This window comes from Verrucomicrobiia bacterium (assembly GCA_036268055.1).
Lineage (GTDB): Bacteria > Verrucomicrobiota > Verrucomicrobiia > Limisphaerales > Pedosphaeraceae > DATAUW01.
Genome location: DATAUW010000006.1, coordinates 1 through 57671 on the forward strand (window position 1 = coordinate 1; position 57671 = coordinate 57671).

Consider the following 57671-nt stretch of genomic DNA (forward strand, 5'->3'; position numbering starts at 1 on the left):
CATATTTGATCAAATACCTGCTGCGGAACTATTTGCACAACAAATCCCGCAAAACCATTCAAACAACTCTTATCCGGAAAACCAGAAGTCATTCCAGTTCCAATAGATATAGCTGGACACTAGTGCGCGGCAGCGCAGCCCTACCGTGCGTTAGGATATCAGTTGGACCTGCGGGACCGCGGCGGCGCGGCGGCGCCGTGCTGCCACGTGCGCAGTATTAAGATGGCACCCTAACAACAATGAGGGCAACAATGCACATGACGGCGCGCGGGGAATTCATTAGGATGGGCGGCGAAGAAGAGCGCCAAGTGTGAACCAATGACAACCGTTTTGCCCATCGTGGATCGGGAATTGCGCGTGGCCGCGCGCAAGCGAAGCACGTATCGCCTGCGATTCTGGGTGGCGCTGGCGACGCTCCTGCTCTGGATAATCCTGCTCAAGGGAAGCAATAATGTTTTACCGACCGCAATGGGCCAGCATTTGTTGAATTCGATGGGGATCCTCGCGCTGACTTTCTGCATGTTCGCGGGAATTTTCCTGACGGCGGATTGCCTGTCGGAAGAAAAACGCGAGGGCACGATGGGGCTGCTGTTCCTGACGGATCTAAAATCCTACGATGTGATCTTCGGCAAACTCGCGGCAAATTCCCTGCACGCATTTTTTGGATTTCTGGCGGTGTTTCCGATTTTTGGTTTGACGCTGATGATGGGCGGCGTGACCGGGGCTGAATTCATGCGGCTGTCATTGGTATTCGTGGTGACGCTTTTTTTCTCGCTGGGCATTGGTCTGGCGGTTTCCGCGGCGGCGCAGGAAACGAGAAATGCCATATCGGGGACGCTGCTGGTGATCGTGTTTCTGGCCGGCATTTGCCCGGCGGTCTGGTGGCTGTACACCTCGGCAGCAAGCCGCGCCAGCGCCAATTTTCTGCTATGGCCAAGCCCGGGTTACGCTTATCGGAATGCTTTCGCGGCCTACTATCGCAGTCCATTCAGCGGCCGGGAATTCTGGCATTCCATCATCACATTGTTTGGCGTGGGCCTGGGTGGAATTATTTTTGCGAATGTAATCCTGCCGCGTTCCTGGCAGCAAACGGGCGAACGCAAGGCGGCGGGAAAATTTTTCCGCTGGCCCTATTTTTTAGCCACAAAACCGGTGATGAAACTTCGCGACATGTTTTGCGAGCCGATGTATTGGCTGGCGGTGCGCGACGGTTCGCCGGGGATGTCCGCCCTGCGGGTGATTTTAATTCTGTTTCCCCTCGTGATGGTGGCGCTGATGCTGTCGGTCGGATTAAGCAACCAGAACGCGTGTAAAGTGGCTTTCATCGTCGCATTTTTTTCGGTGTATGGGCTGCATTTCGTGACGAAAGTTTTGATCGCCGCCGAGGCCTCGCGCCGGATGAACGAAGACCGGCGCAGCGGCGCGTGGGAATTATTGCTGGTGACGCCGTTGCGGGTGAAGGAAATTTTGCGCGGGCAAAGGGATGGGTTGCGCCGGCAATTCCGCGGCGCCCTGTTTGCGCTTTGCCTGCTGAACATTATCCTGGTCGCGATGGTCTTGATTTTCCCGCGCGAGCTTGGCATGGCTACTCGCGACAAGCAGATATTTTGTGAAATATTTCTGGGCGGAATTGTGGCGCTTCAGGCGGATTTTTTCGGGCTAAGCTGGGTGGGCATGTGGCGCGGGTTGCTGGCGAAACAGCATTATCGCGCGGTGCTGGTGGCACTCGCGCAAATTATTTTGCCGCCGGCGGCGATCCTATTTTTGCTGATTTTCACTGAGCCGTTCCATAACGAAGCGGTTTTAGCCGAAATCATTGCCGGGTGGTTCATGCTTAGTTTGGTGATTTCCTTCTTCACCGGGCATAACGCCCGCAACAAGCTGCATCAAAAATTTCGCTCGGCGGTGCTTGGTTCACAGCGGGCAGAAACTTTAGACCTGATCGGAGGCGAGGGATGATCAACCTGATCTGGCCGGTGGTATCGCTGGCTTTTCTGACGCTGGTGGCGGGCTGGGCGTGGTGGAGCGCGACGCGGCGGCCCAGGCAATGGGGTTTGCTGGTGGATCGCGAAAATGATTTCTGGCAAAAGCGCGGGGTGCTATCGCCCGCGCTCGTGGAAAAAATCAAGTCGTGGGAAAAGGGCAGGCCGCTCAAATGGATCGCAGGCGCGGCGACTTGCCTGGGCACGTTCGGCGTGATTTGGACGACGTTCATGTTGTGCAAGGCCATGGCGCTGGAGCATCGCCGCATTCCGATGCCTATGAATCCGGCGTTGCATATCAAAGCGGTTTCAAAATCAGGCGCGACGAATAAGCCAGCGGGAAAGCCTTGAAGACATTCAGCCGCGCACAATCGAAAATCGTGCGCGGCTGAGAGTGAGTATCGTTATGCGCGCGGCGCGTTAGAATTTGTAAATGATGTTTGCGGCGATGATGAAGGAGTCCTGTTGCGAACCGGTGACGGTGTGACCGCTTTGAATGTGCATGGGGGTGGTTCCGCCAAAGGCATCCGTGCCGTCGAGCGCGTGATCCCAGCGAAGTTCGACGCGGCTGAGGACATTTTTCCAGAGATCATATTGCGCGGTCACGGTCGTGGAGAGCACTGAGCTGGGCAAGCCAATGCCTGCGCCTTGCGCGAGGCTCGCGGCCAGCGGTGTGATGTCCGCGTATTCCAACCGCCCGTGCAGGCTCAATTTGTCGAACACCTGATAGGACATGTAGCCCGCGAAGGAGTGTGCTTCAAACGATGGAAACGGTGTGCCGGCAACGCCCGCCACTGCCGTGAGGGTCTTGTCGGTCTTCGCATAATCGAACGAACCGCCAACGCGCAAGCCGTTGACCGGCGTGTTCAGCGTGGCGCCGAGATAATAGTTTTGCTGCGAAGCGCCCGGGGCAATGCCGCCGTTCCAACCGGAAACGATGCCCGCGAAAAAAGCCGAGTCGGCGATAAATTTCCAATCGCTGGGCGCGGTCAGCGACGTGGAGGCCATGTAAGTTTTGTAAGATTCGTTTTGTCCGGCGAGTGGGGAACCCGAACCTGACCGGCCATTGATCTGCGGGCTCAATGTGTCAGCAACTCCGGCTGAAAACGCGACGTGTTCATTGACGTGATAGGAAGCGAGCACGCCGGTGTGTTCGGATGGTTCAAACGTGTGGCCCCAGGAACGGGTGAAGTTCGGATTTTCCGTGGCTTCGGTGGATTCGTAGCCGATGACGCTGTCGAACACGCCCACTTTAAAATCAAGGCCGTTGCCAACCGGGGCGCGCAGGACGACGTAAGCTTGCTTGACGGCAAAATCGGATGCAGCGGCGGCGGTGGATTTTGTGGCGAGAACCTCGGCATCGGGCCCGAAGAATAAATCCACTTTGTAACCGGCGGCAAACTGGCTTTCGTCGAGGGGCCGTTCGATGGTGAGCTTGATGACGTCGAGGTTGAAACCATCGGCGCGGCTGGCACCGCCATATTTATATGCGGGCGCGTGCGAGACGCCATCGCCAAGATTCCATTGGGCCGAGGTGTCCACGTAACCGCTCAAAACGGTGGACGAAAGACTGCTGAGCGGGCTGGGAGCTTCCTCGCCCCGAGCGACGGATGCCCAACTGACCGCGCCGGCCGCCGCCAAACCGATTGTCCATTTGTTTATCATAGTTCCCTCGAGGTTTATTTTGTTATACGGCTGCGTGCGTTTGCTTGCGGGTCGCTTCGATTTCGGCGTTTCATCCAAAGAAGGTCTTTGGGCCGTTAAAATGAGGAAAACCAAAGTTTGTGACAATAACTTTTTTCCGAGGGCGAAGGAACGAATCGAATTTTATGAAATGATTTCGATTACAACTATCATCGGGCAGACCTGGCCCATTTTGCCATTGCGGCAAAAGATTTTTCGAGATTAACAATTTTCCATTTTGCCGCGCCGCCGACGAGTGAAGCGCGTTTTTGCAAGCGCTCCGCGATGCGCAAACTTCGTTTGGCCTGGGTGGCCGCCGACATGCGACGTTGCGATTCCTGCCTTTTTAATGCAACCACCGTTTGCGCTTTCACACTTACATCATTAGCCCGTCACTGAATGGAGGTCAAGTTACCGGTTGGAATTCTCTGCGATTTATCACGCGAATATTTTGGGAGGGACAGACATGAAGTGTCCAATAATTAGACGCTTCGCAATCTAAATATAGGTTTTGAAAAAGTGTTCTCCCGCAAACAAGCTCAAATCCCACAGTGCGTGAACGACCTCCGGCATGGAACGCGGTTTGCTTATTTCGGAGTGAGATGCGCCAGCGGCGAATTGCGGAATGGATTCCGCGGAAGTTCGGCGAAGCGTTTCCGGAAATTTAACGAACCATTTTATGCCTTCATTCGTTTACGTAGCTCGCGAGACCGCCACCGGCCGCGAAATCCGCAACTCCGTCGAGGCCGCCACGGAGCAGGCCGCGATCACGGCGTTGCTGAACCGCAACCTGCTCGTCGTATCCATCCAGGAAAAAGTCGGCAAGAAGGGCAAGACTTCCGGCGGCAAAGTCAGCTTGCAGGACCAGGTCATTTTCACCCGCCAGTTGGCCACGATGATTGACGCCGGCCTCGCGATGGTGCAATCGCTCCAGGCGCTGGCCGAGCAGACCACGAACAAGGTGATGCGCGATGTCATCAAGGACGTCACGGCGCGAGTCGAGGCGGGCGATAGCTTTTCCGAAGCGCTCGTGAAGCATCCCAAGGCTTTCAACAAACTTTACGTCTGCATGGTGAGCGCCGGTGAAAAGGGCGGTTTGCTCGCGGAAATTTTGTCGCGTCTCGCGACGTATCTGGAAAACAGCGCGCGCCTCCGCCGCAAGGTGAAATCCTCGATGATGTATCCGACGACGGTGACGTTCGTCGCGATCAGCATCACGATCTTTTTGCTGGTGAAGGTCGTGCCGGTGTTCGGCGATATTTTCACGAGCTTCGGCGCCAAGTTGCCCGGCCCGACGCAATTTCTTATTTCGCTCAGTAATTTCGTGAAGAAGTTTCTGATTCCGATTTTGCTGGTGATGGGTGGGACGGTTTATGGCTGGCTTTATTTCATCAAGACTCCGACTGGGCTCGCATTTTGGGATGCTAAGCGCATCAAACTGCCGATCTTTGGCGTGATTGCGCATAAGATTTGTCTCGCGCGTTTCACCCGCACTTTCGCCTCGCTGATTCGAAGCGGCGTGCCGATTCTCGAAGTGATGAGCGTGGTCGCGAATACGTGCGGCAATGTGGTAATGGAAAAAGCGATTCGCACTTCGATGACGGACATCGAGCGCGGCGAAAGCATTTCCGTAGCGCTCGCGAAACATCCGGTGTTTCCGAGCATGATTTTGCGCATGATTTCCGCCGGTGAACAGACGGGTAAAATTGACAGCATGCTCGAGCGTATCTCGGACTTTTTGGACGAGGAAATCGAAACGATTCTTTCGGGCCTGACCGCGCTGATTGAGCCGTTGCTGATCGTGTTCCTGGGCGTGGTCGTGGGTGGCATCGTGATTTGTATGTTCCTGCCGATCTTCAAGATGAGCGAAATCATCAACGCGAAACATTGATTTAACAGTAGAAAATCCATTCACAAAACGCCCGCCTAAATGGTGGGCGTTTTTTTTGTTTTTGATGAGGGAACGCGACGCTGTGATTCGTGGTAATGTTCGATGAAGATTGCTGCAATAGATAAAAACAGTTGCGGTATAATACGCACGCGTAATTATTTATTTAAATTTCGTCTCATTGCATTCGACTAAGTATTGCGCACGGGCGAATTTTTAGTTATCTTTGGCGAGATAGATATGTACGGAGCGCTTGAGCTTACTTTGAACGGACGGGCCGTTCGCGTCGAAAATTGCTCCCCCAATCTCACCCTGCTCGAATACCTGCGCGGCACTGGCTGTACGGGGTCGAAGGAAGGTTGCGCCGAGGGCGATTGCGGGGCTTGCTCGGTCGCAATCGTGGACCGCGATGCGCGGGGATGCGCGCGTTTTCGCGCGATTAACAGTTGTCTGGTGCCACTCTCGCTGCTCGCGGGTCGTGAAGTGGTCACGGTCGAAGGCGTGGCGCGTGATGGCGAATTGCATCCCGTCCAGCGGGCGATGGTCGAGTGCCACGGTTCTCAATGCGGCTATTGCACGCCGGGTTTTATCATGTCGCTGTTCGAAGGTTACTATCGCGGACTGCGCGAGCCGTGGCAGGTGGACGAACAACTTTGCGGCAACCTTTGTCGCTGCACCGGCTATCGGCCGATTCGCGAGGCGGCGGGCATCGCCTTCGCGCAAAAAAGTGAGCGCAACGGGCAGGACCATTTTGCGGCGCGCCTGCAAAGCGCGCCCGAGGAATTGGCGGAAGTAAATTATGAGGCGGCGGGAGAAAAGTTTTTTCGCCCGCGTTCGCTGGATGAATTGCTCAAGCTGCTGCAAAAATTTCCCGAGGCACGAATGATCGCGGGCGCCACGGAAATGGGGCTCGAAATCACCAAGCGTTTTAAAAAATTTCCTACTTTAATTTCGATTGAAGCGACGCCGGAACTCAAAGGCATTTCCACAACGGCGACCGAATGGACCGTGGGCGCGGCGATGAATTTGACGCAAGTGGACGAGGCATTGGGCGATGAATATCCCGCGCTGCGCGATATGCTTCACGTGTTTGGGTCGCGGCAGATTCGCAATCGCGCCACGCTCGGCGGAAATCTGGTGACGGCTTCGCCCATCGGCGATAGCGCGCCGGTTTTGTTGTCACTCGATGCCAAGGTCGTGATCGCTTCATTACAAGGCGAGCGGACGATTCCGTTGTCGGACTTTTTCATCGCGTATCGCAAAACGGCTTTGCAGCCCGGAGAAGTTTTCAAAAGTGTGATCGTGCCACGCGGCGTTTCGCAACCGGGGCTGACCCGCAAATCCGCGTGGTATAAAGTTTCGAAGCGGCGCGAAATGGACATCAGCACCGTGGCAGGAAGTTTCGTCGTGGATCTGGATGCGGAAGGAATTGTCCGTCATGCACGGCTCGGTTATGGCGGCGTGGCAGCGATGCCGTCACGCGCGCAGAAAACCGAAGCGGCGTTATTGGGGAAAGTATGGAATGCCGAATCAATTCGCAGTGTGCTGCCAATATTGGCCACTGAGTTCATACCGATTTCCGACGTGCGCGGCGCGGCGATTTATCGGCAGGGATTGATCACGAGTTTGCTGGAAAAGTTTTTCAGTGCGGAATGCGGAGTGCGGAGTGCGGAGTTGGGGAATGAGGAAATTGCGCCACCGGGTATTGCTGACTTGGCAGTGAAACGGCCGCCGCCGCACGAGAGTGCGCACAAACATGTGACGGGCGAGGCGATTTATACCGATGATCAGACTTCGACACGGCGGATGCTGGAGACGTGGCCGGTCTGTTCGCCGCATGCGCGCGCGAAGATTTTGAAGCGTGATGCGACCGCGGCGCGGACGATGCCCGGCATTCATGCCGTGTTGCTCGCCGAAGACATTCCCGGAAAAAACGATGTCGGCGCAGTGGTGCATGACGAAATTCTTTTGGCGGACAAGGAAGTTTTTTTTCACGGGCATATAGTCGCATTGGTAGTGGGAGATTCGCACGAAGCCTGCCGCGCGGCGGCGGCAAAAGTCGTGGTGGATTACGAACCGACCGCGCCGATGCTGCTGTTGAGTGAAGCGGTGGACGCCGGCAGTTTTCACAACGAACCGAATTTCATCCGCCGCGGCGATGTGAAGCAAGGGCTGGCAAGCGCGCCGTTGAATCTCGAAGGCGAATTTGAATTTGGCGGGCAGGAACATTTTTATTTGGAGACACACGCCGCGTGGGCCGAACCCGGTGAAGACGGTTCCGTTCGCGTGACTTCTTCAACGCAGCATCCATCCGAAGTGCAAAACGTGGTGGCCCATGTGCTGCACCTGCCGATGAATCAGATCATCGTGCAAAATCCGCGCATGGGCGGCGGATTCGGTGGCAAGGAAACGCAAGCCAACACTCCCGCCGCGCTCGCCGCGCTGGCGGCATTTCGCACGCGGCGTCCGGCGCGAGTGCGCTTCAATCGCGATCAGGACATGATGTTGCTTGGTCATCGGCATCCGTTTCTGGCGCGGTTTCACGCGGGTTTTGATGCGAACGGAAAACTGCTTGCGTTGAAGGCGCAACTTTATTCCAACGGTGGCTGGTCCATGGACCTTTCGCAAGCGGTGACGGATCGCGCGCTGTTTCACCTCGACAACAGTTACTATATTCCGCACGTCGAATTTCAAGGACGCGTGGCGAAATTAAACGTCTCGTCCAACACTGCCTTTCGCGGATTCGGCGGCCCACAGGGAATGCTTGTCATTGAGGAAATCATAGATCGCATCGCACGGCGATTGAACCTCCCGCCGGAAGTTGTGCGTGAACGAAATTTGTATCACGGCCGTGGCGAAACGAACACGACGCATTACGGCCAGGAGATCGAAGACAATCGCATCTTAACTGTTTGGGACGAGTTGAAGCGTTCGAGCGAATTGGAAAAACGCCGCGAGGGAATCGTGCGTTGGAACGAAAAAAACCCGCAACGCAAACGCGGCATCGCCATGACGCCGGTGAAGTTCGGCATCTCGTTCACCGTCACGCATCTCAATCAGGCGGGCGCGCTCGTGTTGCTATATCAGGACGGCACAGCGCAGGTGAATCACGGCGGCACGGAAATGGGACAGGGGCTGCACACAAACATCCGCGAGATCGCGTCGCTCACGCTCGGCCTCAAGACCGAGAACATCCGCGTGATGCAAACCAGCACGGACAAAGTGCCCAACACTTCCGCGACGGCCGCATCGGCGGGAACGGACTTGAATGGCGCGGCCGTAAAAAATGCGTGCGATATTTTGCGCGAGCGCTTGAGCGGGCCAGCGGCGATGCTTTTGACGGAGAAACTCGGACGCGCGCCTTCGCCGGAAAAATTAATTTTCGCCGATGGTGTCGTTTATGAACGTGATCGTCCGGAAACGAACGTGCCGATTTTTGCCGTGATTCAAAAAGCATACTTTGAACGCCTCAGCCTTTCGGCGACGGGATATTATCGCACGCCGGACATCCATTGGGACCGAGTAAAAGGCCGGGGCAAGCCGTTCCATTATTTTTCCTACGGCGCGGCGGTGACCGAAGTGGAGGTGGATGGTTTCACCGGTATGGCGCAGGTGTTACGCACCGATATTTTGCACGACGTCGGCAATTCGGTAAACGCAGGCGTGAACCGTGGCCAGATCGAAGGCGGTTTTATCCAGGGCATGGGCTGGCTCACCGCCGAGGAATTGAAATGGGACGGCGCGGGTCGCTTGCTGACGCATTCGCCGGACACTTATAAAATTCCCGCCATCGGCGACACGCCGCGCATTTTCAACGTGAACTTTCTCCATGACGCCGCGCAAAAAACCGTCGTGCACGGCTCGAAGGCCGTGGGCGAACCGCCGTTCATGCTCGCGATTTCCGTGCGTGAAGCGATTCGCGATGCGGTCGCGGCGTTCGGCGCACGTGGCGGAGAAGTGCGGCTGGCCTCACCAGCCACGTGCGAGGCGATCTTTATGGCCATCCAAGAGCGGCGCAAAATCAACGGCGCGATTTTGCCCAAGGAAGAAGTCCTCAGCGAAAAATAATTGGCGAAGGTTGCGCGCGTTTACTGATGGGGCACAAAACCCATTTGCGCGAGAATTTCCTGGCCCTTGGCGGACTGGACGAATTCAACAAAATCCTTTGACGCAACTTCGCGATCCTTGCGCGTGTAAAGATGCAGCTGGCGGGCATAAGGATATTTGCCGTCGTTCACCGAAGCAGCGGTGGGCTCGACGCCGCCAACGGGAAGATATTTCACGCTGGAATCTTTCATCGTGCCGACGCCGACGTAGCCAATGCCGCCGTCATCCTGCCCCACCTGTTCGGCGATGCCACCGTAACTCGTGGCGAGCTTGCGGCTCTCCGCATAAGGCTTGTCCTCCATCGCCAGCTCCTTGAAACCGAGATACGTGCCCGAAATCGGATCGCGCGCGTAAATGTGAATCGGCAAATCCGGCCCGCCGACGTCTTTCCAATTCTGAATCGTGCCCGTGAAAATATCGCGCACTTGTTCGCGCGTGAGGTTGGCAACGGTATTCTTCGGATTCACGACCACCGCCACGGCGTAAGCGCCGATGACATGATCATTCAGCGCGACATTCATGCGCGTGGCCTCGCTCAATTCTTCCTTGGTGGCGGCGCGGGAAGCGGCGGCGATGTCGCATTGGCCGGCGCGCAAGGCGGCGAGGCCGTAGCCGGTGGCCTTGGTTACGAGATCAAAGTCAGCGGTCGCATGGTCCTTCTTGAATTCCGTGATGAGCCGCGGCGCGAGTTCCTCACCGATGGTATTGGAACCGCGAATCACAATTTTGCCGTTCGCGGAAGGCGCGGGCGCGGACGCCTGCTTTTCCGCCGGGCAACCGGCCAGCATCACGCTCGCGCAAATCAAGGCGATGGTTCGTGTCAATCGCGATGGGGAGTAGAGTGAACGTCCGTAAGAAAATATATTTTTCATGATGGCGCCTTTGTGATGATTAACCGGGTTTCATTATTCAGCAGAGGCTTTTGATAGCAAGCAAAAGTTCGGCGCGATCACAGGAGAAATCAAGGGGTGCGAGATCCAATCAGGCCGCATCCCGATACGCCCTGACTTTTTGAATCAACGATTGCACCCGCGCGGGATCAAGCTCGGTGAAACTCTGGCTGACGCCAGTGGCCACCAGAAAACAATCGGCGGTGTCCAGGTAATCATTGATATTCTCGGGAGTGATGCCACTGGCTATTCCCAGCGGGCGATCGCCCAGCCCCGCTTTTAATCGGGTGATTTTTTCCCGCAACGCCGCGTAACCCGTGCCGGGGCCGCTGGTAGTGACGACATCCATGTATCGCGCGGCGATGCATGCCGCTCCTTCCAGGTCCGTCACCTCACGCTGATATTTGAAGGCCACGCCGCCGAAATAAAGTCCTTTCCAACCACTTTTTTCGCGCGCGGCCAGAATGCGTTCGGCCTCGGTTTGAACTTCCTTGCGTTCATCCACCATCGCGTTATCCACCCAAATGCCGTTGATGTTTTCGTTAACTCTTTCAAAGATTTCCTGCGGATCGAGCCCCAGGCAGTTGACGCCAATCCACGCATTTGGAAATTGACGCCGGACCTGCGCAGCAATTCCCAACAGCGAGTGTGAACCGATGGAATGGTTGATCAGAAAAACGCCATCGCTATCGTGCTGAAAAGCAATCTCGGTATTTTTAAGCGCCTGCGCCTCGGCCTCGACGTGAATGACCGGCAGGACGACGTGCCGCCGTTTTTTAAAGATGGCTTTCATAAGCTTGAATGGGAACGCCGCCGAATAAAGTGCGATGACCAAGTCTAATAGAGGTTACGCGCGTAAACGACGAATTTTTTCGCGCGTCTTCCCTCAAAGCAATCTTCGTGCGCAACTTTAAAACTTCCTGTTCGCAAATAGTGTAAAAGCTGATACTGTTTTGGGCGCGGTAATTGTTTTAAAGAGACCATGACAACGAACTTTTACGATAATTTAAAATTTAACTCAGACGGCTTGATTCCGGCGATCATCCAGGAGCAAAAGACCGGGCGCGTGCTGATGATGGCGTGGATGAACCGCGCTTCGCTCGAATCCACCATCGTCACCGGCAAGACGCATTTCTGGAGTCGCTCGCGCCAAAAATTCTGGATGAAAGGTGAGAGCAGCGGCCACACCCAGGCGGTGAAGGATATTTCGTTCGATTGCGACGGCGATACGTTGTTGATCCAGGTCGAGCAAATCGGCGCGGCGTGCCATGAGGGTTATCGGTCGTGCTTTTTCCGCTCGGCTCAGGACGCCGGGAAAAGTTTCAAGATCACCGAGCCGCAGTTGGAGACGCCGGAACAAATTTACGGCAAAAAATAGATGGAGGATTTCGTCCCATTTGCGAGCCGCGATTATTTCGTGGTGCTCGCGCTGCTGTTGTTCGGCCGGGGCGCGGATATTTTCAGCACCTGGGTGGCGACGCCGAATCTGGTCCTCGAAGGAAATCCCGTTGCAAAAAAACTTGGTTGGAAATTTGGCGTGCCGGTGAACGCGGTGTTTTGTTTCGGCTTCGCCTTGTGGCCGCTGCCGGGCGTGGTGATCAGTGTAACAAGCCTGCTCGTTGCCGCGCGAAATTTTCAGCACGCGTGGCTGATGCGTTCGCTCGGGGAGGAAGTTTACCGAAGCTGGCACGTCGCGCGCATTCTCGAGACACGCCTCTCGCTATTTTTATTTTGCCTGCTGGGTAATACCGGCCTGACGGCGGCGGTGGGCGCGCTGCTGATTTATTTTGCGCGCGACCATTTCATGCCGGTAGCCATCGGCATGGGCATCGTGGTCTATGCGATCACGGTGGCGTTCTACACGCTGCTTTCTGTCTGGCGCATCCGGCGGGCGTTGGGGTAAGTTCATCAGACTGAGTTAAGGACAGGTATGTATTCACCGACACTTGAAACATTTTTGAAACTCGCGAAGCAGGGCAATGTGGTCCCGGTGACGCGGAAATTGCTCGCCGATTTTGAAACGCCGCTCTCGGCTTATCATAAAATTCGCGGCCAGGGGGAATCGTTTCTTTTTGAATCGGTCGTGGGTGGCGAACATCTCGGGCGTTATTCCTTCGTCGGTTGCAATCCGCGCGCGGTCATCCGCCAGGTGGGCAATGCCATTCAACTGATCGAGAACGGCAAGGTCATCGAGCGCTTCGTCGTTTCACACGAACCCGCTTCGCCGCCGGACACCAAGGCTTTTGTCATGGGCCAGCCGACACTCAAAAAGTTCGGCCAGGTCGAAGAGGTCACGATGTCTTACGCGCCCACCGAGACGCCGCCACAAACCGTGCGTGACGGCCTCGAAGTCGTCGAGCGCGTGATGAAGAAATACCGGCCGGTGTCGCTCCCATCATTGCCGCGGTTCACGGGCGGCGCGGTGGGATTCATCGGTTATGAATTCATCCACGATGTCGAGCCGATCGTGCCGCGTCCCGCACAGGATGATTTGAAAACGCCGGTGATGTATTTTCTGATCGCGGATGAATTGCTGATCTTCGATCGCGTGGCGCAGACGATCACGGTGCTCGTCAACGCAATCCTCGAAGACGGCGTGAATCCCGCCGACGCCTACGAAGATGCCGTCGGCGAAATCGAACGCCTGATGTCGCTGCTCGAACAGCCCTCGCAATATAAGCCGGTCACCGTGCCGTCCGAATTGCCGTCACTGCCGTTTCAATCGAACGTGACGCGCGAGAAATTTTTGTCGAACGTCCTCAAAGCCAAGGAATACATCACCTCCGGCGACATCATTCAGGTCGTGGGTTCGCAGCGTTTTTCCACGCCGGTGAAGGCCTCGCCGCTGGACATTTATCGCGCGGCACGCTCGATCAATCCTTCGCCGTATATGTTTTTGCTGGAACTGGAAGGCATGTCGCTCGTCGGCGCTTCGCCGGAGTTGCATGTGCGCTGCGAAGATCATCAGGTCGAGATTCGGCCCATCGCGGGGACGCGTCCGCGCGGGCAAACGCCGGAGCAGGATTGCGCGAATGAAAAGGAATTGCTGGCCGATCCCAAGGAGCGCGCCGAACACGTGATGCTGGTGGACCTTGCGCGCAACGATCTCGGGCGCGTGTGCAATTACGGTAGCGTGCAGGTGAAAGACCTGATGGTGATCGAGCGTTACAGCCACGTGATGCACATCGTGTCGCAGGTCGAGGGGCAACTGTCGCCGGAAAAAACGCCTTACGATTTGATGCGCGCGACGTTTCCGGCGGGCACCTTGAGCGGCGCGCCGAAAGTCCGCGCGATGCAGATCATTGCCGAACTGGAGCAGACGCAGCGTGGAACGTACGGCGGCTGCGTGGGATATTTTTCTTTCAACGGCAACCTGGATTGTTGCATCACGATCCGCACAGCGTTGATCAAGGACGGCAAGGCTTATGTGCAAGCCGGCGGCGGCTGGGTAAATGATTCGACGCCCGAAGCGGAATTCGACGAGACCGTGAACAAAGCGAAGGCGATGTTAAAAGCGGTCGCGGTCGCAGAGAGTTTTACAGCGGGAAATTGAACGGTCTTTGCGGATCGCGGGTCTGTGACCCGCAGCAAGGTGCATAAGGTCAAGCCGTTCTCGAATTAGCCTTGCGCGGCAATCTTCTTCGCGAGTTGCTGCGGGTCATAGACCCGCGATCCGTCAGGATAGTTATCACGCAGCGAATTCTTTCCGCGCCGCTCACCGGGTCTTCGTTTTTGGCCGTAGCGCGAGTTTCACTTTTGCGTATTTGGTTTTCGCGCCGTGGTTCTGCGGCTGTTTGCCCGCGATGGTGCGCTGGATAAATTCCTCCTGGCTGCGGTGCGCTTTTTCGCCGCGCTTGAGCGAGGGGCGATAATAAGTTCCGTCCGCTTTCATGATGCGCGCCTTGACGTTGTCCTCCAGCGCGGCGGCAAGAATTTCGCTGATGATGCGTTCGCGGAGGTTGCCATCTTCAATCGGAAAAACGGCTTCGATGCGGCGATAGAAATTTCGCGGCATCCAATCGGCGCTGCCCACGTAAACTTCCGGCTGGCAGGCGTTGTCGAAATAGAAAATCCGGCTGTGCTCGAGAAAACGATCCACGATGCTGCGCACGGTGATGTTCTCGCTCACGCCTGTCATCTGCGGACGCAGGCAGCAGATTCCGCGCACGATCAAATCAATCTTCACGCCCGCTTGCGAAGCGTCGTAAAGGTCTTCGATCATTTCGCGATCCACGAGCGCATTCATCTTAGCGATGATGCGGGCGGGCAATCCCTGGCGCGCGTTGTCAGCCTCGCGGCGGATGAGCTTGCGCATGCGGTCGTGCAATTCAAACGGGGCGACGAGCAGTCTTTGCGTGCCTTGAAATTGCGAGATGCCGGTAAGCAAATTGAAAAGATTCGTGGCATCTTCGCCGAGCGTCGAGCGGCAACTCAGCAAGCCGATGTCAGTATAAATGCGCGAGGTCGTGGGATTGTAATTGCCGGTGGCGAGATGGACGTAGCGGCGGATGCGGTCTTCGTCACGCCGCACGATCAGGCACATCTTGGCGTGGATTTTGTAGCCAACGAGACCGTACACCACGTGCACGCCGGCTTCTTCGAGTTGCCGCGCCCACTGGATATTATTGGCCTCATCAAAGCGCGCGCGCAATTCCACCACAGCGGTGACCTGCTTGCCATTTTGGACCGCCTGCATCAATGCGCCGATGATGCGGTTATCGCCGCCGGTGCGATAAAGCGTCTGTTTGATGGCCAAAACTTTGGGATCTTCCGCGGCGCGTTCGAGCAGTTGCACGACGCTGTCAAACGTCTCGTACGGATGATGCAGCAAAACATCGCGCTCGCGAATGGCGGCAAAAACGTCCGTGTGATCGCGCAGCGCGGCAGCGACGGATGAAACGTAAGGCGGGTCGCGCAATTCTGGCGAGTGATCGCCTTCATAGATCGCCATGAGGCGCGTCGGATTTACGGGCCCGTTGATGATGTAGAGATCGTCGTCCGTAAGCTTGAGCGTGCCGAGCAGCGCGTTGCGCAAATCCTCCGGGCAATCGTGCTCAATCTCCAGCCGCACGGCGTCGCCTTTGCGGCGGTTGCGCAATTCATTCTCGACCGCCTTGAGCAAATTCGCGGTTTCCTCTTCGTCAATGTAAAGCTCGCTGTTGCGCGTGACGCGAAAATTCCAGTAACCAAGGATGGTCGTGCCCGGAAAAATCTCCGCGAGATAATGGCCGATGAGATTGCTGAGAAAAATATAATCGTGGCGTTCATCCTCGCGCGGCAACCGGACGAGCCGCGGCAATACGCGCGGGACTTGCACGACGGCGAGATGCCGCAACATATCCGCGCCGTGCAGCATCTCGAGGCGCACGATGATGTTGAGCGATTTGTTGAGCAGTTGCGGGAACGGATGCGCGGGATCCAGCGCCAGCGGCGTGAGCACCGGCCAGACTTGCGCGCGATAATATTCTTCAACCCACTTTTTATCAGCGGCATCCAACTCGGCAAATTCGAGAAAACGAAAACCATTTTTGGCGAGCGCGGGGCGAAGGTCCTTTTGCCAGCAATCGTATTGCTCGGCGACCATCTGGCGGACGCGTTTGGTGACGGCGCGCAAGGTTTCGGTCGAGGTGAGGCCATCCACGCTGCGCTCGACCACATCGCTTTCGACCTGTTGCTTGAGGCCGGCGACGCGCACCTCGAAAAATTCATCGAGGTTGGAACTGGTGATGCAGAAAAATTTGACGCGTTCGAGCAGGGGATTGCGGGAATCGAGAGCTTCGTCGAGCACGCGCTGGTTGAATTCAAGCCAGCCCAATTCGCGATTGATAAATTTGTCTGGACCGTAAGTTGCGGGCGCAATTCCCATAAACGCCGCATGATAGCAGGGGACAAGTGAAAAGCGAGTGACAAGTCAGTTACGAAAAGCGGGATGCGAAAAATATTGTTTTAAGCGCGGGGAAGTTTATTTTTGAGGGAGCGCATGGCACAGACATTTGCCGAACTCAAATTCCCGGGGCGTCTGATCGCGGTCGAAGGACTGGACGGCTCGGGGAAGTCCACACAGATTTATTTGTTAAAGCGCTGGCTGGAATTGCAGGGCCTCAAGGTTTTTTTCAGCGAGTGGAACTCTTCGGAAATCGTCAAGAGCGCGACCAGCAAAGGGAAAAAGCGCGAACTGCTCACGCCCACCACTTTCAGCCTGATCCACGCGACGGATTTTGCCGATCGTTATGAACGCCAGCTCGTGCCGCTGCTGCGCGCGGGGTATATCGTACTATGCGATCGGTATGTCTTCACAGCGTTCGCGCGCGACACGGTGCGCGGTTGTCGGCCCGAATGGGTGCGCGGCCTTTACAATTTTGCGGCGCATCCCGACCTCACGTTTTTCTTCAAGGCGCAACTCGAAGTCTCGTTGCAACGCATCCTCGACGGACGGCCGCAATTAAAATATTTCGAGGCGGGCATGGACATGCGTTTGTCCAGCGACCCGTACGAAAGCTTTCGCATTTTTCAGGGGCGCATCCTTGAACAATACCTGGGCATGAGCACGGAGTTTAATTTTTCCGTGATTGATGCGAACCAGCCGATCGAGGCGCAACAAATCCTGGTGCGCGAATTGGTGGCGGCGAAAATCAACCTGGGCACGTTCGCCCGCAACCATGGCAAACCCCGCGCATGAAAAAATCCCCGCGGAAAGAACCGCTTCCGAAGCATGAGGTCATGGTGCCGCGCCCTTCGCGCCGACGTTTTTACGGCTACGGCCTGCCAAACGTGGACGTGCAAAAGCTCGCGGGAAAATTGATTGTCATGGAAGGCGCGGACGGTTCGGGGCGCTCGACGCAGATTGCGCGGTTGCGCGACTGGCTGGAGGATTGCGGCCACGCGACGGTGCAGGTCGGCTTGAAACGCTCCACGCTGGTGAGCGAGGAACTTGAGCAGGCGCAGAAGGGAAATATTCTCAGCCATACGACGCTGAGCCTTTTTTACGCCACGGATTTTGCGGACCAGTTGGAGAACATCATCATTCCCGCGCTCAAGGCGGGCTTCATCGTTTTGGCGGACCGCTATATTTATACGCTCATGGCGCGCGACCTGGTGCGCGGGATGGACGCGGCGTGGCTCAAAAATCTCTATGGCATTGCGCTGGTGCCGGACGCGGTGTTTTACCTGAATGTTTCGCCGGAACAGTTGGTTGAGCGAAACTTCGCGAAAAATTACGCGCTCGATTATTGGGAAAGCGGCATGGACCTCGGCTTGTCGCGCGAGATGTTCGACAGCTTTCTCAAATACCAGGGAATGATGGCGCGGGAGTTCACGAAACTGCAGGCGTTTTACGGATTCACGATCGTGGATGCCGACCGTCATCCCGACGATATCAATGCCGAGTTGCAGCAGAAGATCGAAGTAGTTGTAGCGGGAAAATAATTTTGGGGCGCAGGAAGCGCCGATGATTCAGACGAACAAAAACTGATTTCAACTATTTACCAATATGCCCGAAGCAAATACCAAAGCGGAATACCTGGTCGGCGTGGATTTGGGTGGCACCAAGATTTTGTCCGGCGTTTTCACGACTTCGCTCAAGTGCGTCGGCCGCTCGAAGATGAGCACGAAAGCCGAGCGCGGAACGGAATCGGTCATCGAACGCATCGCGCATTGCGTCCAGGACGCGGTGGACGAATGTGATTTGAGCCTGAAACAAGTGCGCGGCGTGGGCATCGGTTCGCCGGGCGCGATTGACCCCGAGAATGGCCGCGTGATGTTCGCGGGCAATCTCGACTGGAAAGATGTGCCGCTGAAGAAAAAGCTGGAGGAACATTTGGGCCTGCCGGTTTTTTTGCAGAACGATTGCAATGTTTGCACCCTTGGCGTCCATGAGGTCGAGCTCGAAAGCCGGCCAAGGAATCTCGTGGGGATTTTTTTGGGCACAGGCATTGGCGGCGGATTGATTTTGGATGGGAAATTATTTACGGGTTTCAATCGCACGGCGGGCGAAGTCGGCCACATGGTGCTCGAAGTCAACGGCCCAAAATGCACTTGCGGCAACAAGGGTTGCTGGGAAGCATTGGCGAGCCGCACCGCGCTTTTTCGCCAGGTGCAGCAAGCGGTCAAGGACGGGCAGAAGACGGTTTTGACGAACATGCTGGGGGATGATTTGAAGGATTTGCGCAGCGGTGATTTGCGCAAGGCGATCAAGCAGGGAGATAAATTTGTCGAGCACATCGTTGAAGAAGCGGCGAAATACACGGGCATCGCGGTGGCGAATTTGATCAATATTCTCAGCCCGGAAGTGGTCGTCGTGGGCGGTGGACTGATGGACGCGCTGGAAAATGAAATGATGCCGGTGGTAGTGGAAACCGCGCGCGAACATGCGTTTCCCGGAACTGACAAGGGCGTGAAGATTTTGCCGTCGAAGCTGGGTGACGATGCGGGCATTACCGGCGCCGCCGTGCTGGCGCGGCGCGAGACGAAATAAATTTTGTTCGCGCAAAATCCGCGAATTTTCTCCGCGATGGCATCATGAACAGCATTCGACGCGCGGTCATTGACGTCGGCACCAACTCAATCAAACTGTTGGTCGCGGACGTGTCGGGCGAGGTGGTGACGCCGGTTTGCGAGGAGAGCGAACAGACGCGGCTCGGCGCGGGATTTTTCGAGAGTCACCGATTACAACCTCAGGCGATCGCGCATTCGGCAGAAGCGGTGGCGGCGTTCACAGCGAAAGCACGGGAGTTGGGAGCCGTTTCCACGCGAATAATCGCGACCAGTGCGGCGCGTGATGCGGTGAATCCGGGCGACCTGACTTCGGCGATTGAGAAGGCGTCGGGTTTAAAAGTAGAGATCATTTCCGGCGAGCAGGAAGCGGATTGGGCTTTTCAGGGAGTGAATACGGACGCGCGGCTGGCGCAGCTTCCGTTGCTGTTGATGGACCTTGGCGGCGGGAGCACGGAATTTATTTTGGGCCAGGGCACGCACAAATATTTTCGCAAGAGTTACCAGTTGGGAACGGTACGGTTGCTGGAAAAATTGCCGCCGGGTGATCCACCCACGGCAGAGCAGTTGGCCGCATGCCGGAATTTTGTGCGGGAATTTTTGCGGCGCGAAGTGAAGCCGGAGCTGGGACCAGCACTCGCTGAATTGTCCAAGTCTCGTGTCGCGGCGGCAGTAGTGCAATTAGTCGGCACGGGCGGGACGGCAACCATTTTGGCGCGCATGGAAGGACAGCTTGCGGATTATGATCGCGAACGCATCGAGGCCGCGCGCATCACCGGCGGCGGCATCAGAAAGCGGGTGAATGGCTTGTGGGGATTGACGCTCGCGCGGAGGAAAGAAGTCGTTGGTTTGCCGAAAAGCCGGGCGGATGTGATCCTGGCGGGCGTGGCGATTTATGAAGGCGTGATGGAGGAATTGGGATTTGAGGAACTGCGAATCACTACGCGCGGTCTGCGGTTTGCAGCATTGATGGGCGGATGATTGGAACATTCCTCAAAGGAATGTCGTAAAAAGTTTATTGGAAGGGAGATTCGAGCGTCCGGCGCGAGCGTGGGATATTATGACACACCCGATGTCGCAAGCTTCGTCGTCACTTGTGACACAATGACTCTAATGCACAAAAATAAAACCCTTCTTTTATTTATCATAAGACTCTTATTTAAAGTTAGTTATATCATTTTTTTCCCTTATCTGAAATCCTTGGCATGACCAAAGCTCTCTGTCCTTCAGCAAGTAAAAACAATTAACCAACACAAAGGACAAAGAAAATTATGATCGAACTTACTCATTGGCGCCGCCCGGATACTTCAGTTTGGCCCACTATCGGACGGTTGTTTGGGCTCCGCGATGAACTCGACCGTTTATTTGAAGGCGCGTCGCGAGGAAACGGCGCCCCGGTGCGCTTCTGGAATCCCGCGCTCGACGTTTACGAGGACAAGGATAATCTGTTCGTCAAAGCCGAACTCGCCGGTTTCAAGAAGGAAGACATCGAAGTCTCCCTCGAAAACGGCGTATTGACTCTGTCCGGCGAACGCAAGGACGATGAAAAATTCACCGAAGCGCAGACTCGCCGCTCCGAACGATTCACCGGTCATTTCGAACGCTCCATCACCCTGCCTTCCGAAGTGAAGGCCGATCAGGTGACCGCGCATTACGCCGACGGCATTCTCACAATTACCCTGCCGAAAGCCGAAGCTGCCAAACCCAAACAGATCGAGGTCAAGGTTAGCTAAGTGTTTTTGTCCCGGCGGCCGCGCGTCGCCGGGATGAACCGTTTAACCAAAACCATTCGTCCAAAATTTAACCAAAAAATATTCATGAGTACCATTACACAAAACGAAACGAAGAATCCTCAAGTCACTGCGGCCGAGCAATCACACCTGCCGCAGCATTACGTGTCTCCTCACGTGAACATTTTCGAGAACAACGAAGGTTATGTCCTCGAAGCCGAACTTCCGGGCGTCGCGAAAACCGGCCTTGAGATCGGCGTGGAAAATAATCTCCTGACCATCATCGGCCAGCGCGAGAAAAACACGCTCACTGCGGAGCCGATTTATCGGGAGTTATCCACGGCGAGTTACCGGCGCGTGTTTGAATTGGACCCGGCGATTGACACGGAGAAAATTGACGCCCGCCTTGAGCAAGGCGTCCTGACCGTTCGCCTGCCGAAGTCCGACCGCGCCAAACCGCGCAAGGTTCAGGTCGGCGAGTAATTTTGTTCACCAACCAAGGAGGTGACAAGTGGGGACAATTCCCCGGGTCGCAACGCGGCTCGGGGAATTTTTATTGCTGCGAAAATTCTCTGGCGCTGAAAGGCCATGAGCGGACGAAATCATTTCGCCGCCAGTAACTCTTCAACGTCGCGAATAAACTGGTCCGGCTTGTAGGGCTTGGCGAGAAAGCGGTCCGGCCTTTGTTCCGCGCCTTGGAAAATATCCTCGCCGACCGTACCACTCACCAGCAGGATTTTTTGCGCGGGCTCGAGATCGCGGAAGCGCTGGATGAGCTGCATGCCATTCATCGTGTGCATGGCGTAATCGGTAATCAGCAGGTCCGGGCGCGGTTTCGCGGCGGTGAATTGCGCCAGCGCAGTTTCGGGATCGCGGAAAGTTTTGATCTGATAACCGTGCGGTTCCAGGATGACCGAAGCAAGTTCCAGCAGCATCGGCTCGTCGTCCACCACGTAAATTAAAACCTCGGAATTGTTCGCTGGGGTGCTTTTAGTCATCGCTTTGGCCGTGCCCGTAGTAAATCCACTGGACGCAGTTAGTAATAGCTTATTTGCACAAATTGGCAAGCGGTGTCTTTGCATCTCCGCAGTCCAATTTATTCCCTGATAAACCTGAGTTTTCCTCCGCTTTTTTCCGCCATCCATTTTTTACATTGCGCTCAGGCCAGCAGCATTATATTATTAATGCAGTGCAGGCAACCTCGTGCCGAAGAACCCCCAAGGCATCCTATGAAACCGGAAAAACCGTCGCTCAAAAAGACTGTCAAAAACGTAACCAGTAAGATTCGGAAAAGCGCTGCCTCAGTCGCGGCGCGCCTGACCAAGACCCCGGCCACACCTGTCAAAGCCGTCGCCGCTTCCGCCCCCAAGCAACCGAGTAAAACCACCACGCCTAAAACCAAAGCCAAAGCCGCCGCCAAGCCCGCCGCGCCTGAGACGCCCGAGGTTCCCGCGATTTTGCTGGAAGGCGATCATCCGTCCTCGCCGCCCGCCGCCGGTCCCGGCCAGCGTTATTCATTGGGCGCAGTACCGCCGCCGGAGCACGTCGCCGGCAAAGACGCGGGTGAATTGCCGGAAGCTTACGGCACGGAACAGTTACTCCTCACCGCCCGCGATCCGCATTGGCTTTACGCCCGCTGGGACCTTACCCGCGCGCAACAACGCAAGTACAATTCGCTTTCCTCCGATCATCATCTCGTCCTGCGCATCTATCTCAGTGAAATCAAGGGCGAACCCGCTTCCGAAGTCCACGTGCATCCCGAGTCCACGCACTGGTTTCTTTATGTCAATCAGGCAGGCGCGAAATATCTCGCGCAACTCGGCTATTACATGAAAGGCAAATGGACCACCGTCTCCACTTCCAGCGCCACGCTGACTCCGCCCGATTCGCTCTCGGACGATACCTCCGTTCAATTCGCTTCGATTCCGATGGATGTTCCGTTCACACAGTTGATGCAACTCGCGCGCACCGCTGTGGAACAAAATATTCCGCTCGTCGAAGTCGTGCAGCAGCTTCGCGCCGATGGCTACAATTTCCCGCCTGCGCGGCCCGGTGAAAAATGGACACCCGCGCGCCAGCAAGCGCTTGCCGCCATCATCACCATGGACAGCGTGCGCCGCGTCTGGATGGGTTCGCTCGAAATCACTGAACTTACGCGCCGCCAACTCGCGCAGGACATGTCCTCATTGGGCGTCGGCCAATTCTCCGCGCCGAGTTCGCCGCTGGGTGGCCTTTCGAGCATCACCAGTTTGTCGAGCGCGTTCGGTGGAGTGTATGAACGGCGCAAAAGTTTTTGGTTCAACGTCAACGCCGAACTCATCATTTACGGCGCGACTGAACCCGATGCCGAAGTCACCATCGGCGGACGCGTCATCAAGCTTCGCCCCGACGGGACGTTTAGTTACCGCTTCTCGCTGCCCGATGGCCAATACGAACTCCCCGCCGTCGCCATCTCCGCCGACAAGACGGATGGCCGCGCCGCCGAACTCCGTTTCGAGCGCGCCACCGAATACCGCGGCGACGTCGGCCAACACCCGCAAGACTCGCGTCTTAAGCCGCCGTTGGTTGAGAATGTAGCGTAAGGAAATCAGTTTCCGCACCGCGCACGCGCACCCATCACACGGTAAAGTGGCATTGCAGTTCCGCCTCGTGAAACTATTGCTCACTCTCTTCATTAGCTTCCTGGTTGCGCTAATTTCGTTTAGCGCAAATTCAAATGAGGTGACCTCGGCTTCGCCTAAAGTTCAAAGGTTAGCCCTCAATGGGCAAACCAGAACTAATGGAACGTACGGGACAAAATCGGGAGGATTGGATTTACAACGTCACTGCCTTCCCCGCAACCGGAGGATGGAAAGGCGCCTACGTTACCGGCCTTTCGTTATTTCTTACGAATCAAACGCTCGCTGACTGGAGTTTTAATTATAGTTATCTTGAAAAAAACAATGACCGGACTAATCTCACACCTGAAAAAGGAGATACAAATTCTGCGATCTTAAAGTTTTTTGTGATCAGCAATGTTCGCATCGAAAACGGAAAATTTATTAATACACCCTCATTTCCAAAATTGGGATTTATAGGTCCAAAGGCGGATCTCACGGTAAGCAAGCTTGAATCTGCGGACATTGGAGAAGAAAAACCATCTGCGGTTACTGGTTCAAATAGATGGATTTACAATCTTTCTCGCCAAAAATGATGCCAACCGATTTGAAAAACTGACGGATCAAAATGTCTTTAGCAAACTTTTGATCATGATTGACGACGAGATCGTATCCGCCCCGGTCATTCATATGCCTATTAAAAACGGAATCCTGGCTATCCGTTCTGATGATTCTGAACGTGCGCAAGAAATAAAAAGAAAATTGTCCGAAATGGTTCGATGACTGCTTTTGGCGTTACCGTTATTTTCATCGCGTAACTTCTGCTCCATCGCCCACCAGACACCATTTCATTCGACTTTCGCGCTCGTTTCCGCCAAGCTGAAGTCTTACATGGCAACTTTGTTATTAATAGACGACGAAGCGGATGTGCAATATTCCTTCCGCCGGATCTTCGATTCGCCGGAGATTGAATTGACCACCGCCGCCAGTGGCGAGGAAGGTCTCAAGCTCATCCCGCGCCTCAAGCCCGACCTCGTCATCATGGATGTCCGCATGGGCGGCATCAGCGGCCTCGAGACCCTTCGCCGCATCCGCCAGATTGATTCCAAGCTGCTCGTCATCCTTATGACCGCTTACGGAACCACGCAAACCGCCATCGAAGCCATGAAGCTCGGCGCGTATGATTATCTGCTGAAGCCGTTCGACGTTCCCAAGCTCAAGGAAATCATCGCCGGCGCGCTCAAGACCGCGCTCGACATGAAACAGGTCGTCTCGTATCAGCCGCTGCTCGAATCGGAGGATTACGAGATAGGCATCGTCGGCCGCAGCGAACCGATGCAGAAAGTTTTCAAGCTTATCGGCCAGCTGGCCGGATCGGATGCCACCGCGCTCATCACCGGCGAAAGCGGCACTGGCAAGGAACTCGTCGCCCGCGCGATTTATCATCACAGCGAACGCAGCGAAAAACCGTTTCTCGCCATCAACTGCGCCGCGATTCCCGAACAACTGCTCGAGAGCGAATTGTTCGGCCACGAACGCGGCGCGTTCACGGGCGCGACGACCCAGCGCATCGGACGTTTCGAGCAATGCCATCAGGGCACAATCTTTCTCGACGAAATCGGCGACATGACGCCCGCGACGCAAACGAAAATTTTGCGCGTCCTGCAATCCGGTACGTTCGAGCGCGTCGGCGGCAACACCGCGATTGAGGTGGACGTGCGCGTTATCGCCGCGACCAACAAGCCACTGGAACAAGCCGTCGCCGCGCGGCAATTTCGTGAAGATTTATTTTATCGCCTCAATGTCGTGCGGGTGCAACTCCCGCCGTTGCGCGAACGCCCTGAGGACATCCGCCTGCTGGTGAATTATTTTCTCAAGAAGCTTTCCCAAAATCACCAGCATCCGCCCAAATCCATTTCCGCCGGCGTGATCAAGGCGCTCGAAAAATATCATTGGCCGGGCAACGTGCGTGAATTGGAAAATATCATCCAGCGCGCCGTCGTCGTGGCGAAGGGCGATGTCATTCTCCCCGGCGATTTGCCGCCCGAGATCATCAACCCCGGCGCGCATGCGAGTTCGACCGCGCAACTCGCCGCTGTCCCGCTGGCCGCCGGCGAAACCGGCAACGAAATGTCTTCCATCGCCCGCATGATGTTCCGCTGGGCGCGGCAGGATCCCAAGCTCAAGGTGCTGCCGTCCGTCGAGCGCGAGCTGATCATCCAGGCGTTGCACGAGACCAAGGGCAACCAGGTTCACGCGGCGAAGTTGCTCGGCATCACGCGCGCGACACTTCGCAAGCGCGTCGAGAAGTTCAACATCAAACGGGAGTTGAACATCCAATGAGCCGCGCCGTGCCGGTTGCAATCCGCCGGTTCTGTGGTAATTGAAAAAGCGTGACCCAGCCAGCGCCCAGTCTGCTGTTATTGGTCCCGGCCTATAACGAGGAATCCCGGATCGGCCCGGTGCTCGTCGCTTTTGCCGAATACTTCCAGAAAAATTACGACGGAAAATTCCAACTCGTCGTCGTCCTCAACGGCTGCCGCGACAACACGCTCGGCGTCGTCCAGGGCGTTGCCAAAAAATATCCCACGATCAGCGCGCTGGATTTTGCCGAACCGCTTCACAAAGGCGGTGCGCTCATCGAGGGCCTCAAACTCGCCCCGCGCGCGGACCTCGTTGGCTACGTGGATGCCGATGGCGCGACCGGTCCCGAAGCGTTTCATAAAATCGTCAAGCTCTGCGACCGCGCCGATTGCGTGATCGGTTCGCGCTGGCTTCCCGGCGCCGTGCTGCATCAGCACCAGACCAAATTGCGCCGTTTCGTGAGCCGCTGCTTTCATGCAATCGTGCAGTTCCTTCTGCGCTTGAATATTCAAGACACGCAATGCCCGGCGAAAGTGATGAGCCGCCATGCGATTGAAAAGGTTCACAGCACCCTGCTCACCGCCGATCTTGCTTTCGACGTCAACCTGCTCTTTTCCCTCAAACGCGCGGGTTTCACGATCCTCGAAGTTCCTATCGAATGGACAGACGTCGCCGGTTCCAAAGTCACCCAGACCTTGATTCGCTCGTCACTGACGATGTTCCTCTCCGTCGTTCGCCTGCGGCTAATCTATTCGCCATTCTACAGTCCGTTGCGAAAAGTGTTCGGACCGTTTGAAGCGTGGATTTACAAAAAGCTTCGCGCGCCTGTTCCGCTTCCCGGGCCCGACCCTAAGAGACTTAAAAAGGAAGAGGAAGAAAACGCGAAGAAATGAATTTCTGATGTCGCGCAGGTTCGCATCCAAAAATCTATTCATCGGTAAGCCTCGATCCCTTCACAAAACCGTTGCACAATTTTTGCTTTTCGCCCAACGTCCATTCTGTCACCTTGATAGCGAGCTTTCAGCGAAATCGGCATTATATCGTTATGAATGATTCCGCAACCCAGGCAGTAACCGGTTCCAAGAAGTCCATTCTTGTCGTAGATGACTCCGCCAGCGTGGCGGAACTCATCAGCGAAATGCTGTTGAGTTTTGGCTACCATCCGGAAATCTGCCTCACCGTCAAGGAAGCGCTCGCAAAATTCGAGGCCAACAAATACGACCTGGTCATCACCGATTACACCATGCCGGGAATGAACGGCGTGGACTTCGCGAAATTGCTCAAAGAAAGCGCGCCCAGTCAAATCGTGTTGCTCATCACCGGCTCGAATTTCTCCATGACTGAGGCGGCTTCGCGTTCGATGCCCGTGAATGCAACCTTGCAAAAGCCTTTCTCTGTCCAGGAGTTCCAGGAAGCCGTCGCCAACCTCATCGGCGACGCCAAGGCCCACGCGTAATTTTAGTCACGGCTCGCGGGTACGCTCGTCCTCCCTGGAGTGATTTATGCCGCGGCTTCGACGTAGATGGGTTCCTTGATTCCCGAGAGCGAGGAAAAATTTCTTAGGCGATGGATCAAGGCAGGCGTGATGCGGTTGCCGGCAGCGACGATCATAGTGCCGTTGCGGGTCTCGATGTCGGAGACGAGCAAGTGGCCGACGCGCAGCGCAGGGAATGCCACGGGAACCGGTGGTTTGGCCGCGTTTTCAGTCACGGGCGTGGCGAGTTTGAAGCAGCCGCAGATCGCTTCGAGAATGTCGGGATCATACCAGCCCTGGCGGTTGCGTAACTGTTCGAGCGCGAGTCCGCGAGACACTCCCCCGGCCTCGACTTGCGTGAGGTCGAACAGTGCCTTGAGCAAACGCGCGCCGAGCGGGATGTCGTGGCCGGCGATGCCATCGTTGGGAAACCCGGCGCCGTTGAAGCGTTTGTTCTGGTATAAAATAATCCTGGAGACTTCCTCAAGCCGCGGAATTTGGGCGAGAAGATTCGCGCCGACCGCCGGGATGCGCGCGAACATCTCATGCTCCTGCGCGACGAGCGTGTGGCCGATGCGGGCCTTGAGCACAACCTCGGGCGGGATGGTGACCTGGCCGATGTGGGCGAGCGTGGCGGCGACTTCCAACTGCCAGACGCGGCCGATTTTCATGTAGGCGGCCAGCGCGCGAATGTCGTTGCGCAAAGTTTCCGTATGGCCGAGCGATTTCGTTTCGGTGAGCGCGAGGATTTCGGAAAGCACTTTGATGCTGCCGCTCAAGGTGTTTTCAAGCAACTCGCGCTCGGCGGTGATGAGTTGATGCTGGCGCAACGCGGCTTCGAGCGCGTCGGCCAATTTTTCACTCGTGCAGGGTTTGTTGAGAAAGCGGAAGATGCAGCCTTCATTGATGGCCTCGATGGCTGTGCCCTGATCGGCGTTGCCAGTGAGCATGAGACGGACGACTTCGGGCGCGAGCGCCTTGACCTTTGTCAGAAATTCCACGCCGTTCATCTCAGGCATGCGCATGTCGGCGACGACGACCGCGTAATCCTGGTCGTTCTGGAGAATGGCAAGTCCTTCGTTCGGCCCGGGCGCAGTCTCGACGGAAAATTGTTTGCGCAACTGCCGCTGAAACGCGGCGAGCACGTTGGGTTCATCATCCACAAAGAGAATTTTTTTCACGCAGCGCTCCTTCCGAAAAGCCCTTCGCCGGGGATGTGACGCCACACCTGCGCGCGTTCCCACATGCCGATCTGGCCAAGATAATTATAATCCATTTGCGGCAGCAACGTGGCACCCAAGCCTTCGGCGCGCTCGTGCGCAAGGACATTGCTCGCGTGAACCATGCTTAGCGGACCAAACTGGCGGCCGCGGCATTGGCGCGGGGAATGATGAAAAACGGCGGCTTCGACCAGCGAAATCGGCAGTCCCCACAAGCCCAACAGATAACCGCCGACCTCGGCGTGGCTCGCGCCGAAAACTTCTTTTTCAACCTCGACCAGCGGAGTTTGTTCGTCACGCGAGCGCTTCATCGCGGCGGCGTATTCCTGCGGAAGATTCGCGATGAACACGAGCCGGCCGACGTCATGCAACAAACCTGCGGTAAAAGATTCCTCAACGATATTGCTTTCCTGGCGTTCCCATTGCGCGATGCGCCGGGCGGTCGCGGCAGTGGCGAGGCTGTGCTGCCAAAGATTTTGCAGCGAAAGTTCGCCGTCCGTTTTATTTTCAAATTCGGAAAAAACATGGATGCCCAGCACGAGCGATTTGATCGTCTCAAGGCCGAGTTGGGAAACGGCTTCAGTGGGGTCGGTCAACTGGCGGCGCAAACCGAAGAAGGCGGAATTCACCAACTGCAACATCTTCGCGGTCATGCCGGGATCCTGCGCGATGGTGACACCGACGTTTTCCAGCGTGGCCTGCGGTGAACCGAGTTCCTTCAAAATTTCAAAATAGAGCGACGGCATGCTGGGGAGCGTGCCCATGCGCGAGACGATGGCCTTCAACTTCTCATTATTGATCCACTCATCCATGTCGAGCGCGCGGCCAACGACATCCTTCAAAGTTTCAGCGTTACACGGCTTCGTCAAAAATTGATGCGTGCCGCTCAGGCAATCCATGATCATCTCGAGATCGGAGAAGCCGGAAAGAATGACGCGCACGGTCTTGGGATGGAGCCGCGCGATTTCGTTCAACAACTGCGCGCCGTTCATCTCGGGCATGCGCATGTCGGAGACGACGACATCCGCGGGACGCTCCGCCATCAGTTGCAGCGCGACCGTGCCGCTCGTGGCGAAACGCATCGCCCACGTGTCGCGCATCGAGTGAAGCGAGCGCTGCAAGGCTTCCAGGATGAACGGCTCATCATCAACGAATAGAATCTGTTTCATCTTGTGGTCTCCGATTTTTTGCGGGCGGGTGGTTGGAGCGGCAGGCGGATGATGAACACCGTGCCAACATTCATTTCCGTTTCAAAAAGCAGTTGCCCCTGATGCTGGTCCACGATCACCGCATGCGCGATGGCGAGGCCCTGGCCGGTGCCGCGGCCGACGGGCTTGGTCGTGAAAAAAGGATCGAAGATTTTCCCGCGAATTTTCTCAGGGATGCCCGTGCCGGTATCGCGAATGCGGATCTCCACCGATTCGCCGCATAGATGCGTGCTCGCGGTGATGACGCCCAGGCCTTTCGTGCCGTTGCCCACGACATCGGCGATCGCGTGCGCGGCATTGACGACGAGATTGAGGATGACCTGGTTGAGTTCGCCGGGCAGGCAGGGGATCTGCGGCAGCGCCGGGTCGAAATCGGTGACGATCTTGGCGACGTATTTCCATTCATTGCCGGCGACGGTGAGCGTGGTCTGCACCGCCTTGTTGATATCAATCGGCGTTTTCTCGCCCGTGCCGGGATGCGAAAAATCCTTCATCGCGCGCACGATGCGAGCTACGCGGTCCACGCCTTCAAGTGATTGCTGAATGGCGCCGGGAATTTCCTTCATCAGAAATTCGACGTTGCTCCGTTGCGCCGCGCTCTCTACTTCGGCGATTAATTCGGGCGTGATGCTGTTTTCCTTCGCGGCGTGGAAAAGATTTTCGTATTGCGCTTGCAGCTTTTGGAGATCGCCAAAGGAATCCTGAAGAAAGCGGATGTTGTCGCCGATGTATTGCGTCGGCGTATTGATCTCGTGGGCGATGCCCGCCGCGAGCTGGCCGATGGATTCCATTTTTTGCGCGTGGCGCAACTGGATTTCCATGCCACGCCGCTCAGTCTCAGCGAGCTTGCGTTCCGTGATGTCGTTGCCGAAGCCGATGAGTTCCGCGAGCGCGCCAGAGTCATCGAGTTTGTTGAGGGAATTCCAACTCACGGTGCGTTTCTGGCCGGTCTTGGTGGTCAGCACCATTTCATAATCGCGCACGGGGCCTTTTTCCAAATCGCGAAAAAATTGTTCCACCTGCTGCTGCCCTTCGCCGGGATAACAAAGTTGCCACCAGTTTTTGCCGATCAATTCGGCGGGCGAATAACCGGTGTGCTGCATGATTGAGGGATTGACGAACGTCGTCGTGCCGTCGGGCGCGATACCCACGACCAGCGCGGGCGTCTCGCGGATGATTTGATCAATGTAATCGCGTTCGCGCTTGAGGTCGTCCTCGGCCTGGCGGCGTTCCACGAATTGGCCGATGGTGCTGCCGATGACGGCGAAAGTCTGGAGTGTATCGCGATCGCGTTCGCGGATGTCGCGCGTGAGAAATTCCATCACGCCGATCATTTTCTTGCCGGCGTAAATTGGAAAACCGATGGCCCCGTGCAAGCCACTGATGGTAGCAGAAGCGCTTCGGCGAAAATCTTCGTGGGAAATGTCCCGAGTCCATACGACCTGTCCGCTGCTCCAAACGCGGCCGGGAATTCCGACACCCGGCTCAAGCGTGAGTTCACGGCTGAGATCAATGAACGCATCGAGCGCAATATCGGAGACGTGCCAATGATTGGCGAGGCGCAGGACATTGGCCTGCGCATCCACCTGCCAGAGCGCGCCCCATTCCCAATCAAGGCTGCGGCAAACGATTTGAAAAATAATTTCGACGGCATCGCTGAGCGTGGCGGCGGGAGCGAGCGCCTGGCTGACGGAATATTGCGTGACGAGGCGGCGTTCGGCTTGTTTGTTTTCGACGATCTTGCGTTGGAGCGAAAGATTGGCTTCCTGGAGTTTGGCCGTGCGTTCGCTGACGAGTTTTTGGAGGCGTTGAAGATGGCTTTGGGCCTGGTGCGAGAGGTCCCATTTTTCCGCGAGCGAATAGGCGACCTGCCGGACTTCCGTCATGTCGAACGGCTTCTTCATGATCAGCAGCCGGTCGCTGTGGCCGAATTTGCGGATCAGATCATGCCAAGAAAAATCCGTATAACCGGTGCAGATGACAATTTGCAGGTCGTAACATTCCTTCCAGATGTGGCCGATGGTTTCGATGCCATCCCAGCCGGGCGGCATGCGCATGTCAATAAAAGCCATCGTGTAGGGACGCTCCTCGGCGAGCGCCTTGCGGACGAGTTCGAGCCCTTGCTGGCCTTGAAAAGCAAAATCAATTTCAAACTGCGGAAAGTCCGCCGCGGGAGGTTCCTCGGTCATGACCGCAGGTGACGATGCCGATTCCGCTTCAGTGCCGGGAAACGGTTTGAAGGTGCGGGGCGCGGGAGTCGTGCTGTCCGCCACCGGAGGCGGGTCCGGCATCTGCGAAAGCATCAACGAAAAAACCCGGTGCATCCCCTCATCGTCATCCACGACCAGAATCCGGTAAGGCTGGGCGAGTTTCATAACGAGGTGGGCGAAGCGGGGTTAGATCATGCCTTCGAGGATCGTGGGAATCCGTTCCAGGCTGCGTTTGAGAGCGGCGCGGGTGATGGCGCGTTCCTCGTCTTTTTGATGTCCGAAAAGGATTTTCCAGCCGCTGGCAGCCAGCCAATTTTCCTCAGTGACTTCGTTGCGATTACCGCTGTTGCCGATTTTGGCATGGCGGACAAGGAGGTCGGCCACTTGCACCGCGGCGACGACTGAGGCGTGTTCCTGGGCCTTCTCGGGATGATGATGATATTGGACGATCTCGATGAATACTTCGGGCAGCGTTTGTTTCTTGAGATAGAGCGCGCCGAGTTCCGCGTGGTCAATGCCGAGAATTTCCCGCTCGAGTTCGAGCAAATCCTGTTCGGTGTCTTTGCGGTTGATGTAGATCTCCGCGAAATGATCGGGGAAGGCGGATGCCATCGCAATCTTACCCACGTCGTGAATCAAACCGGCGACGTAATCAATTTCGCCCTTTTGCGATTGGACGATGTCAATGACTTCGCGGGTCATGAGCGCGGTGCCGATGCAATGCTGCCAGAAAGCGCGCCAGGCGAAACGCTGGTCGCCGCCGAGCTTTTGAAAATCCTCGATGATCGGCGTGACCATCGCGAGCTGGCGGATTTGGCGGACGCCGAGATAAAAAACCGCTTCCTCAATGTTCTTGATCGGGCGCGAAATGCCGTAGTAAACCGAGTTGACGAGCCGCAGCAGGCGCGAGGTGAGGCTGGGATCGCGCCGGATGATCTCGGCGATCTGCGAGGTGTAGCGCTGGTCGGCGCTCAACAAATCCTTGAGGGCGTTCTCGATGCTGCCGAGCGAAGGCAGGCAGGGGCAACCCTTTAAGCGGTTTTCAATTTGTGACCGGTCCAGTTTTTGTAACTTGGCCGGCGGTGCTGTTAAAACAGAAATCATCTCATCATTTGCATCGTCAAAATCCTGCGGGAGTTAAGCGCGGAAATGCACTTTTTTTGAAATTCACGCCGCGGTTAAGTCCGTGGTGGAAAGTGCCGATAGTTTTGCAGGGTGAACGCGGCCAGAAACCGCACCCGATGAATTCATAAATTCAAACCGGCCCGCGCCGGAAAAGTTCATTTTGCAAAACATACGCCTTAAATCGGAAAAGCGCAGCTGGTCCTCAAGCCGGTGGGCGATTTTATTTTTGCTGGCCGCAGCCTTGAACCTCACGGCGGTGGCGGCGGAAGGGCCGGGTTATTTGCGAACGGTGGGTCCGGTGGGACTGCGATTTTTTCCCATGCCAGTGCCGATGACCAATCAAATTGTTTTGCCGCCACCACCGCCGCCCATCGAGCCGGTGGTCGTTCCCAAAGCGGATACGAACGCAGTGGTTGTGCCGCCGCCGGTCGAACATGAAGCGATCACCAACGAGGCGTCGAGCCTGCCGCCCGCGCTGCCGGAACCGCAACGCTCGGACGATGTGGTCTCGCCGCAGGTGTTCCTCAAATATTTTAACAAGAGCACGAATGGCGTGAGCGGAACCAATGGCAGTTCGGCGACGGTCGCCGCGCCGCTGGATTTCACGCCGCCGAAGGCCGCTGAACCCGCGCCGAGCAAGGCCGCTTACTCGACCGGCCCATGAAGATTTTGAATTCGCATATTTTTTGGCCGATGAAACATTTGTCCCGGATATTTTGTGCGCGCGTATTTTTGTTAGCCGCAGCGATGCTCGTGGCGGCCCCGATTTCGTTGCTAGCGGAAGGCGCGGCGGCGAATGCCACCAACGCGGTTTCGGCGGCTGATTCGACCAAGACGAATTCCACCGCCGCTTTCCTGGCCACGGCTCCGACAAATGACCTCACGGCCGAACCTGCTCCAGCCTTGGGCGCGTTTCCAACTCCGGGGACGATAGTGGCCGTTGCGTCGAACGTGGTGGACCATATAAAGGATTTTCAGACGATGCTCGACCTCGCGCGCGATCAACGCCGCGCGAAGGATTTCACTTCGGCGGAATTGACGCTGGTGACCATTTTGGAAACCAACGCGCCGCCGGAATTGCGCCGGCTCGCCTTGTTTGAAATGGCGCTCGTCGCGCAGGACGAAAATCAACTCGTCAAGGCGCAGCAGGTTTTCGCGCAATACGTCCACACGTATCCCGACGATCCGAGCGTGCCGGAAGTGATGCTGCGACAGGCCTCGCTGTATCGTCAGATGGGCGTGAACACACTCGCGATCTCGAAGTATTACGCGGTCATGTCCAGCGCGCTCAATCTGAAGCTCGACAACATGGATTACTACAAGAAGCTGGTGTTGCAGGCGCAAATCGAAATTGCGGATACGTATTATCTCGAAGGAAAATATGACGAGGCCTCGGACTTTTTCAATCGCATCCTAAAGGCCAATGCGCCCGACCTAAACAAGATACCGATCCAATTTAAATTGATCCGCTGCCTTTCCTACATGACCAACAACACCGAGACGGTTGCGCGTTCGCAGGTGTTTTTGGATCTGCACACGAACTCCACGGACATTCCCGAGGTGCGTTTTATTTTGGCGTCGGCATTGAAAAAGCTGGGGCGCAATCACGAGGCGATGAAGCAGGTGCTGTTGCTGTTGCAATCACAGCAGGAAAATGTGAAGAAGAATCCCGAGACGTGGATTTACTGGCAGCAGCGGGCGGGCAACGAAATTGCGAACCAGCTTTATAAGGAAGGCGATTATTTTAGCGCGCTGCAAATTTATTTGAGCCTGGCGGATTTGAACCAGTCGCCTGCGTGGCAGTTGCCGGTATGGTATCAGGCGGGATTGGTCTATGAGCAGCTTCAGCAATGGCAGAAGGCCACGGAGACTTACACGAAGATTTTGTCGCGCCAAAAGGAATTGACGCCGGAGGTTTCCACGCCCACGCTGGCTTCACTGATGGAAATGTCGAAGTGGCGCAAAGATTATATTGATTGGATGCAGAAGGCGCGCATGTCCAGCCAGGCGTATCAACCGGCGGTTCCCGCGATGCCCGCGGACACCGGCGCTCCGACCGCAACTCCGCCCGCGCCTTCAGCCGCAACCAACCCGTGACGTGAAATGAGCTTGCCGCAGGAAATCGTCGCCGACTTGCAGGCGCGACTCGACCTCTGCCAGGAGTTGCTAGGCGTGATCGAGCGCGAAGCCCAGGCCTTGCGCCGGGCCGATCAGCCGTCGCTGTTCGAGTTTTATCAAATCAGAAAAAACTTGCTTCCCCGCCTCAATCAGTCGCTAGATACATTGCGAAGGCACCGTGCGAACTGGCAACAGTACAGCCAGGACGAACGCGCCCGGCATCCCGAGATAGGCATGTTACTGCGGCAGAACCAGGACCTGACCATGAAGCTCATCGTGCTCGACCGCGAGAACGAGCAAAGCCTCCTGCGTCGCGGAATGGTTCCGGCCCGCGAGTTGCCCTCGGTGAACCGCCAGCGGCCGCATTTCGTCGCTGACTTGTATCGCCGCCAGGGCACGAGCTAGCGCTGATCCATGCCCATTGAAAAAATTATCGTGCTTGAGGACGAACTGATCGTCCGCAAGAACCTCGAACAACTGCTTCGCCAACGCCGCTATGACGTGGCGTCCACCGGCACCATCGCCGGCGCCCACGAATTGATGGCCAAGGATACCTTCGACCTGATCTTCGTGGATGTCCGCCTGCCCGACGGCGAGGGCACAGATCTTTTGCGCGAATTGCAATCGCGTCCGGAGAAGCCGCTGGTGGTGATGGTCACAGGTTTTGGCTCGGTCGAGTCCGCCGTGGAGTGCATGCGCAACGGGGCGTTCGACTACATGCTCAAGCCGTTTTCGAACGACCAGCTCGAGGTCACACTCAAGAAGGCGGATAATTTCAATCAACTTCTCAAGGTCAACGAGTATTTCAACCGCGCCGAAGAGGAAGAGTCTGGTTACGAACTCCTTGGCCAAAGCCCGGTCATGGAAAATTTGCGGCAACTCATCCGCAAGGTTGCACGCACTCAAGCGACGGTGTTGATTGCTGGCGAAAGCGGCACCGGCAAAGAATTGGTCGCAAGAGCACTTTATCGTCAAAGTCCGCGTGCAAATGCCCCTTTTATCAAGTTAAACTGCGCTGCAGTGCCTGAAAACCTTATTGAGAGCGAGTTCTTCGGCCACGAAAAAGGCGCTTTTACAGGTGCGCTGACCAAGCGCGAAGGCCGCTTTGAATTGGCCCATAATGGAACCATTCTCCTCGACGAAATCAGCGAGATTTCTCCGCAAGTTCAGGCCAAGCTGCTGCGCGTCCTTCAGGAACGCGAGTTGGAACGCGTCGGCGGGAATCGTACCATTAAAGTGGATGTCCGCGTCATCGCGACGACTAACCGCAAGCTGGAGGAAAGCGTTGAGCGAAAAGAATTTCGGCAGGATCTTTTCTTCCGCCTGAATGTCGTGCCGATTCAGGTGCCGCCCTTGCGCGACCGCCGTGAAGATGTGCCATTTCTTGCGCAACAATTCATGCAGCGCTTCGCCCGCAAACACGGCGTGCGGGTGCGTGGCTTGACCGATGATTGCCAAGCCGCGCTCAAGGCCCACAACTGGCCCGGCAATGTGCGCGAACTCCAGAATGTCATCGAGCGCGCGGTCATCCTCTGCGGCGACGGCGGCCTGCTTGAAACCGAACACCTCGGCCTGACGGCGGTGGCGGCTTCCGCCGCTGGCAATACTGCTCCGGTTTCTGCGAAACCGAGCAGCGCTGGCGCCACAACCAATACTCCTTCCGCCTCTGTTCCAGTGAGCAGCAGTGCAGCCACTTCCCCGGCAGGCGACTTGGTTAGTCTTGCCGAACTCGAGAAACGCCACATTTTCGCCGCGCTGGAAAAGACGAATCAAAACCGCACACACGCCGCGAAACTACTCGGCATCAGCATCCGCACCTTGCGCAACAAACTCACCGAATACGGCGTCAACGCCAAAGAAGAATCCGGCGGCGAGACTGAGGAATAGTTCGCTACGGTCAGAGCGTACTCGCGAGACGCTCACCTTTCCATTTCAAGTTTAAATCTTCATTCCGCTATACGCCCCCATGCGGCTGGACTCTCGCGGGCGAAAAGGTAATGCTATATTGAAACAACAATATAAAACGCGCACGGGACGCGAGTATCAAAATTTAAATTCATTTGGCGAAAAAATTTCATCGCGTTTTTGGCGGGGCAATCATTCTGTTGCTGTCGTGCGCCATTGCTTCCGCGCAGCCAGCGAATACGAATCGGCCCGTGCGCCGCATCATCGTCAGCGGCGACGGAGTGCAACCCGTCTCGCACACGATTCCGCCATCGTCCATTTCGCCGGATGCCTTCGATAACATGGTGGCTTCGGCGGCGTCGTTCGACATGGATTCGCCTGTGGAAGCGCAGGCGGAATTCGATCCTCCCGTTGCTGTCGCTGGTGGGCACGTGGTCTATCGCCTCACCGTGTCTGCGCTCGACGAGTCATTGACGGTGCCGGACGATTTGCCCGCGCCCGCTGGAATCGCCCTCCACGCGGGTGGACGCGGACAGATTTATCAACCCACGGGCGGGATGAAATTGCGTCCCGAGACGACCGTGATCTATCGCGGCATCGTGACAAACACCGGCACTTTCACCGTGCCCGAATTCGAAGTAACCGCCTACGGCAAACCTGTCAAAGTTCCCGCGACCACCCTGACCGTCACTGCCGTTGGCAATCTGGGCGACGCGGAACCGCCGCATCTGCTTTTGGATTTGCCGGCGGATGATTGTTACGTCGGCCAGCTTTTGAGAGTCGGCGTGATGCTTCCGTTGCAGGCGAATGGCGGCGCGCTCGGTTTTTCGCAACCGCACGTCACTGGCGATTTTATTTTCTCTGAACAATTTTCCACCGGCATGCGGCAGGAAACGCGACAGCGCGATGGAAAAATTTTTCAGGCTTACGTGGAGGACGTGCTCATCACGCCCTTGCGCGCGGGCGATGAGGAGTTGGTCGGCCAGGCGCGCAGTTATGTGATACGCCCGAATCCGGTGCACACGAATATTCAGCAAACGATGAATGTGCTGGTGGATTCCGACCCGGTGACGTTCAACGTGAAACCATTGCCCAAAGAAGGCGTGCTGCCGGGCTTCACTGGCGCGGTGGGAAATTTCCAGGTCGAAAAACCGCGCCTGTCCGCCGCTGAAATTCGCGCCGGTGAACCGGTGACGCTCGATGTCATCATTCGCGGCGATGGCAACCTTGGCCGGCTCACCGCGCTCACGCTGCCGGAGTCGCGCGAATGGCAAACTTTTCCGCCCACGTCCGACGGCGTTCCCGCATCGCTCGCGCAAATGCGCGGCTACGCGAGTTTCAAATATACGCTCATTCCGCTTACCGCCGCCGTCAGCGCCACGCCGCCCATCCCGTTCAGTTATTTCGATCCGCGAAAAAAAACCTACGTTGACCTCACGATTCCTTCCGTGCCGATCAAGGTGGATCCGGGTGCGGCGGCTTCGAGTGCGCCGCTGGAAGCCGTGCAACCGCCCGCGCCTGATCCTGAATTTGACGATTCCAACAATCACGAGAAAGAGCCGGTGCTCAGCGATCTCGCCGCGTCGCCCGGCGCGCGGGCGGGTTCATTGCTGCCGCTGCAACAGCACGCGTGGTTTATCGCGTTGCAATTCATTCCCGCGGGTGCGCTGCTCGGCTTGTGGCTGTGGGATCGCCGCCGCCGATTTTTGGCGCAACATCCTGAAGTGATTCTCAAACGCAAGGCGCGCCGCGGTTTGGCCCGGGAACTTCGCCGCGCCCGCCGCGCCGCCAGCGCGCATGATGCCGCCGGTTTTGTCACCGCCGGCACGGATGCTTTGCGCGAAGCCTGCGCGCCACACATCGCTGCGAATCCCGGCGCGCTGGTTTGCGCGGATGTTTTACAGGAAATGCCCGCCGTGCCGCGCGGTGTCCAGAGCACGGAAATGATCCGGCGTTTTTTCGCGGCGGCGGATGCATTGCGTTTCGGCGGACCGGCGAAAGAAAGTTCCGAACTGCTCGCGTTGCAACCTGACCTTGAACAACTGCTCGAAGAATTGCGAGGCCGCCTGTGAAACGATTTTTGGTTTTAGCGTTCGCCATTTATTTCGCCGGCCAATGTCTCGCGGGCGCAGCCGACGACTTTTTCTCTCAAGGGTCGCGGGAATATGCCGCGGGACATTTCGATTTGGCGGCGGCGAATTTTAACCAGGCCGTTGAAACGTCACCCTCCATCGGTGCGTGGCAAAATCTTGGCAACGCGGAATGGCAATGCGGCGAAACCGGGCTCGCAATCCTCGCGTGGGAACGCACGCAATGGCTCGACCCGCTCGATGCCCGTTCGCGCGACAATCTTCGTTTCGCCCGCAAGATGCGCCTGCTCGAAGCGCCCGAACTTTCGTGGCCGGAAATTTGTTCGTCCTGGCTGCCGGTGGCCGCATGGCCGTGGGTGGCGATGTTCAGCTTTTGGGCCGCCGTCGGAATGGTGCTGCTGCCGGGAATTTTTCGCTGGCGCAAGGCGGGATGGCATCAGGCCATTGCCGCGGCGGGCTTCGCGATTTTTCTGCTCGCCATTCCGGCGATGATTGGTGTCCACACGCGGACGAAAATCGGCGTGGTGTTGGTCCGCGACACTCCCCTGCGGCTGACGCCAACAAGCGACGCGCAAAGCATCGCGCGATTGGCGGCGGGAGAAACCGCGCGGCTGGAACGCGAGCGCGGGCACTATCTTTTTATTCGCACCGCGAATGCGTCCGGCTGGATTGACCAGACGCAATTCGCGTTGATCGCGCGGGAGCGCTGATCAGCCCCGCTTCGGCGCGGGAGGCAACTGCATGCAATTCGGCGCGACTTGCGCAATGTTCGGCGTGACGTTCGCGTTGACATTGCGCACGGCCCAGGAGATGCCGCCGAAAAGCATTTCGTGATACAGCGGGTTCGTCCACACGTCTTCGCGATGGCCCATAGAGGTATAGAATACGCGGCCTTTGCCGTGCATGCGCGCCCAAGTCTCGGGATACGGCGGGCGTTGATACGGGTCGCCCTCCATGCCGGCGGTGTCCTGCAAGAGGATCACGTGCAGGTTGTCCGCGAAATCCTTCAACGAATACCATTCCTCATTCCATGAGAAAGTGGCTCCGACGTCTTTGAAGCCAGGGAAATTGGGATCAATCACACGAATGGTCGAGTGCTGCTGCTTGCCGTGAATGATGAATTCCGCGCCCAGCATACGGATGTAGGGATCGGCTTCCGCGCCGTAATTTTTGTAGCGGCTGGCGCCTTTGACCTTCCACGCATCGGGACCTTCACCGGTGTGAAAGGTGTCGGACGCCGAGTGCGTGCCGATAAAACCTTTGCCGCCGGCGATGGCATCGAGGAACGCCTGTTTGCCGGCGACGGTCATCGGCGGATTTTTGTCCGTGCCCGCTTCAGTGAGCGAACCGGTGGTGTAAAAGAAATACGCGTCGAACTGCGCGAGATAATCCGGCGTGAACAGACTGCCGTCCTTGGAGAACGTGAACTCGACGCCATGTTGCGGGGCTAGGTCGGTCAGGATTTTTTGCGCGAAGCTTGGCTGGCCGTTCACGGACTTGATGACGGAATGCTCAAAGCCAGAAGACTTGCTGAAGAAAAGTATTTTCTTCGTGCGAGACGTGTCGGCGGAGGAGGTGGTGCAACCCGCAAGGCCCAAGCCCATAGCGGCGGCCCCGGTGCGGAGAATCATTTGGCGGCGGTTCATCATAACATTTAGAGACAGGTTGTTAGGTTTAATAACTATAACTCACGTGCTTGAAGACAAACTGAGGCACCACCGCCGCGCCGTCAACCACGAAAGCGCCCCATCAGGATTGATTATGCAGGAACAGAACCGATTAATGTTCGGACTTTTTGCGCCCTTGCCGCATCGCTGACGCGTGATCCAATTTTTGTAGCAACGCCAAGCCTCGTTTGGCATCGCCTCGCGAAGCCCGCAGCAGGAAACGGGTTTCCGTATCGAATTGCGCCAAAGCCATGCTGGCCCATTCGTCAACCAGCTTATTCAAGCTCACTCCATTGCGCTCGGCAAGGCGGCGCAGACGTTCGTGTTTTGCGTCAGGAAGACGGATGGTTATAGTCGCCATAAATGTAGTTGGTGTCTCAATAGATTTTAAATCAGAAATTTCTCCCGCGACTCTCCGCAAACCTGCCAACCTATAATACTTCCGCGCCTGCGCAAATGCCTTTTTCACCTACAAAGCGTCCATTTGCATTTGCCGAACGATGGATTATAGAAATGTGCCTCCCGCCCGACCGTTTCGTGGCAGGAGTTTTGCTCAATCGGACACTATGATTTTGGCATTATTGAGAAAAACGGCCATTTGCCGCTATCTCCATCATTTGCAGGCCACTGGGTCTTAGGTCTTTTGGGAACTTAAATCGTTTTTATCACTCTTATTTGTATGGCTCAAAGCAGCTTTCTGAAGTCCTTTGTGCGCGTGCTGTTCGCGCCGGGGGTGAAGGTTCGCACTTCGCGTTCGTTCGGTTTTCGTAATGCTTTCCTCGCCATCGCTGCTCTCGTGCTTCTGGCCGCGATGACTTCCGAAGCCGCACCGCGCCGTCGTCTTTCCGGCCATGTTCCGCCGGCGGTCGCCAGTGTGGCGGCGGTGGATCGTCTGGATCGCTCCGCCAAGCTTGAGCTTTCCATCGGCCTGCCTTTGCGCAACGAGGCGGAATTCGACGCCTTGCTCGAACAGATTTACGATCCCGCGAGCACGAATTATCACCACTACCTTTCGCCCGCGGATTTCGCCGAACGATTCGGGCCCACGGCCGAGGATTATCAAAAGGTCATTGATTTCGCCCAGGCGCATGGCCTCGCCGTCAGCAAAACTTTTTCCAATCACACGCTGGTGGTCGTTCAGGGCGCGGCCACCAATATTGAAGACGCGTTTCAATTGAACTTGCGCGTTTATCCGCATCCCACGGAGAACCGGCGATTTTTTGCGCCGGACACCGAGCCATCGGTTGACGCGAGTGTTCCGATTTTGGACATTAGCGGATTGGATAATTACGTTTTGCCGCACCCGATGAATTTACAAATCAGTCCCGCCGCTCAAACCGCTAATTTCCAATCGCAGGCTATTCCGCCGCTGACCGGTTCCGGTCCCAACCGTAATTTTATCGGGAACGATTTTCGCGCCGCGTATGCGCCGAATGTTTCGCTGACGGGCGTCGGCCAAACGGTCGCGTTGTTTGAACTGGACGGTTATTTTCCAGTGGACATCACCAATTATAAAAACGAAGCGCACGAGCCGGATGTGCCGGTGCAAAATGTGCTGGTGAATTACGACGGCACGGCTGGCTCGAATAATGTGGAAGTCGCGTTGGACATCGAACTGGCGATTTCGATGGCGCCCGGTTTATCCAAGGTGCTGGTCTATGAAGGCACGACGGGAAATTCCATCCTCACGCAAATGTTTCAGGACAATGCTGCCGCGCAATGCAGCGCGTCCTGGACTTACTCCATCAATGGGACTACCACGAATCTTTTTCGCGAATTCGCCGCCGCCGGAGTTTCGTTTTTCACCGCGTCCGGCGACAGCGGCGAGTATAAAAATACCCCCGCCACGCCGACCGATGTTCCTTTTCTCACGAGTGTTGGCGGCACGACGCTGCAGACCAGTTCCGCCGGCGGCCCGTGGTCGTCGGAGATTGTATGGAACTGGTTCACCACCGGCCAGGGTACCGCCGCAAGCAGCGGTGGTATCAGCACGAGTTACAATTTGCCGACGTGGCAATCGGGTGTCGCCACGACTGCCAACAAAGCCTCGACCACGAAACGAAATATTCCCGATGTCGCCCTGACGGCGGACAATATTTTTGTGAACGTGAATAACGGCAGTTCCGGCACGGTGGGCGGAACGAGTTGTGCGGCCCCGTTGTGGGCGGGATTCGCGGCGTTGATGAACCAGCAAGCCTCGGCGCATGGGCTTACGAATGTAGGTTTCATCAATCCTTCGATCTACGCCATCGCAAAAACTGCGAACTACACGAACGCCTTTCACGACGTCACCACGGGCAATAACACCAATGCCAATAGCTCAACCCGTTTTCCCGCGACGACCGGTTACGATCTTTGCACCGGCCTCGGCTCGCCCAACGGCGCGAACCTCATCGCCGCGCTGGTGCCTGTGCCGATCATCACCACGCAACCGGCAGATGAAGTCACTTCGCCCGGCAGCAATGTCACTTTTTCCGTGCAAGCTGCGGGCACATCACTTTCTTATCAGTGGCAGGAGAATAACAACAACATTGCTGGCGCGAACAGTTCCGCTTACACGATCACCAACGCGCAAGTTTCCGATGAGGGAAATTATTCCGTCATCGTTTCCGATAATTCGTTGGCCGTGACGAGCAGCGTTGCCACGTTGACCATGAGCGCGCCGCCCATTTTTACTTTGCAGCCGCAAGATCAGTCGGTCCCGCAAGGCGCGACCGTCGTGTTCATGGGCATGGCCACGGGCACGCCGGATCCTACGTATCAATGGCAACTCAACGGCGCGGACATTCCGTTCGCGACGGACACGACGCTCACCATCCCGAACGCGCAACTCAGCAACGCGGGCACTTATACGCTCGTCGCGTCGAATTCCGGCGGGGCGACTTTCAGTTCCAACGCCGTTTTGATCGTGCAGGCGCCGCCCGCGATTTCCGCACAACCCGTTTCACGCTCGGTAAATCAAGGTAACAGCGCGCTTTTTTCGGTGACGGCTACGGGCACGCCCACGCTTATTTATCAATGGCAGTTCAACAGCAATAATATTTCTGGCGCGACGAATTTCTTTTACGTCGTCTCCAATGCGCAACTCGGCAACTCCGGCAGCTACGATGTCATCGTCATGAATGATTACGGAACCATCACCAGTTCGGTGGCGACGCTCACTGTGAATGCCCCGCCGATCATCACGTTGCAACCGCAAGGCGAAAGCCTCACCGTCGGCGACACCGCAAATTTCAGCGTCGCGGCCACTGGCACGCCGCAGGTCAACTACCATTGGCTGTTCAACAATGTTGCGCTCTCTGACAGCGCGCGTATCAACGGCTCGCAAACCGCCAATCTCACCATCAACGGAGTGCTCACCAGCGACGCGGGAAATTACCAGGCCGTCGCCGCCAATTCTTTCGGCTTGAGCAATAGTATCGTTGTCTCATTGTCCGTCGTCCCCGCCACCCCGGTCATCACTTGGACAACGCCCGCAGCGATCACTTACGGCTCCGCGCTCACGGTGACGCAATTAAATGTCACCGCTACTCAGCCCGGAACTTTCGCCTATTCGCCCGCGCTCGGAACGGTTCCCGATGCCGGCACGAATCTTCTCTCGGTAATTTTCACGCCGAGCGACGCGGCGGATTACAACAGTGTCACGAGCCACGTCAGCATTATGGTTTTACCGGTGGTGTTGACCGTCACCGCAGCCGATGCTTCCCGCGCTTTCGGCCAGGCGAACCCAGTCTTCACCGCCAATGTTACCGGCGCCGTGAATGGCGATGCCTTCACCACGGCGGCCAGCAGCCTCGCCACCGCGACCAATCTCCCCGGAACCTATCCCATCGTGCCGAGTCTCTCCGGCACGAACAGCCGCGCCGCCAATTATTCCGTCACACTGGTGAACGGCAGCTTGACCATCACGAACGCTTCTCCGCCCACAATCGCGCGCATTGACCCCCATTCCGGCGCAACCAACGGTGGCACGACCGTAATCATCACCGGTACGGGTTTTCAGAACGGCGCCACCATTAATTTCGGCACGCTCGCCGCTGTCTCCGTGACCGTCACCAACGACACCAACATCATCGCCGTCACGCCCGCCGCGCCCCTCGGTGCCGTGGACATCATCCTCACCAACGCCGACGGCCAAACCGCCGTCCTCACGAATGCCTTCACCTATGTCGAACCGCAAACCATAGACATCACGCCCGCGCAAATCACCAGCGAACCCACCAACGCCACCGCCCCGCTCGGCGGCAGCGCGATCTTTTCGCTCACCGCCACGGGCGCGCAACCACTCGTTTATCAATGGTTGCTGAACAATACGAATCTGCCCGCCGCCACCAACGCCACCCTCTCCCTCAGCGACATCCAGCCGTCCGACGCGGGCATGTATCAGGCCATCGTGACCAACGCGTATGGCGCGGCCACCAGCAGTATCGTCACCCTCAGCGTGCTCGGCGCGCCGGTGTCCTTCACCACTCCACCCGGCGGCTTGCAAATTTCCAACGGCCAATTCGTCCTCCAACTTTCCGGCCTCACCGGCCAGGGCCCCGTCATCATTCAAAGTTCCACCAACCTGATTGATTGGACGCCGATCTACACGAACCCGCCCGGCTTCGGCCAGCTTCAATTCACCGACACCAACGCGAGCAATAACACCACCGGTTTTTATCGCGCCGTCACGCAATCTTCGCAATAGAACGAAAAGTAATTCATCATCCTGACGGGTCGCGGGTCTATGACCCGCAGCAACTCAAGATTAAGATTGCCGCGTTAGGCTGATTCGAGAATGGCCTGACCCTATGCGCCTTGCTGCGCGCCACACACCCGCGATCCCTTAGAATCAGTCTTCACATTTTCAAGGCACATTTAAAATTAATTTTCCCCCTATCTTTTTTCCCCGCTTGAGGCAACTTGCGCCTGCAAGTTTAAAACCAAACCATAAGACAACTATGAACCAAAAAAAATTAACGGGTAAAGTCGCCGTCGTCACCGGCGCGTCCAAGGGCATCGGCGCCTCCATCGCGAAACATCTGGCCGCGGAAGGCGCATCCGTCGTCGTCAATTATGCGTCCAGCAAAAGCGGCGCGGACAAAGTCGTCGGCGAAATCACCGCGCAAGGCGGCAAGGCGATTGCCGTGCAGGGCGACGTCGCCAAAAAAGCGGACATTGAGCGTTTATTTGCCGAGACGAAAAAAGCCTACGGCAAAGTGGATGTGCTCGTGAACAACGCCGGCGTTTACGAATTCGGCTCGCTCGAACAAATCACGCCCGAGAATTTTCACAAAATGTTTGACCTGAATGTGCTCGGCCTGTTGCTCACCACCCAGGAAGCGTTGAAATATATTCCCGCCGAGGGCGCCAGCGTCATCAATCTCAGTTCGCTCGTGAGCACTTACACGCCGCCGAACTCGGCGGTTTACTCCGCCACCAAGGGCGCGGTGGATTCCATCACCGGCGTGCTCGCGAAGGAATTGGGCGCGCGCAAAATCCGCGTCAACGCCATCCGTCCGGGCATGGTGGAAACCGAAGGCACGCACACGGGCGGCTTCACCAGCGGCGATTTCCGCAAGCAGTTGGAATCGCAAACCCCGCTCGGCCGCATCGGCGCACCTCAGGACATCGCCACAGCCGTGGTATTTTTGGCGTCGCCAGATTCGTCATGGATCACCGGCGAAACCTTGCTCATCGCCGGCGGATTGCGCTAAGCCGAGCGCGGGAAATTCTCGATTATTTCGGTCCTTCCTCCCTGCCGGGGGAAGGATCGAAACGAAAGTTTTCTAGGGCCATTGTTCTTCCCTCCAGAAACCCACGCTTCTACCTGATTCCCGCCGTGGAAGCCACTGGGGGGCGGACAATACATTGTTCTTCCCTCCAAAAACCCACGCTTCTACCTGCGTTATAAATCGTCCAAGCGTTCATCGTCCACAAGCTCCGTAGGAGCGCCATGTTTATAACCACGGTCCCCAAACCAACCAAGCTCCGTAGGAGCGGCACGACCACGACTCGATAAGCTCACCCATTAACCTCCATCAAACCTTTTTGAAGACATATCGTTCATCACAAGGAACCTCAATTTAGAGCGGCAACTTTATCACTCCAAAAAAATTGTGCTTTCTCCCTGCATTATGAATCGCGCGAGCGTTCCTCTTCCATAAGCTCCGTAGGAGCGCCATGTTTATAACCACGGCCCCAAACCAACCAAGCTCCGTAGGAGCGGCACGACCATGACTTGATAAACTCATCCCTTAACTTCCATCAAACCTCTTTGAACACATATCGTTCATCACAAGGAACCTCAATTTAGAGCGGCGACTTTATCACTCCAAAAAAATTGTGCTTTCCACCTGCACCGATGATCGTCCAAGCGTTCCTCTTCCACAAGCTCCGTAGGAGCGCCATGTTTATAACCGCGGTCCCCAACCAACCAAGCTCCGTAGGAGCGGCACGACCACGACTCGATAAGCTCACCCCTTAACCTCCATCAAACCTCTTTGAAGACATATCGCTCATCAAAAGGAACCTCAAATTTGTTCAAGAGATTCAAATATTCCTCCCGAAACGATTTTTTGGAATGATGCGCTTCCTGATTCTGAATATATCGGATCACCTCCGTTAATTGAGAATGCGAATACGAAAATGCGCCGAACCCTTCCTGCCAGGAAAATTTGCCCGGCATCCATTTTTGCCGGTTGATGTGGTTGGTTGACCCCGTTTTGATATCGCCCGCCAAATCGGACAGAGCGATGTTCGGTTTAAGGCCGATCAAAACATGCGTGTGATCGGGCATGCAAGAGATGGCCAAAAGCTTTTGACCCTGCCGGGTAATGACACCCGAAATGTATTTTTGCAGCTCTTCTTTATGTTCGCCGCGGATAAGACATTGCCGCGCTTCTATCACAAAGACGATTTGGACATAAATTTGAGTGTAAGTATTGGCCATCGGTTTGTGCCGCTCCTGCGAAGTTTGGTTAATTTAAGGCTGTTATGATCGCGTTAAGCAGTTTAATTTCCCGCGCCTTCTCCATCGTCCACAAGCTCCGTAGGAGCGCCATGTTTATAACCACGGTTCCAAATTTACAACGGCCAAAGCACCAAACCTATAGCGGACGCCACGCCACCAATCAGACAAAGCCCTATAAGAACAAACAGCACCTTCGCCGGAGTTTTTTGATCAATCGCCAAGGCCACCATCGCCTCCCCGATCCTTTGGGTGCCGTGTTTGGCATTGGCCGCAGCGAGATAGGAAACCGGCAGTAATGCCGCCAGGCCGGCTCCGATTCCCAGGCCTCGCCAATCATGGTCACCCATCCAGCCCAAGGCGTACAAGAAATATCCGACCAAAAATCCGGCCAGTGAAAGCGTTTTCGCCACCCGAAGCGCGTTTTTATTCTCCTCCAGCAGTTGCTTCTTTCTCTTTTTACCAACCTTCTTGGGTATCGAGGGAGCCCAGCGTTTGACTTGCCATCGGAAAATCAGCGAGGCGACCATTGCAGAAAAAATTGCGCCGATCGGCCCACAACCGATTGATCGTAATTGTTCAGCGGTCATTTTAACTTATGCGCAAGGTTATATCGCATTTCCTGGAACGTGTGACAGTAAACTGAATCAATCCTTAACCGCGGGCCTGCACCCTAGGTTCTAACAGGAAATTCTGCCATTTCAAAACGGTTAAAAATACTCACGGCTTTTTTTCTTTCCGGTTTTTATCGAGAATGCCGATGAGGATCAGCAGAAACGCGGTGAGCCGGATCAGGTAAACCTGCGCCGGTAATTCCGAAGAGTTGAGTTCCAGCACGATCCGCTCAAGGCCAATCAGGAAAAACGCCGCCGCAAAAAACCCGAACAAACGGTCGTTCGTCGTTTTTTTGAAGCGCAGAAAAAACAGCGCGATCGCCCACGCCGCGATCACGATCGCGCCGGACAAAAAGGAATTGATGAGCAGCGGGTCTTTCATCACGAACGCTCCCGAATCAGCCCGAACAGCAGCATAAGTAATCCGGCGAGCGTGAGGCCGCCGCGCGGCACGGAGAGGTCCACATTGGGCAGCAGGACCAAATCAACAAACAGAAGGATGTTCGTCGCGGTCAAACAGACGAAACAGCACGTGCTCCAGAACAGCAACGGCGTGTGCGTGGCGCGAAATCCCCGGAACAGCAACACGGCGCAGAGCATCCCCGTCAGCGCGCAAAGAATGTAAACCGTTTCTGCCATCATGGCTTTTCCCTTCTGATTCGAAACGCATCGGCAAAATTTCTGACCGTGTCGAGCGGCTTTTGGTAAATCATTTCCACGATCGCCACCCGGCGCTCGCGATAGGTCTTCACCAGTTCGTCCACCAGCACGGCCTGCCCGGCATTTCCCGGCGCGAACCGGAGTTTTCCTTCGACGCTGGCGGACAAAAATTGTTCACGCGTGAAATATTGCAGTTGCGTGGCCACAGATTCCGGGCTGCTCTGGATGGCCTTCAAAACGTCGCTCTCGCTCCACGCGCGGTCCGGATTTTCCGCAAGCAGGCATAGGATTTCCAACTGCTCGACCGACTGGATGTAACGAGCAATGAACGCCTGCAATTCTACCGATATGGGCTTGCTGGACACTGAAATGGACCGGCTTTCTTTTATTAATTGCGGCCGCCGCAGGCGGGCGAACATTTTCGCCGCGAATGGATGCGGACAATCGCGTGGAAATTCTAGCAACAAAACGGCGAAGCGAAAAATTATTTTTTGCGGCGGCTAGGTTCCCGCCGCGTCGCGATTCTCCTGGATGGCGTGGAGCATGACTTCCGTGGAGCTTTTCAACTGCAACTTCTCCTTGATGTGCGCGCGGAACGAATTGATCGTGGCGATGGTGAGATTCAGTTCCTCCGCGATTTGCCGCGTGCCCTTCCCCTGGCCCATCATGCGAAACACTTCCAATTCGCGGTCGCTTAATTTGTGCAAGGCCGATGAAGGTTCGTCGCGTTTGCCGCGGGTGAATTTCGCGAGCATGGAAGTGGACATGCGCGGGCTCACGTAAATATCGCCGTTCAAAACGGTGGCAATCGCCGTTTCAACTGTGCGGCCCGGTTCATGTTTCATCACGTAACCCATCGCGCCCGCCCGCAACGCGCGCTCCGCGTAGAGCGATTCGTCGTGCATCGAGACGACCAGCACCGGCAAATCTTCGTATTGGTCGCGGATGCTTTTGATGAGGTCAATGCCGCTGGTTCCCGCGAGCGAAATGTCCACCAGCACGAGGTCGGGCTTCAATTCGGGAATCGCCTGGAGCGCCTGTGCGGCGTCCGCCGCCTGGCCGCAAACCACCGTCTCGGGATTGTCGTCAATCATCTGCTGCAATCCCTGGCGGAACAACGGATGATCGTCCACGATGAGGATTCGGCTTTTTTCAGCGGGGCTTTTACTCATAATTTTCCCGGGCAGACGCGCCGGTGTCCCTCGTGCCGTTCATTGCACGCGGCGCTTTTTTGCGTCCATTTTCCGCCGCCGACTCGCGGGAAATCGTTTGAAAAAGACATACGATATGGGTGCCGGAACCGGGGCGGCTCTGCAAGTTCAAAGTCGCGCCGATCACCCGCGCGCGATAGTGCATGATGCGCACGCCCATGCCGGTTTGCGCCACGGATTCCGGCGTGAAACCACAGCCGTCATCTTTTACTTCGAGCGCGTAACGACCATCAGCCGGGCCCAAATAAATCGTGATGTTCTCCGCCCGGGAATGTTTCGCCGCGTTCGCCACCGCTTCGAGCGCGATGTAATATAGGTGCAGCGCGATTTCATTTTCAACGATCGCCGCCGGTTCGCCCGCGATGAAACGGCAGTTGACCTTGAACAATTCGGCGGAGTTCGTCGCGAGTTCCTCCAATGCCGACGCGAGCCCGTTCTCCTCCAGCCGCACCGGAAATAATCCGCGTGCGACGCCGCGGGTCTGGCTGATCGCGGTGTTGATGAGCGTGCTGATGCCTTCGGCCTGCGCAAATTCGGGATTGCCTTTTTGCTGCAAACGATTCGCCAGCGTGTGGCTCATGAACGCGATGCCCGCAAGCTGCTGGCAAACGCCGTCGTGAAGGTCGTGCCCGATGCGCCGCTGTTCGCGATTGCTGATTTCGAGAATTTCGCGCTCAAGACGTTTGCGTTCCGTGATGTCGCGCGCGATGCCCTCAACTTCAACGAACTGCCCGTCCGACTCAATCAATCGCGTGCTGATTTCCAATTTTACGCGCTGTTCCGGCGCCACTACAAAATCCCATTCCGCCGTCGGTGGCGCAGTCCCTGTGAGCACCTGGTCGAGCCAGTTTTGCGCAGCCGCCTGTTCCTCGGGGACGATCAGGTTCACGATCTTGCGCCCGAGAATGTCCGTGCGTTTGCGTTGCAACAGGCGTTCGCCGGTCTGGTTCACGGTCGTGATGCGCCCGTTGAGATCGAGCGTGTAAACCATGTCGTTCGCGTTTTCAAAAAGATTGATGTAACGCTCTTCGAGCGCGGCTTCGTCCTCCAATTTTTGCCGGATGAGTTGCGTTTGCCGGCTCACCTGCCGCCGCAAAAGCGCCACCCACGCCAGCGCAAATGCAAATGCCAGCATCATGCCGCCGACCAGCATGAAGGTGTGCCGCGAAGTCCACCACGGCGGCGTTTCGAGCAACTCAATGTCCGCGGGCTGGCGCAGCAACAACCGAAATGTCGCGGGCTCGTGCCGTTCGCCGCCCTGGATGGAACACACGCCCGTGAGCCGCACGAGGCTGCCGGATGGCAGCGCGGGCACGTCTTGTTTGCGATTCTGCGTTTCCAGATGCGCGGTGAAAATGATCGGGCCGTCCTGCAACACGAGTTGCGGATTCGCCGAGCGCGGTACGCTTTGCAGCAATCGCGCTTTGATTTCGACGACCAGGTTGTCGTTCGTTCCCTGCAACAGGATTTGTTCAGCCGACATTTTTCGCGCGGCGGGCAGCGGGCCGGTGCCGGTTTTGCGAAACGAAGCTTCTTCGAGGTACGGCGAGAAATCGCCAATGACGGGAAAGCCAAGCACGTCCACGATGTCGCCAACCTGCACGCCGCTCGCCTGCCGCGTGAGCACGCGGATGCCGCCCGACGCGTCCTCGACAATAAAACCCTGCGCGGGAATTTGCAGCGTCACCACGCCGCGAACTTTCACCCGGCGGCCCGCGAGCCGGTCGGGATCGAACGTCGCCACGGCATCAATCGGCGTGGTCGTGATTGAAAAAGGATCGGCGGAAGGCGGCTCGATGATTTTGACTTGAGCCAGGCTCGGCGCGTGCAGGGTGATGCCGCTGAGTTGCCGCCGCACGTTCAATTCGGAAGCGCACGCGCCGGTCACACTGACGAGGGCATCAATCAGATTCGTCGGCACGGTGGCGTTATCAAAATTTGGGATGACCACCTTGAACCGGCCTTGCGGCGTCATGAGGCTGAGGCTCAAGTGTCCCCACTGCTGGTCGGCGCGGCGCACCACGCCTTCCATCTCCACCCAATGCGCGTCGAGCCGGCCGTTCGCCAAATCTTCCAGGTCCACTTTTGCGGGCGTGGGAAAATTGGTTTCGCCCAGCACGGTGATGGACGAGCCTAAAATTTCCGGCGCGAACCCGCCCGAACTTGTGTGCCCCGTCAGTTCGACATATTCGCCCGAGTGAACATCCGATTGATTCAAGTCCACGTACACCGCGCCGCCTTTGTCCTGAACAAATGCGTTGCGCCAATCGGCATCGGCGTAGGTGAGCACCCCGCGCAAACGCACGGGAATATGTTCGGCGGATTGTTCGCGGCGCAGTTTCAAAATATCGGAAACCTGCGTGAGCAGCGCCGGACGATTGGTCGAATGCGCCGTGCCATCGGCAATCGCCAGCGAATCATTTTGCGGCGGCGGTTGCGCGACTTCGAAATACGCGTTGTTCAAAAAAACTTCCGTCGGCGAAACTTGCAGGAAACCCCAAACATCCACGCGCTCGTCCGGCTGGATTTGCGTGAGTTGAATGACCTGCGCGCGAATGACGCCGGTCGGGTCTTTGACCACGACGGATTTGCCGGGCTGATACGAGACGACGAGGCCGTTGATGTGAACGGGATCATTCGTCCACGGGCCGAGTTCGAGATTGAGCAGGCTGCCGATGGACGCGACCGGCACCGGCGCGCGGTTCGGCGTGGACGTTTCGAGCACGTAAATCTCATTCATGCTCGGCGCAAAAACCGAGGCCGATTCCAGATGCCCGTCCACGGTCTTGCTGGCATTGATGCCGCGCGCGCGAATTTTATTTCCCACGAAACGCTTCAAATCATTGGCGGCGGGAACCGCGCCCAGGACATACACGAGACAATTTTGCGTCCCCGCTTGCAGCAGCAACGCGAGGCGTCCACTCGTATTTTCCGCCGACAACACCCGCCCGGTGATCTCCACCCATTCGCACCAGTAAGTGCCGAGTTCGGAAAGTTCGAGTTTTTGCGCGGGAGGAATCGTGCCGGGCCCGAGCACGGAAAGGCGGGCGTTGGTCAAGGAATTGTTCGTGGCGGTCGTGGCGAAAATTTCGACGAGCTGGCCGAGTTGCGGCTGCGTTTGAAAATCGTGCGAGTTGAAATAAGCCGTCTCATGGCCGTCATAGACATAAAGCTGATTCCAGCCGGAATCGTAACACAACACCACGCCGGTGAGATGGACGGGATGGCCCAGGGCGGACTGCTCCGGCGTGAGATTTTTGAGTTGATGAAGGGTGATGATTTCATCCGCCGGCGCGGCGTGCAGCCCCGCAGCGATCATCGCGTAAAACATTCCCGCGAGGAGAGCGGAGAGCCACAGGCGATTGCGATGATGACGGCGTCCGGACATGGGCGAGCTTGCTTTCGCATATACTACTATGCCGCGCCCGATGAGCAAGCGCCGTGTGCGCCTCCGAACGGACCGCGGGTCTGCGACCCGCGCAAGGTACATAAGGTCAGGCCGTTCTCGAATCAGCCTTGTGCGGCAATCTAGCTCGTGAGTTGCAGCGGGTCACAGACCCGCGGTCCGAACCGAAGTATTTCCATTGTTGCCAAAGCCAATGGAATTAAGCTATTAACGGGGACGCATGACGACGGTTGCTGAACAACTTCACCTGGCCCGCGAAGCCCAGAAACTCTCGGTCAACGATGTGGCCGAGGTGACGAAAATCCGCACCGACCACATTCGCGCTCTCGAAGAGGGAAATTTCAACGTCTTTTCCGCGCCGGTTTACATCCGCGGTTTCGTGCGCACTTACGCGACGCTCCTCAAGCTCGACGTCACGCGCATCATGGCCAATCTCGACGGCGAACTCGGCAAGACGGAAAAATTCCGTGAGCCGCCGCCCCTCAGCGATCAGAAACGCGGCGTCCTGGATTTTCTCACGCTGCAACTTTCCAAGGTGAACTGGCGCGTGGCCTCGGTGGTGCTGGTCGCCGCCGGAATAGTTTTGGCCATCAGCATGTTCGTGTGGATTTCGCGGCATCGCCACACGGCCGACCCGCTGGCGAATTTGCCGACCGGAATTTATCAACCAACCACGTCGGGTGAGATGGCCCCATTGCCAACGGTTGCGCCGAAGCATTAACCGCGCAGGCGCGGAGAGGGCAGCGAACTTACAAATCCTGCAAATATAATTGCCGATTGCGCCAAAGATAGAGCGCGCCGGAAAAGAGAGTCAGCCCCACAGCCACCCACACGGACAATGGCATGAACCACTCGATCCACGGGTGTCCCGCGATGTCGAAACCGAAGATGATCCGCCCGGGCGCGCCGAGTTGCTGGTAACTGTGATAGACGAGGATGGCGATGACCGCCACGATTTGCGAAATGGTTTTGTGCTTCCCATAGCCTTCGGCGGCGAGCACGAGATTGCGCGACGCAGCGAGCAGGCGCAAACCCGTGATGGCCAGTTCGCGCGCGACGATGATCACGACCATCCACGCCGCCATCCAGCGCAAATCCACGAACGCGATGAACACCGAGCAGACCAGGATTTTGTCCGCAAGCGGGTCCATGAGGATGCCGAAATTGGTGATGAGATTGTCGCGGCGGGCGATCTTGCCGTCGAAATAATCGGTGAGACTGGCCGCGCTGAACACCAAGAGCGCCACCGTTTCAAAAAAACGAAATTGCGAAAACATCACCACCAACAGGACCACCGTGAGCGCGAATCGCGAGACGGTCAATCTATTGGGCACGTTCATAAGGGCGTCGGAACATGGGACAAATTAAGACGCAACCGGTGTCCGCGGTCAATGTTTCGTGCAAGAGCAATGCCGCCCGTGAAGCGTTTCAAATCGGTTCGGCGATCAGGTCGTAGTCCGTATGGCCGATGATTTTCACGCGGGCAAATTCGCCGAGCGGAAGTTTTCCGCGAATGTAAATGCGGCCGTCAATGTCCGGGGCATCGGCCTCGCCGCGTGCCACCAAATATTTGCCCGTGGCCGCCAGTTGATCTTTGCGATGTTCGCGGCTGCGCAAAAGTCCGTGTTCCCATGAGCTGACGTCGGCCTTGCGCAGGTCTTTCGCGCTGGCTTCGGATTCAACCAGCACTTTCAATTCGCGTCCCACTTGCGCTTCAGAAATATGGCGCGCGATTTTATTTTGCAACGCCATCGCCTGATCGCGGCGTTGTTTTTTCACCGAGTCCGGAATTTGCCCGGCCATTTTGCCGGCGCGCGTGCCTTCCTCCTGCGAGTAAGTGAAGATGCCAAGCCGCTCGAATTTTGTGTCGCGGATGAAATCCAGGAGGCTTTGAAAATAGGCATCGGTCTCGCCGGGAAAACCCACGATGAACGTGGTGCGCAAGGCGATGCCCGGCACGCCGGCGCGGATTTTCGCGATCAGATCCACGATGTATTGCTGCGAAGTTTCGCGGCGCATGCGTTCAAGCATGTTTTCGTGAATGTGTTGCAAGGGCATGTCCACATAGCGCGCCACTTTGGGGCTCTCGGCGATGGCCCGGATCAAGTCATCGGTCCAATGCGCGGGATGCGTGTAAAGCAGGCGAATCCAAAAATCACCAGGCAACGTGTTGAGTTCGCGGATGAGGCTGGCGAGCGTGGCGGCATCTGCGGGCAATGATTTTGCGGCGGTCGTGAATTTTTCCGGCGACGCAATATTGCGGCTGTGGTTCTCGCGCAGGTCGAGGCCGTAGTAAGTCGAGTCCTGCGAGATGAGATTGATTTCCTTGACGCCATCGGCGATGAGCTGGCGCGCTTCCTGAACGATGTCGCCGGGTTGGCGGCTGCGATGGCTGCCGCGCATGCGCGGGATGATGCAAAAGCTGCACGGATGATTGCAACCCTCGGCAATCTTCACGTAAGCAAAATGCCGCGGCGTAAGACGAAAACGCGGTGTGGCAAAATCGGGAATGTAAACAGGGCGGGCGTTGACGTTGAGCAACGGCTCGGCGGGCGCGGGCGCGATGACGGTTTTCGTGCGGCCAAATTTTTCCGTGCCGCGAAGATTTTCTTCATCCTCGTGCGTGGAGTTTGCGCGGGCTTTGTCCATCTCGGCGAAACGATTGACGATGGAAGATTTTTTCGCGCCGGGAGTTTTTGCGGCGGAACCGGGCGGAGTTTTTTTCAGGCGTTGCGCGCGATGATCCATCGCCTGCTGCACGATCTCCGTGACCTGCGCGACTTGATCAATGCCCATGAAGGCATCCACCTCGGGCAAAAGCTTGGGCAGTTCCTCGCGAAAACGCTGCGGCAAACAGCCGGAGACGATGAGCCCCTGGCCGCGATTCTGGGCATCGCGCAACTCGGCGGATTGAAGAATGGTGTCCACGCTTTCCTCCTGCGCTGAATCAATGAAGGAACAGGTGTTGACGATGACGACGTCGGCGTGGGCGGCATCGTTGGTGATCTCGACGCCGCCTTTCATCAACGAGCCGAGCATGATTTCGGCGTCCACAAGATTTTTGGCGCAGCCGAGAGAAATCAGGCCGACCCGAACGGGGCGTTTGGTAGTATCACTGCTTTTCATTCAGAACGAATAATCTAAGCAGAATACAGTCGCGGTGCAACCTTGGAGGCGTTTGTTCAAGAAGGCGATTCCTGCGCTAATGTATCAAATCATCCGCCCGTAACTTTCGGAGAATCCGTCAGGACTTTCTTCAGGGTTTTGAGAAGGGTTTCCGCGGTATAAGGTTTGGGGACAAAATGTTGCACGCCCGCGCCGACCGCCTCGGCTGCGCCACCGCTGGCTGACAAACCGCTGGAACCGATGATCCGCACCAAAGGATTAATGGAGCGCAACGCAATGATCATCGCCGGACCGTCCATGATGGGCATGGCCATGTCGGTTAGGACAACTGCTATGTCCGCCCGATGTTGCGCGTAAAGTGCTACCCCCTCCGCCCCATTCACGGCTTCCAGCACACGATAACCAAACCGCACCAGCGTGCCGTGCGCGACTTGCCGGATGGCCGCCTCATCATCCACCACGAGAATCAATTCATTATTGCCGCGCGGCAATCGCGTTTGCTCAATGGCGACTTGCTCTCTGGAGACTTCCGACGAATCCGCCGGAAGATAGACTTTGAATTTCGTGCCCTGGCCTATTTCGCTGTAAAGATTGATGATGCCATTGTGGCTTTTGACAATCGCCAGCGTCGTGGAAAGTCCGAGCCCGGTTCCATGCCCAATATCCTTGGTGGTGAAGAACGGCTCGAAAACCCGGTCGCGAATTTCACGTGGAATTCCCGTGCCGGTATCCGCGACTTTCACCATCACGTAAGGCCCGGGTTGCGAGTCGGGGTTCATCGCGGCGTACGTTTCATCGAGCACGACATTTTCGAGGGTGATGCTCAGGTGGCCGCCGTTGGGCATGGCATCGCGGGCATTGACGCAAAGATTGAGAAAGACCTGATGCATTTGCGTGGGATCGCCAGTGACCATCCACAGTTTTTCGGCGGACTTGAAACGAATATCTATGGAC

General features: G+C 56.6%; 48 protein-coding genes (1 of these 48 running past the window's edge). 27 read left to right on the top strand and 21 right to left on the bottom strand.

Going from position 1 to position 57671, the window contains the following annotated elements:
- The first annotated feature begins 318 nt into the window (after positions 1–318).
- Together VH413_02740 and VH413_02745 are read left to right on the top strand one after the other, a co-directional pair.
- On the top strand, positions 319–1959 hold the full coding sequence (locus tag VH413_02740; GenBank protein ID HEX3797594.1) for an ABC transporter permease subunit: 1641 nt from the start codon (positions 319–321) through the stop codon (positions 1957–1959).
- Complete coding sequence (locus VH413_02745) at positions 1956–2333, top strand: hypothetical protein (GenBank protein HEX3797595.1); 378 nt, start codon at positions 1956–1958, stop codon at positions 2331–2333. The genes VH413_02740 and VH413_02745 overlap by 4 nt, the downstream gene beginning before the upstream one ends.
- A 69-nt stretch (positions 2334–2402) precedes the next feature.
- On the opposite strand, the gene VH413_02750 is transcribed toward VH413_02745, so the two are convergent.
- On the bottom strand, positions 2403–3647 hold the full coding sequence (locus VH413_02750) for an outer membrane beta-barrel protein (GenBank protein ID HEX3797596.1): 1245 nt from the start codon (positions 3645–3647) through the stop codon (positions 2403–2405).
- A 697-nt stretch (positions 3648–4344) separates the two neighbouring features.
- Here VH413_02750 and VH413_02755 point away from each other — a divergent pair.
- Both VH413_02755 and xdhB read left to right on the top strand, forming a co-directional pair.
- Complete coding sequence (locus tag VH413_02755; GenBank protein HEX3797597.1) at positions 4345–5556, top strand: type II secretion system F family protein; 1212 nt, start codon at positions 4345–4347, stop codon at positions 5554–5556.
- A gap of 237 nt (positions 5557–5793) precedes the next feature.
- Entirely contained in the window at positions 5794–9621 is a 3828-nt protein-coding gene (xdhB, locus tag VH413_02760; GenBank protein ID HEX3797598.1) for a xanthine dehydrogenase molybdopterin binding subunit, read from the top strand.
- 20 nt (positions 9622–9641) lie between these two features.
- Here the strand turns inward: xdhB and VH413_02765 are convergent, their stop codons facing one another.
- Together VH413_02765 and VH413_02770 are read right to left on the bottom strand one after the other, a co-directional pair.
- Positions 9642–10532, bottom strand: coding sequence for a phosphate ABC transporter substrate-binding protein (locus VH413_02765; protein HEX3797599.1), 891 nt, complete (start codon positions 10530–10532; stop codon positions 9642–9644).
- Between the two features lie 109 nt (positions 10533–10641).
- A complete protein-coding gene (locus VH413_02770; protein ID HEX3797600.1) occupies positions 10642–11343 on the bottom strand; it encodes an adenine phosphoribosyltransferase in 702 nt (233 codons plus the stop codon).
- A 189-nt stretch (positions 11344–11532) separates the two neighbouring features.
- Between VH413_02770 and hisI the strand changes: the two genes are divergently transcribed.
- The 3 genes from hisI to trpE are packed head-to-tail and all read left to right on the top strand — an operon-like array spanning position 11533 to position 14103.
- Positions 11533–11928, top strand: a complete 396-nt coding sequence (gene hisI / locus VH413_02775; GenBank protein ID HEX3797601.1) for a phosphoribosyl-AMP cyclohydrolase — start codon at positions 11533–11535, stop codon at positions 11926–11928.
- A complete protein-coding gene (locus VH413_02780; GenBank protein ID HEX3797602.1) occupies positions 11929–12453 on the top strand; it encodes a hypothetical protein in 525 nt (174 codons plus the stop codon).
- A 27-nt stretch (positions 12454–12480) separates the two neighbouring features.
- The gene (gene trpE, locus VH413_02785) at positions 12481–14103 is read left to right on the top strand and encodes an anthranilate synthase component I (protein ID HEX3797603.1); all 1623 of its coding nucleotides are present in this window, start codon (positions 12481–12483) and stop codon (positions 14101–14103) included.
- A 162-nt stretch (positions 14104–14265) separates the two neighbouring features.
- On the opposite strand, the gene ppk1 is transcribed toward trpE, so the two are convergent.
- The gene (gene ppk1, locus VH413_02790; GenBank protein ID HEX3797604.1) at positions 14266–16416 is read right to left on the bottom strand and encodes a polyphosphate kinase 1; all 2151 of its coding nucleotides are present in this window, start codon (positions 16414–16416) and stop codon (positions 14266–14268) included.
- 114 nt (positions 16417–16530) lie between these two features.
- Here ppk1 and VH413_02795 point away from each other — a divergent pair, with 114 nt between their 5' ends.
- From VH413_02795 to VH413_02820, 6 genes are all read left to right on the top strand, one after another.
- Complete coding sequence (locus VH413_02795) at positions 16531–17229, top strand: thymidylate kinase (GenBank protein HEX3797605.1); 699 nt, start codon at positions 16531–16533, stop codon at positions 17227–17229.
- A complete protein-coding gene (locus VH413_02800) occupies positions 17226–17975 on the top strand; it encodes a thymidylate kinase (GenBank protein ID HEX3797606.1) in 750 nt (249 codons plus the stop codon). The genes VH413_02795 and VH413_02800 overlap by 4 nt, the downstream gene beginning before the upstream one ends.
- 64 nt (positions 17976–18039) lie before the next feature.
- Complete coding sequence (locus VH413_02805; protein ID HEX3797607.1) at positions 18040–19023, top strand: ROK family protein; 984 nt, start codon at positions 18040–18042, stop codon at positions 19021–19023.
- A 44-nt stretch (positions 19024–19067) separates the two neighbouring features.
- Entirely contained in the window at positions 19068–20021 is a 954-nt protein-coding gene (locus tag VH413_02810) for a Ppx/GppA family phosphatase (GenBank protein ID HEX3797608.1), read from the top strand.
- Positions 20022–20311: 290 nt separating this feature from the next.
- Positions 20312–20773 (top strand): Hsp20/alpha crystallin family protein, encoded by a 462-nt coding sequence (locus VH413_02815; GenBank protein HEX3797609.1) that lies wholly within the window; start codon positions 20312–20314, stop codon positions 20771–20773.
- Between the two features lie 84 nt (positions 20774–20857).
- A complete protein-coding gene (locus VH413_02820) occupies positions 20858–21253 on the top strand; it encodes an Hsp20/alpha crystallin family protein (GenBank protein ID HEX3797610.1) in 396 nt (131 codons plus the stop codon).
- Positions 21254–21372: 119 nt separating this feature from the next.
- Here VH413_02820 and VH413_02825 read toward each other — a convergent pair whose 3' ends face one another.
- A complete protein-coding gene (locus VH413_02825) occupies positions 21373–21768 on the bottom strand; it encodes a response regulator (protein HEX3797611.1) in 396 nt (131 codons plus the stop codon).
- A 231-nt stretch (positions 21769–21999) separates the two neighbouring features.
- On the opposite strand from VH413_02825, the gene VH413_02830 reads away from it, so the two are divergent.
- From VH413_02830 to VH413_02850, 5 genes are all read left to right on the top strand, one after another.
- Positions 22000–23352, top strand: coding sequence for a DUF4912 domain-containing protein (locus VH413_02830; protein ID HEX3797612.1), 1353 nt, complete (start codon positions 22000–22002; stop codon positions 23350–23352).
- Positions 23353–23531: 179 nt separating this feature from the next.
- Positions 23532–23963: a hypothetical protein gene (locus VH413_02835; GenBank protein HEX3797613.1), complete on the top strand. Its 432-nt coding sequence runs from the start codon at positions 23532–23534 to the stop codon at positions 23961–23963.
- 295 nt (positions 23964–24258) lie between these two features.
- Positions 24259–25710 (top strand): sigma-54 dependent transcriptional regulator, encoded by a 1452-nt coding sequence (locus VH413_02840; GenBank protein HEX3797614.1) that lies wholly within the window; start codon positions 24259–24261, stop codon positions 25708–25710.
- Between the two features lie 50 nt (positions 25711–25760).
- Positions 25761–26624, top strand: coding sequence for a glycosyltransferase (locus VH413_02845; protein ID HEX3797615.1), 864 nt, complete (start codon positions 25761–25763; stop codon positions 26622–26624).
- Positions 26625–26776: 152 nt separating this feature from the next.
- Complete coding sequence (locus tag VH413_02850; GenBank protein ID HEX3797616.1) at positions 26777–27187, top strand: response regulator; 411 nt, start codon at positions 26777–26779, stop codon at positions 27185–27187.
- Between the two features lie 44 nt (positions 27188–27231).
- On the opposite strand, the gene VH413_02855 is transcribed toward VH413_02850, so the two are convergent.
- From VH413_02855 to VH413_02870, 4 genes are read right to left on the bottom strand one after another with little or no spacing between them, the layout of a single operon-like run.
- Positions 27232–28368: an HD domain-containing phosphohydrolase gene (locus VH413_02855; GenBank protein ID HEX3797617.1), complete on the bottom strand. Its 1137-nt coding sequence runs from the start codon at positions 28366–28368 to the stop codon at positions 27232–27234.
- A 14-nt stretch (positions 28369–28382) separates the two neighbouring features.
- Entirely contained in the window at positions 28383–29594 is a 1212-nt protein-coding gene (locus tag VH413_02860; protein ID HEX3797618.1) for a response regulator, read from the bottom strand.
- Complete coding sequence (locus VH413_02865; protein HEX3797619.1) at positions 29591–32008, bottom strand: ATP-binding protein; 2418 nt, start codon at positions 32006–32008, stop codon at positions 29591–29593. Before VH413_02865 ends, VH413_02860 begins: the two co-directional genes overlap by 4 nt.
- A 21-nt stretch (positions 32009–32029) precedes the next feature.
- Entirely contained in the window at positions 32030–32947 is a 918-nt protein-coding gene (locus VH413_02870) for an HDOD domain-containing protein (protein HEX3797620.1), read from the bottom strand.
- A 247-nt stretch (positions 32948–33194) separates the two neighbouring features.
- Between VH413_02870 and VH413_02875 the strand changes: the two genes are divergently transcribed.
- The 6 genes from VH413_02875 (at position 33195) to VH413_02900 (ending at position 39791) form a co-directional block, all read left to right on the top strand.
- Positions 33195–33632, top strand: a complete 438-nt coding sequence (locus VH413_02875) for a hypothetical protein (protein ID HEX3797621.1) — start codon at positions 33195–33197, stop codon at positions 33630–33632.
- 68 nt (positions 33633–33700) lie between these two features.
- A complete protein-coding gene (locus VH413_02880; GenBank protein HEX3797622.1) occupies positions 33701–35065 on the top strand; it encodes a tetratricopeptide repeat protein in 1365 nt (454 codons plus the stop codon).
- Between the two features lie 6 nt (positions 35066–35071).
- Entirely contained in the window at positions 35072–35491 is a 420-nt protein-coding gene (locus tag VH413_02885) for a hypothetical protein (protein ID HEX3797623.1), read from the top strand.
- A 9-nt stretch (positions 35492–35500) separates the two neighbouring features.
- Positions 35501–36973 (top strand): sigma-54 dependent transcriptional regulator, encoded by a 1473-nt coding sequence (locus VH413_02890; GenBank protein ID HEX3797624.1) that lies wholly within the window; start codon positions 35501–35503, stop codon positions 36971–36973.
- A gap of 173 nt (positions 36974–37146) precedes the next feature.
- A complete protein-coding gene (locus VH413_02895; protein HEX3797625.1) occupies positions 37147–39063 on the top strand; it encodes a hypothetical protein in 1917 nt (638 codons plus the stop codon).
- The gene (locus tag VH413_02900; protein ID HEX3797626.1) at positions 39060–39791 is read left to right on the top strand and encodes a hypothetical protein; all 732 of its coding nucleotides are present in this window, start codon (positions 39060–39062) and stop codon (positions 39789–39791) included. The genes VH413_02895 and VH413_02900 overlap by 4 nt, the downstream gene beginning before the upstream one ends.
- Here VH413_02900 and VH413_02905 read toward each other — a convergent pair whose 3' ends face one another.
- Both VH413_02905 and VH413_02910 read right to left on the bottom strand, forming a co-directional pair.
- The gene (locus tag VH413_02905) at positions 39792–40730 is read right to left on the bottom strand and encodes a ThuA domain-containing protein (protein HEX3797627.1); all 939 of its coding nucleotides are present in this window, start codon (positions 40728–40730) and stop codon (positions 39792–39794) included.
- Positions 40731–40860: 130 nt separating this feature from the next.
- On the bottom strand, positions 40861–41109 hold the full coding sequence (locus VH413_02910) for a toxin-antitoxin system HicB family antitoxin (protein HEX3797628.1): 249 nt from the start codon (positions 41107–41109) through the stop codon (positions 40861–40863).
- A 318-nt stretch (positions 41110–41427) separates the two neighbouring features.
- Here VH413_02910 and VH413_02915 point away from each other — a divergent pair, with 318 nt between their 5' ends.
- Entirely contained in the window at positions 41428–45438 is a 4011-nt protein-coding gene (locus tag VH413_02915; protein HEX3797629.1) for an immunoglobulin domain-containing protein, read from the top strand.
- 253 nt (positions 45439–45691) lie between these two features.
- Complete coding sequence (locus VH413_02920) at positions 45692–46447, top strand: glucose 1-dehydrogenase (protein ID HEX3797630.1); 756 nt, start codon at positions 45692–45694, stop codon at positions 46445–46447.
- A gap of 776 nt (positions 46448–47223) precedes the next feature.
- Here the strand turns inward: VH413_02920 and tnpA are convergent.
- The 7 genes from tnpA to VH413_02955 all read right to left on the bottom strand — a co-directional run bounded on the left by tnpA (position 47224) and on the right by VH413_02955 (position 53573).
- Positions 47224–47682: an IS200/IS605 family transposase gene (gene tnpA, locus VH413_02925; protein ID HEX3797631.1), complete on the bottom strand. Its 459-nt coding sequence runs from the start codon at positions 47680–47682 to the stop codon at positions 47224–47226.
- 134 nt (positions 47683–47816) lie between these two features.
- Positions 47817–48290, bottom strand: coding sequence for a hypothetical protein (locus tag VH413_02930; GenBank protein HEX3797632.1), 474 nt, complete (start codon positions 48288–48290; stop codon positions 47817–47819).
- A gap of 130 nt (positions 48291–48420) precedes the next feature.
- Positions 48421–48696 (bottom strand): DUF5985 family protein, encoded by a 276-nt coding sequence (locus tag VH413_02935; GenBank protein HEX3797633.1) that lies wholly within the window; start codon positions 48694–48696, stop codon positions 48421–48423.
- Positions 48696–48956, bottom strand: a complete 261-nt coding sequence (locus tag VH413_02940; GenBank protein HEX3797634.1) for a DUF5985 family protein — start codon at positions 48954–48956, stop codon at positions 48696–48698. The genes VH413_02935 and VH413_02940 overlap by 1 nt, the downstream gene beginning before the upstream one ends.
- Positions 48953–49339 carry a hypothetical protein gene (locus tag VH413_02945; GenBank protein ID HEX3797635.1) on the bottom strand — a complete coding sequence of 129 codons (387 nt, stop codon included), beginning with the start codon at positions 49337–49339 and terminating at the stop codon, positions 48953–48955. The genes VH413_02940 and VH413_02945 overlap by 4 nt, the downstream gene beginning before the upstream one ends.
- A 135-nt stretch (positions 49340–49474) precedes the next feature.
- A complete protein-coding gene (locus VH413_02950) occupies positions 49475–50146 on the bottom strand; it encodes a response regulator transcription factor (protein HEX3797636.1) in 672 nt (223 codons plus the stop codon).
- A complete protein-coding gene (locus VH413_02955; protein ID HEX3797637.1) occupies positions 50139–53573 on the bottom strand; it encodes a PAS domain S-box protein in 3435 nt (1144 codons plus the stop codon). The genes VH413_02950 and VH413_02955 overlap by 8 nt, the downstream gene beginning before the upstream one ends.
- A 238-nt stretch (positions 53574–53811) precedes the next feature.
- On the opposite strand from VH413_02955, the gene VH413_02960 reads away from it, so the two are divergent.
- Complete coding sequence (locus VH413_02960; protein HEX3797638.1) at positions 53812–54312, top strand: helix-turn-helix domain-containing protein; 501 nt, start codon at positions 53812–53814, stop codon at positions 54310–54312.
- A 28-nt stretch (positions 54313–54340) separates the two neighbouring features.
- Here the strand turns inward: VH413_02960 and pgsA are convergent, their stop codons facing one another.
- The 3 genes from pgsA to VH413_02975 form a co-directional block, all read right to left on the bottom strand.
- The gene (gene pgsA, locus VH413_02965; protein HEX3797639.1) at positions 54341–54931 is read right to left on the bottom strand and encodes a CDP-diacylglycerol--glycerol-3-phosphate 3-phosphatidyltransferase; all 591 of its coding nucleotides are present in this window, start codon (positions 54929–54931) and stop codon (positions 54341–54343) included.
- Between the two features lie 88 nt (positions 54932–55019).
- Positions 55020–56717 (bottom strand): 30S ribosomal protein S12 methylthiotransferase RimO, encoded by a 1698-nt coding sequence (gene rimO / locus VH413_02970; GenBank protein ID HEX3797640.1) that lies wholly within the window; start codon positions 56715–56717, stop codon positions 55020–55022.
- A gap of 89 nt (positions 56718–56806) precedes the next feature.
- On the bottom strand, positions 56807–57671 hold the 3' end of the coding sequence (locus VH413_02975) for a PAS domain S-box protein (GenBank protein ID HEX3797641.1). Its footprint extends 2735 nt past the window's final position; the window shows 865 of its 3600 coding nt (coding positions 2736–3600); the start codon falls outside the window, past its right edge; its stop codon occupies positions 56807–56809.

What these genes read in the sequence shown, in the direction of transcription:
- VH413_02850 (HEX3797616.1), top strand. Translation starts at nt 26,777, where the DNA reads ATGAATGATTCCGCAACCCAGGCAGTAACCGGTTCCAAGAAGTCCATT.
- VH413_02820 (HEX3797610.1), top strand. Translation starts at nt 20,858, where the DNA reads ATGAGTACCATTACACAAAACGAAACGAAGAATCCTCAAGTCACTGCG.
- VH413_02870 (HEX3797620.1), bottom strand. Translation starts at nt 32,947, where the DNA reads ATGATTTCTGTTTTAACAGCACCGCCGGCCAAGTTACAAAAACTGGAC.
- VH413_02920 (HEX3797630.1), top strand. Translation starts at nt 45,692, where the DNA reads ATGAACCAAAAAAAATTAACGGGTAAAGTCGCCGTCGTCACCGGCGCG.
- pgsA (HEX3797639.1), bottom strand. Translation starts at nt 54,931, where the DNA reads ATGAACGTGCCCAATAGATTGACCGTCTCGCGATTCGCGCTCACGGTG.
- rimO (HEX3797640.1), bottom strand. Translation starts at nt 56,717, where the DNA reads ATGAAAAGCAGTGATACTACCAAACGCCCCGTTCGGGTCGGCCTGATT.
- VH413_02745 (HEX3797595.1), top strand. Translation starts at nt 1,956, where the DNA reads ATGATCAACCTGATCTGGCCGGTGGTATCGCTGGCTTTTCTGACGCTG.
- VH413_02960 (HEX3797638.1), top strand. Translation starts at nt 53,812, where the DNA reads ATGACGACGGTTGCTGAACAACTTCACCTGGCCCGCGAAGCCCAGAAA.
- VH413_02840 (HEX3797614.1), top strand. Translation starts at nt 24,259, where the DNA reads ATGGCAACTTTGTTATTAATAGACGACGAAGCGGATGTGCAATATTCC.
- VH413_02835 (HEX3797613.1), top strand. Translation starts at nt 23,532, where the DNA reads ATGGGCAAACCAGAACTAATGGAACGTACGGGACAAAATCGGGAGGAT.
- VH413_02765 (HEX3797599.1), bottom strand. Translation starts at nt 10,532, where the DNA reads ATGAAAAATATATTTTCTTACGGACGTTCACTCTACTCCCCATCGCGA.
- VH413_02930 (HEX3797632.1), bottom strand. Translation starts at nt 48,290, where the DNA reads ATGACCGCTGAACAATTACGATCAATCGGTTGTGGGCCGATCGGCGCA.
- VH413_02885 (HEX3797623.1), top strand. Translation starts at nt 35,072, where the DNA reads ATGAGCTTGCCGCAGGAAATCGTCGCCGACTTGCAGGCGCGACTCGAC.
- VH413_02830 (HEX3797612.1), top strand. Translation starts at nt 22,000, where the DNA reads ATGAAACCGGAAAAACCGTCGCTCAAAAAGACTGTCAAAAACGTAACC.
- VH413_02910 (HEX3797628.1), bottom strand. Translation starts at nt 41,109, where the DNA reads ATGGCGACTATAACCATCCGTCTTCCTGACGCAAAACACGAACGTCTG.
- VH413_02915 (HEX3797629.1), top strand. Translation starts at nt 41,428, where the DNA reads ATGGCTCAAAGCAGCTTTCTGAAGTCCTTTGTGCGCGTGCTGTTCGCG.
- ppk1 (HEX3797604.1), bottom strand. Translation starts at nt 16,416, where the DNA reads ATGGGAATTGCGCCCGCAACTTACGGTCCAGACAAATTTATCAATCGC.
- VH413_02755 (HEX3797597.1), top strand. Translation starts at nt 4,345, where the DNA reads ATGCCTTCATTCGTTTACGTAGCTCGCGAGACCGCCACCGGCCGCGAA.
- VH413_02860 (HEX3797618.1), bottom strand. Translation starts at nt 29,594, where the DNA reads ATGAAACAGATTCTATTCGTTGATGATGAGCCGTTCATCCTGGAAGCC.
- tnpA (HEX3797631.1), bottom strand. Translation starts at nt 47,682, where the DNA reads ATGGCCAATACTTACACTCAAATTTATGTCCAAATCGTCTTTGTGATA.
- VH413_02905 (HEX3797627.1), bottom strand. Translation starts at nt 40,730, where the DNA reads ATGATGAACCGCCGCCAAATGATTCTCCGCACCGGGGCCGCCGCTATG.
- VH413_02750 (HEX3797596.1), bottom strand. Translation starts at nt 3,647, where the DNA reads ATGATAAACAAATGGACAATCGGTTTGGCGGCGGCCGGCGCGGTCAGT.
- hisI (HEX3797601.1), top strand. Translation starts at nt 11,533, where the DNA reads ATGACAACGAACTTTTACGATAATTTAAAATTTAACTCAGACGGCTTG.
- VH413_02825 (HEX3797611.1), bottom strand. Translation starts at nt 21,768, where the DNA reads ATGACTAAAAGCACCCCAGCGAACAATTCCGAGGTTTTAATTTACGTG.
- VH413_02955 (HEX3797637.1), bottom strand. Translation starts at nt 53,573, where the DNA reads ATGTCCGGACGCCGTCATCATCGCAATCGCCTGTGGCTCTCCGCTCTC.
- VH413_02780 (HEX3797602.1), top strand. Translation starts at nt 11,929, where the DNA reads ATGGAGGATTTCGTCCCATTTGCGAGCCGCGATTATTTCGTGGTGCTC.
- VH413_02940 (HEX3797634.1), bottom strand. Translation starts at nt 48,956, where the DNA reads ATGATGGCAGAAACGGTTTACATTCTTTGCGCGCTGACGGGGATGCTC.
- trpE (HEX3797603.1), top strand. Translation starts at nt 12,481, where the DNA reads ATGTATTCACCGACACTTGAAACATTTTTGAAACTCGCGAAGCAGGGC.
- VH413_02795 (HEX3797605.1), top strand. Translation starts at nt 16,531, where the DNA reads ATGGCACAGACATTTGCCGAACTCAAATTCCCGGGGCGTCTGATCGCG.
- xdhB (HEX3797598.1), top strand. Translation starts at nt 5,794, where the DNA reads ATGTACGGAGCGCTTGAGCTTACTTTGAACGGACGGGCCGTTCGCGTC.
- VH413_02890 (HEX3797624.1), top strand. Translation starts at nt 35,501, where the DNA reads ATGCCCATTGAAAAAATTATCGTGCTTGAGGACGAACTGATCGTCCGC.
- VH413_02810 (HEX3797608.1), top strand. Translation starts at nt 19,068, where the DNA reads ATGAACAGCATTCGACGCGCGGTCATTGACGTCGGCACCAACTCAATC.
- VH413_02950 (HEX3797636.1), bottom strand. Translation starts at nt 50,146, where the DNA reads ATGAGTAAAAGCCCCGCTGAAAAAAGCCGAATCCTCATCGTGGACGAT.
- VH413_02740 (HEX3797594.1), top strand. Translation starts at nt 319, where the DNA reads ATGACAACCGTTTTGCCCATCGTGGATCGGGAATTGCGCGTGGCCGCG.
- VH413_02865 (HEX3797619.1), bottom strand. Translation starts at nt 32,008, where the DNA reads ATGAAACTCGCCCAGCCTTACCGGATTCTGGTCGTGGATGACGATGAG.
- VH413_02935 (HEX3797633.1), bottom strand. Translation starts at nt 48,696, where the DNA reads ATGAAAGACCCGCTGCTCATCAATTCCTTTTTGTCCGGCGCGATCGTG.
- VH413_02770 (HEX3797600.1), bottom strand. Translation starts at nt 11,343, where the DNA reads ATGAAAGCCATCTTTAAAAAACGGCGGCACGTCGTCCTGCCGGTCATT.
- VH413_02805 (HEX3797607.1), top strand. Translation starts at nt 18,040, where the DNA reads ATGCCCGAAGCAAATACCAAAGCGGAATACCTGGTCGGCGTGGATTTG.
- VH413_02800 (HEX3797606.1), top strand. Translation starts at nt 17,226, where the DNA reads ATGAAAAAATCCCCGCGGAAAGAACCGCTTCCGAAGCATGAGGTCATG.
- VH413_02815 (HEX3797609.1), top strand. Translation starts at nt 20,312, where the DNA reads ATGATCGAACTTACTCATTGGCGCCGCCCGGATACTTCAGTTTGGCCC.